Source organism: Caulobacter sp. GW821-FHT10A10, assembly GCF_059415745.1.
In genome coordinates this window covers 596371-651595 of sequence record NZ_JBWKNV010000001.1, presented here as the reverse complement: position 1 = coordinate 651595, position 55225 = coordinate 596371, and the positions used below count along the sequence as shown (strand labels likewise).

Below are 55225 nucleotides of genomic sequence, written 5' to 3'. Positions count from 1 at the left end.
CAGAGCCAGGCTGCGGTCCTCGGGGCGGCCGTCGACCTCGGCGTAGAAGAAGGTGGCCGTGAAGGCGCCGTTCTCCATGTAGCTTTCCAGCTTGGTCATGTTGACGCCGTTGGTGGCGAAGCCGCCCAGGGCCTTGAACAGGGCCGCCGGCAGGTTGCGCACCCGGAAGACGAAGCTGGTCACGCAGCGGTGGGTGAACGACGGGGCCGGCGGGGCCGGGTCGGCGGTCATCACCAGGAAGCGGGTGGTGTTGTGGCGCTCGTCCTCGATGTCGCGGGCCAGGATGTCGAGGTCGTAGATCTCGGCGGCCAGGGCGGGGGCGACGGCGGCGCGGGTCGGGTCGGGCTTGGCGGCCAGGGCCTTGGCCGCGCCGGCGGTGTCGCCCGCGCCTTCCTTGGCCAGGCCCAGGCGCTTGAGGCTGTGGCGGCACTGGGAAAGCGCGATCGGCATCGAGACGGCGGTGGTCACGGTCTCCAGCGTCACGCCCTTGTTGGCCATCAGCTGGAAGCGGATCGGCTTGAAGCGCTCGCCGATGATCTTCAGGCCCGAGGCGGGCAGCAGGTGGTGGACGTCGGCCACTCGGCCGGCGATCGAGTTCTCGATCGGGATCATGCCCAGCTCTGCGGCGCCGGTCTTGATGGCCTCGAACGCCTCCTCGAAGGTGGCGCAGGGCAGCACTTCGTAGTCGGGGAAGTAGGTGCGGCACGCCTCGTGGCTGTTGGCGCCGGGTTCGCCCTGGAAGGCGATCTTCTTGAGGGTGCTCATCTAGCTTTCAGTCTTTTCGGCGTGGTCGCGCGCGGCCTGCAGGTCGGAAGGATTGTCGACGGAGATCGGGGCCTCGCCCGCCACCGCCGCGCGGATCGTCAGGCCCAGCTCCATGGCCCGCAGCTGCTCCAGCTTCTCGCGCTTTTCCAGCGGCGAGGGCGCGGCGGCGTTGAAGGCCTCCAGCGCGGCGCGGCGATAGCCGTAGATGCCGATGTGGCGCCAGACGGGCGCGTCGCCATAGAGCGTCGAGCGGGTGAAATAGAGGGCGCGGCCGCTTTGGCCTTCGGGATCCATGGCCAGCACGGCCTTGACCACGTCGGGGTTGGAGCGGTCGTCGGCCGAGGCTTCCGGCGCCACCACCGTGGCGATGTCGGCGTCGGCGTGGGCGGCCAGCTGGCCGGCGCAGGCGCTCAGCACGGCCGGGTCGACGAAGGGCATGTCGCCCTGCAGATTGATGATCACGTCGTGGACGCCGTCCGGGTCCAGCACGGCCAGGGCCGCCAGGATGCGGTCCGAGCCCGAGGGCAGGGCCGGATCGGTCAGCACGGCGGCGCCGCCGGCGGCCTCCACCGCCGCCACGATCTCCGGATCGCCGGCCGCCACGGCGACGGGGCCGATGCCGGCGACCTGCGCCTGGCGCAGCACGCGCACGATCATCGGCAGCCCGCCGATGTCGGCCAGCGGCTTGTTGGGGAGGCGGGTCGCCGCCATGCGGGCGGGGATGAGGACGATCGGGTTCATGGCGTACCGGAGTTGGGCGAAACGCGGTTCGCCCGGGTTGCGCATGGGGCGGTAGCGTGTCAGAGACCGGAGCGCAACATCGCGCGTGGGACGACCATGGGGGGACCCGCGCTCATAAATCGGCCCGTCCACGTAAGGCGGAGCCAATAAAGAGGCTGGCAAGGCTGAGATGAGCGATCTTACGTTCAACAAGATTTTCGGCGGCGTGCTGCTGACCGGCCTGGTGATCTTTGGCCTGCGCGAAGCGTCCGACATCGTCTTCAAGAAGCACGAGGTCGAGAAGGCCGGCTACGAGATCGCCGTCCAGGAAGACACCGGCGGCGAGGGCGCCGCGGCCGCCGAGGTTCCGCCGGACTGGGGTTCGGTGATCCTGCTGCCCGCCAACATCGAGGCCGGCAAGGCTGTCGCGGCCAAGTGCGCCTCGTGCCACAACTTCGATTCGGGCGGCCCGAACGGCACCGGTCCCAACCTCTTCGGCACCCTGGGCAAGCATCCGGGCACGCACCCGGGCTTCGCCTATTCGTCGGCCATGACCGACTTCGGCTCGAAGAACCCGCAGTGGGATTACGACCACGTCGACCAGTTCCTGAAGGGGCCGCAGAAGTACATCTCGGGCACCAAGATGACCTTCGCGGGCCTGAAGAAGCAGGAAGACCGCATCGCCATCATCGCCTACCTGCACAGCCTGGGCTCGACCCTGCCCGTGCCGGCGCCCAAGCCCGCCGCCGCCGCTGCTCCGGCTGCCGCTCCGGCCGCTGAAGGCGCTGCGGCGCCCGCCGCCGGCGCCCCGGCCTCGGCCGCCGCGACCGCTCCGACCCCGGCGACCGCCGACAAGCCGACCGCGGCCCCGGCCAAGCCGTAGGGTCTGGGACAAAGCGAACGAAAGAGCCCCGCCGGTGATCCGGCGGGGCTTTTTCTTTACGAACCTCCCCCTGTGGGGGAGGCGATCGCGCAGCGATCGGTGGGGGGAGCTATTGCGAACTCGGCCTGCGCAACGGAAGCTGAAAACGGCCCCCCACCGGCCTTCGGCCGCCTCCCCCAGAGGGGGAGGTTCCTATGCCCCCGTCGTCTCCACCGACAGCGCCCACAGCCGCTCGGCCGACTCGGGGTCCAGCGCGTGCGGCAGCACACCGGTCCAGGGCTTGTCCTTGTTCCAGGCCACGGCCTGCTTGCAGTCTTCCAGATAGAGCCCGCCGACGCCGTCGAGCTCGGAACCGACCGCCGCCCAGACGCTGGTGGCCGCGCCCTGCTCTGGGGTCTTGAAGCCGTCGCGCGGCTTGCCGTCCTCGCCGATCCAGCCCAGGGCGACCTGCTCCTCGATCGGCAGGTGGCGCTGCAGCGGGGTCATGATGCCGCCGGGCATGACGGCGTTGGCCCGCACGCCCCGGTCCTTGAACCGGGCGTCGAAACCGACCGCGAACAGGCTGTTGGCGGTCTTGGCCTGGCCGTAGGCTTCCCACTTGTCGTAGGGCCGATGGCGGAAGTGCGGGTCCTCGAAGTTCACGCCCGAACGCCGGTGGCCGATCGACGACAGCGACACCAGGCGCGAGGGAACGCCCGATCCTTGCGCACCCTCGACCAGGTTGTCCGCCAGCAGCGTCGACAGCAGGAAGTGGCCGAAGTGGTTGGTGCCGATCTGCATCTCCAGCCCGTCTTCGGTGTAGGCGAGCGGGCAGGCCATGACGCCAGCGTTGTTGATCAGCAGGTGCAGCGGCGCTGCGCCCCAGGCGTCGGCGAAGGCGCGCACCGAGGCCAGGCTGGAGAGGTCGAGCATGGCGAAGCGGACCTTGCCGGGGCCGGCCGTGCGCTCGATCTCGGCGACGGCTTCCGCGCCCAGGTCGGGCTTGCGGGCGGCGATCACCACCTCCGCGCCGGCTTCGGCCAGCGCGCGGGCGGTCTCGACGCCGATGCCCGTGGCCGCGCCGGTGACGATGGCGGTGCGGCCCGTGAGGTCATGGCCGGCGACCACCTCGCCGGCGGTGCTGCGGGCCCCGAAGGGCGAGACGATGCGGTCGGCCATGGCGAGGATCCTTGTCGGTCATGAGGAACCTCCCCCTGTGGGGGAGGCGATCGCGAAGCGATCGGTGGGGGGAGTATTCGCGAAGCCAGCCAGATCAGCGGAAGCTGAAAACGGCCCCCCTCCGTCGCCTTTGGCGACACCTCCCCCAGAGGGGGAGGATCTTTCTACCCTACCCCACCTTGCTGAAGTCCGGAGCCCGGCGCTCGGCGAAGGCCATGAAGGCTTCGCGGGCTTCGGCGGTCTGCAGGCGCTCGGCGAACAGGGCGCCTTCCTTGTCCATCAGGCTGGCGATGGCCTCGGCGTCGCGCATCAGGCGCTTGGTGACGGTCAGGGCGCCCAGGGGACGCTTGGCCAACTGGTCGGCGGCGGCGCGGGCCTTGGCGCGCAGCTCTTCGGCCGGGACCACGGCGTTGGCCAGGCCCCAGGCCGCGGCGGTCGTCCCGTCCACGGCCTCGCCCAGGGCGAACATGGCGTAGGCGCGGGCGTGGCCGATGCGGGCCGGCAGCAGCCAGCTCGACGCGGCCTCCGGGGCCAGGGCCAGGTTGACGAACGGCACGGTCAGGCGGGCGTCGGGCGCCACGAACACCAGGTCGCAGTGCAGCAGCATGGTGGTTCCCACGCCGACAGCCTGGCCGTGGACGGCGGCGACCAGCGGCCGGGTGGCGTTGGCCAGGGCTTTCAGGAACCGCCACACGTGGCGCTCCTCGGTGAAGGCGCCGGTGGCCTGGGCCACGAAGTCGCCCAGGTCGTTGCCGGCGCTGAAGCTGTCGCCGTCGCCTTGGAACACCACGACCCGGATCTCCGGATCGTTCTCGGCGCCTTCCAGGGCGTCGGCCAGGGCGCCGTACATGGCGTTGCTGAGGGCGTTCTTCTTGTCCGGGCGGGCCAGGGTGATGGTCAGAACGCCGGCCTCACGGTCGATCTTGACCTGCTCAGTCTTGAGGGGGTCGGTCATGGGGCGGGGTCTCCTTTGGGGAACTTGGTCTGCAGGCTCGCGAGCCAGCGGGCGACCACGGCGATCTCGTCGTCCGTGAAGCCTTCGGTGAGGTGGGCGTTGAGGTGGGCGAGGCCGGCTTTCGCCTCCTCGCGGGCGGCGCGGCCGTGGTCGGTCAGGTGCAGGCGCAGGGCGCGGCCGTCCTTGGGGTCGGGCCGGCGCTCGACTAGGCCCGCGCGGGTCATGCGGTCGACGAGGCCGGTCATGGCCGAGGGGGCGAGATCCAGGGCTTCCGCCGCCTCGCCGATCAGCGCCCCGTCGGCGCCGCCCAGATAGAACAGCACCCCCGACTGGGCCGAGGTCAGGCCGTGCCGATCGGCCGCCAGCTTGGCCTCGATCCAGCGCTGCACCCGCCGATGGCCGGAAGCCAGCAGGAAAACGAGGCGCTTGTCGGGGGCAGGGGCGGGGGGCGTCGACATGCGCCGACTATATGCTTCGTGTGCGAAATATCAAACGGGTGTTTTCCCGTTTGTCCCTCTCTCTTTGAGAGAGGGAGGGGCCCACGCCGAAGGCGTGGGAGGGTGAGAGGTAACAAACTCACCTGATGAAGCGCGGAGTTGCGACTTCGGCGTCGGGTAGGTGGCTGTGGGTTCGGATTTGCCTGCTGGCGGTGAAACCTCTCACCCTCCCACCGCTTCGCGGCGGGCCCCTCCCTCTCTCAAAGAGAGAGGGAAATATCAAACCGCCCGATACCACCCCACCCCCGCCTCATCCGTCTCGCGCAGCGCTAACCCGCGGCCGATCAGGCAGTTGAGGTGGGCCATGGCCTCGCCGGTGGCCATGCCCAGCAGGTCCGGGCCGATCGGCCGGGCGAAGAGGGCGCCGAAGGTGTCGACGGCGCGCCTGGGCTCTTCCAGCTTACTGGCCAAGCGCGAGAGGCCGCGCTCGTGGCCGTTGATCAACTGGTCGATGCGGGCGTGCAGGCCGCGGAACGGGGCGTTGTGGGCCGGCAGCACCAGCACCTCGTCGGGGACGATCGCCTTGACCTTGGCCAGCGAGGTCAGCCAGTCGGTCAGCGGGTCGGCGTCGGGCTCGGTGGGGAACACCGAGACGTTGGACGAGATCTTCGGCAGCACCTGGTCGCCCGAGATCAGCAGGCCCAGCGCTGGGCTCCACAGGCAGGCGTGGTCGGGCGAATGGCCCTGGCCGGTCACCACCGTCCAGTCGTGCTCGCCGATGCGGAAGGTCTCGCCGTCCTCCATGCGCCGATAGCTGTCGGGCAGGGCGTGGATCGCCCGGCCGAAGCCGCCGAAGCGGGTCTTGTAGTTGTCGACGGCGTCGTCGTCCCAGCCGGCGGCGCGGAAGAACCGCACCCCGTCCTCGGGCACCTCGCGACCGGTGTCGGCCACCAGCATCCGGCACTGGAAGTATTCCAGCCGGGTCATCCACAGGCGGCAGTCGAAGCGGCGGGTCAGCCAGCCGGCCAGGCCCACATGGTCGGGATGCAGGTGGGTGACGATCACCCGGGTCACCGGCCGGCCCTCCAGCGCCCCGGCGAAGGCGGCCTTCCAGGCGCCGCTGGTCTCCCTGGTGGCCATGCCGGTGTCGACGATGGTCCAGCCCTCGCCGTCGGCCAGCGCCCAGACATTGATGAAGCCCAGCGAGCCGCCCAGGGGCTGTCGCAGCCACAGAACCCCCGGCGCGACCTCGACCGCCTGGCCCGAACCGGGCTCCGGCTCGACCTCGAACGGATAGGCCAGGCGGGGGCGGCGTGGCGATTCCGCGTCGCTCGCGGCCTCCTCGAAACCGTCGCTCATCGCCTTCTCCTTCCCCAAACCACCCATTTTTTATGGCCAAGCCGCGCCATGATTGCGCCCCTGTCGGACGACATCTTGACCCTAGATGCAAGCGGGCGCTTAAGTCCGCCGCGAGGAATTCACCCCCAGGAGACTACAGACATGAGGCCATTCGCGATCGGCCTGACGGCCGCCCTCGCGGTCGCCGTGCTCGTTCCGGCCGCCGCCTTCGCGGCGCCGAAGGATGCCAAGCCCGCCGCCGCCGCCGTCGACGCCAAGTCGCGTGAAACCGGCATGAAGGAAGCGCCGCCGCTGATGGCGCAGACGACCATCGCCTGCCAAGTGTCCGACGCCCGACTGATCGGCGCCGACAAGAAGACCAGCACCTCCTACTACGAAGTCGCCTGCCAGGAAGGCATGGGCTACGCCATCGTGGCCAAGAAGGACGCCGCTCCGCAGGCGTTCAACTGCCTCGAGACCGGCCAGGTCGGCGCCGACGGCAAGGAATCGGGCCTCAAGTGCCTGCTGCCGGCCAACGTCGATCCCAAGCAAGGCCTGAAGCCCTATCTCGCCAAGGCCAACGCCTCGTGCGACCTGCAGAACGCCCGCGCCATCGGCACCGGCAACAATAACTCGTTCTTCGAAGTCGCCTGTAAGGGCGGCGCCGGCTACATCGTCCAGGTTCCGGTTCCGATGAAGCTCGAAGGCACGGTGGCCAACAGCTGCCTGCTGTACGACGAGACCGGCAACATCTCGTGCAAGCTGACCGACCGCGCCACCCAGCTGCAGGTCGTCGACACCCTGGCCGCCGCCGCCAACAACGGCTGCGCGGTGAAGGACAAGCGCTACATCCTGACCACCAAGAGCGACAACTACTTCGAAGTCTCGTGCCAGGACGGCAAGGGCTACGTGCTGCAGCAGACCCTGGCCAGCGGCGCTCTCGCCCGCGCCATCGACTGCGCCAACGCCCCGGGCGGCGCCGAGTGCACCCTGACCGACAGCCGCGCGGCCAAGACCGAGCAGGCCGGCCTCTACACCAGCCTGGCCAAGAAGGCCGGCTTCGACTGCAAGGTCGAATCCTACGGCCTGTTCCCGTCGAACGACCCCAAGAAGGAAGTGGTCGAGCTGAAGTGCTCGAACCGTCCGGACGGCGGCATCGGCATGTTCTCGCCCACCGAGAACCGCGTCTATGACTGCCTGTTCTCGGAGCTGAACGGCTTCCGCTGCAGCTACACCAAGCCGAACGCGGTGTTCCCGCGCCTGTGGTCCGACCTGAAGGCCTACGGCAAGGGCAGCTGCGAGGTCTCCGACGCCCGGGTCATCGGCCGCACCGAGACCGACGGCTTCATCGAAGTCGCCTGCGCCGACGGCCTGCCGGGCTGGGTGATGTCCTACCCGCTGAACGCGCCCGCGCCCAAGCCGAAGGAACTGCTGTCCTGCCTGCAGGCCAAGGGCGTCGGCGGCGGCTGCAAGCTGCCGACCAACATCAAGAAGTAAGGGCTTTTCGGAGCTCTGACGAAGAACCCCGCCGGTGCGAACCGGCGGGGTTTTTTATTCCTCCCCCTGAAGGGGGAGGAGCGAGGCGAGCGAACCTCCCCCTGTGGGGGAGGCGGCCGAAGGCCGGTGGGGGGACGTTTTCAGCTGCCGCGGACGTCGGCCGATTTCGCAGTAACGCCCCCCACCGATCGCTTCGCGATCACCTCCCCCACAGGGGGAGGTTCCTCACGCTAAAGCGCCGCCTCGATCAGCCTTGGCCCCTTGCCCGCCATCGCCTGTTCGAACGCCGCGTCGAAGGCCTCGGCCGTCTCCACCCGCTGCGCGGGCACGCCCAGGCCTTGCGAGACCGCCACCCAGTCGATGCGCGGCTCGCCAAGGTCCAGCAGCTTGCTGGCCGCCGGGCCCGCCGGACCGGCGCCGGTGCGCGACAGTTCGATGCCGAGGATGCGGTAGACGTGGTTGGCGAAGACCACGACCACCACGTCCAGCTGCTCGCGGGCGATCGTCCACAGGCCCTGCACCGTGTACATGCCCGCCCCGTCGCCGGTGAGGGCCAGGACCTTGGCGTCCGGCCGGGCCACGGCCGCGCCGATGGCCAGCGGGATGCCCTGGCCGATCGCCCCGCCGGTCAGCGACAGCCAGTCGTGGGCGCGGGCGGCGCGGGTCTGGGTGAAGATCGGCAGGCCGGCGGTCACCGCGTCGTCCGAGATCACCGTATCGGCCGGCATGTGACGGGCGAGGCTGGCCCCGATGGCCCAGGCGTCCAGCTTGCCGGCCGGGGCGGGCGGCGGGGCGTAGGGCTCGGCCGGACCGGCGGCGGGGGCCTCCAGGGCGTCGGCCAGGGCGTGCAGGGCGGCGGCGGCGTCGTCGCCACGCCCGCACAGGGTCTCCAACCCGCAGTGCTCGGGAACCAGCACGCTGGGCCGGTCGGGATAGGCGAAGAAGGCCACCGGCCGCTCGGTGGCGACCAGCACCATCAGGTCGGCGCCGTCGAGCTCCTTGAGGGCCTGCTCGCCGAAATAGGGCAGCTTGTCGGGGCGGAAGCGGCCCTCGCCGCGCGCCTGGCGGGCGGTGAAGGTGTCGGTCAGCACCCGGATCCCCAGCGCCGCCAGACGTCCGGCGGCGGCGATCCCGTCGGCGCGACAGGCGCCTGAGCCCAGCAGCAGCACCGGCGCCCTGGCCGCCTTCACCGCGTGGGCGATGGCGGCGATGGCCTCGTCGCTCGGCGCGCCGGGGGCGGGGATCTCGGCCACCCCGCCGTGCACCTTGGCCTCGTTCCAGGCCGCGTCGGCGGGCAGGATCAGGCAGGCGTTCCCGGCCGGCGTCCCGTAGCTGGCGGTGATCGCCTCGGCCGCGAGGGGACCGACGCTGTCGGCGCTCTCGGCCGACTTCACCCACAGCGAATTGGGCGCGGCCAGGGCGGCGATGTCGCTGTTGAGCGGGGCGTCGAAGCCGCGGTGATAGGTGGCGTGGTCGCCGACGACGTTGACGATCGGGGTGAAGGCCCGGCGGGCGTTGTGCAGGTTGGCCGCGCCGTTGGCGTAGCCCGGCCCCAGGTGCAGCAGGGTGCAGGCCGGCTTGCCCGCGATCCGCCCGTAGCCGTCGGCCGCCCCGGTCGCCACCCCCTCGAACAGGCACAGGATCGAGCGCATGCGCGGCTCGCGGTCCAGGGCCGAGACGAACTGCATCTCGCTGGTGCCCGGGTTGGCGAAGCAGGCGGTGACGCCGTTGTCGGCCAGGGTGGTGATCAGGGCGTCGGCGCCGTTCATGTGCTTTTCCTTGCCTAACAACAACGCGCGTCATCCCGGCCGTAGCGAAGCGGAGAGCCGGGACCCAGGGGCAAGCGGCAGTGCGGTGGCCCCTGGGTCCCGGATCGGCTACGCCGTCCGGGATGACGATCTTTCTAGCTCAACCAAACACCATCACGTCGCCATCGGGCGCGGCCGCGAACAGCCGCTCGATCTCCGCCGGTCGCCGTTCGCGGGCCAGGGCCTGGTTGATGTAGCCCTTGTCGGTCAGCTCGCCGCTGGCCGCGTCGGGGGCGCCGGGCAGGATCAGGGCGCGGGCCACGCGGCCGCCGCCCCTGGCCCCGGCGTTGAAGCGCTCCAGCCCGGCCCGCACCGCCGCCCGCACGGCGGCCGCGTCGCCGATGCGCTCGCAGGTCCTGGGCTCCAGGAACAGCATCAGCCCGACCCCCTCGCGGCCCTCGCCGCAGACCACGGCGTCGCTCGCCGCCCCGCCGATGGCCGAGATCGCCGCCACCCGCAGCGCCCCGGCGGCCACGAAGGTCCCGCTGGCCAGCTTGAAGTTCTCAACGAGGCGCCCGTCGAAGACCAGGCCGCCCGAAGGATCATCGGGATCGGCCAGGCGCGCGGCATCGCCCAGGCGGTAGAAGCCGTCTTCGTCGAAGGCCTCCCGCGTCGCCTCGGGCTGGTCGAGATAGCCGGGCGAGACCTGCGGACCCTTGACTCGGATCTCCAGCTTCTCGCCGGCCGGAACCAGCTTCACCGACGTGCCCGGCGTGGGCAGGCCGACCATGCCGGAGCGCGCGTTCAGCCAGTGGATGTTGCAGGCGGTCGGCCCGGTCTCGGTGGCGCCGTAGCCGGCCGCGAAGGTGATGCGCTGGCCGGTCGTCTCCAGGGCCACGGCCTGCACCCGGTCGAGGATCGACTGGGCCATGGCCGCGCCGCCGTACTGCAGAACCCGCACCTTGCGGAAGAAGGTCGCCGCCAGCACCGGGTCGCGCTCCAGCTCGCCGACCAGCAGGCCCCAGCCGGCCGGCACCATGTTGTGATAGGTCGGCGAGATCTCGCGCAGGTTCCGAAGGGTTTCGCCAAAGCGCCCCGGCACGGGCTGGCCGGTGTCGATGTAGAGCGTGCCGCCGCGATGCAGCACCATGTGCAGTATGGCGTTGGCCCCCAGGCTGTGGCTCCAGGGCGCGGAATTGACCAGCACCGGCGGGTCGGGGTCGGCGTAGCAGGCCTCGATCTGGGCGGCGTTGAGCGCGATGTTGGCGTGGGTGCAGATCACCGCCTTGGGGCGGCCGGTCGAGCCCGAGGTCAGCAGCAGCTTGGCGACGTCGCCGGCCTGCGCGACATCGGCCGCCGGCGGGCTGGCCAGCAGGGCGTCGAACGGCTGGTCGCCGGGGCGCGGGTTGCGGCTGGCGACGACCGGCAGGCTGTCGATGCTGGGATGGTCCAGGGCCTGGGCGAAGGCGGCCGCGTCGTCGACATAGACCGCCGCCGGCCTGATCCGCTCGACCGCCTGGGCCAGGCGCGAGAGGTCGGCGCCGGCCAGGCCGTATTGCGGCGACACCGGCGCGGCGGGCGCCCCAAGGCTCATGGCCGCATAGGCGACCAGGGCGTGGTCGACGCCGTTGCGGGCCAGGATCAGCAGCGGCGCGCCGCGCGACAGGCCAAGGGTCGAGAGGCCGCCGGCAAGGGCCGCGATACGAGGCGCGGCCTCGCCGTAGGTGATCGTCCGCCAGCCGTCCTGGCCCTCCACCCGCTCGGCCAGCCAGACCCGGTCGGGCGCCTCCGCGGCCCAGCGGGCCAGCGGGGCGGTGGTGGTCCGCACCGCGTCGGAATAGGGCATGGGGTTGCGCAGGATCAGCGCCTCGCCGTGCTTTTCGACCTCCAGCGCGCGCTGCGCATAGCGGGCGTCACGGAACGGAGCGCTGACGAGGGTGTCCATGCCTCAGTTATGGAGCGCGTCGAACGGCCGTTCAACCTCGTCGAGCGGTGTTCGGTGGGAACCTCCCCCTATGGGGGAGGCGATCGCGCAGCGATTGGTGGGGGGAGAGCGGCCAGCGTCGCGGAAGCTGAAACCGTCCCCCCTCCGGCCCTCCGGGCCACCTCCCCCAGAGGGGGGAGGATCTTTGAAGCGCGGCGTTCGCCAAGATGCTCCCCCTCTGGGGGAGCTGTCGCGGAGCGACTGAGGGGGCCTTACTTCGCCAGCGTCTCCAGGAACCGCACCGGCTCGCCCTTGCCCTCGGCGATGATCTCGTCGTCGCGCATGACCACGACGCCGCGGACGATGGTGGCCACCGGCCAGGCCTTGGCCTCGAAGCCGTCGAACGGGGTCCAGCCGGCGCGGTTGGCCATCTGCTCGTGGGTGATGGTCTTGCGGGCCTTCATGTCGACGATGGTGAAGTCGGCGTCGAAGCCTTCGGCGAGGCGCCCCTTGTCGGCCAGGCCGAACACGCGGTTCACGCCATGGCTGGTCAAATCAACGAAGCGTTCGAGGCTGAGCTTGCCGTCCACCACGTGGGTCAGCATCACCGGCACCAGGGTCTGCACGCCCGGCATGCCCGACGGCGAGGCCGGATAGGGGCGGGCCTTCTCCTCGCGGGTGTGGGGGGCGTGGTCGCTGCCCAGCACGTCGGCGATGCCGGCCTCGATGCCGCGCCAGACGCCGGCCACGTGATAGGCGTCGCGGATCGGCGGGTTCATCTGGGCGAAACCCTTCAGCCGCTCATAGGCTTCCGGCGCGACCAGGGTCAGGTGCTGGGGCGTGACCTCGACGGAGGCGACGTCCTTGTTCTGAGCCAGGAAGTCGATCTCTTCCTTGGTGGTGACGTGCAGCACGTGGATGCGCTTGCCCAGGTTCTTGGCGATGCGCACCAGGCGGTGGGTCGATTGCAGGGCGGCCTGGGCGTCGCGCACCTCGGGGTGGCTGGTCCAGTCGCCGGGACGGGCCAGGCTGCGGCGGTCGGCCAGGCGGTATTCGTCCTCCGAGTGGAAGGCCGCGCGGCGGTTCACATGCCGCAGCACGTTCTCGACGCCCTCGTCGTCCTGCACGAGCAGCGAGCCCGTCGAGGCGCCCATGAACACCTTGATGCCGCAGCAGCCGGGCAGGCGCTCGAGTTCGCCCAGGAAGTTGGCGTTCTCGTGGGTGCCGCCGACATAGAAGGCGTGGTCGGTGTGCATCCGGTTCTTGGCGCGGGCCAGCTTGTCGGCCAGGGCGTCCGGATCGGTGGTGGTCGGCTCGGTGTTGGGCATCTCGAACACGGCCACGACGCCGCCGAGGGCCGCGCCGCGCGAACCGCTTTCCAGGTCTTCCTTCCACTCCAGGCCCGGCTCGCGGAAGTGCACCTGGCTGTCGATCACGCCCGGCAGCACCGTCAGGCCCGTGGCGTCGAACACTTCGCCCGCCGAGGCCTGGGATAGGTCGCCGATGGCGACGATCTTGCCGTTTCGCACGCCGACGTCGGTGATCCCGCGCCCCGCATGGTTCACCACCTCGCCCCCACGGACGATCAGGTCGAAGGTCTGGGACATGGGGCGCTCCTGCGGTGGGTTTGGGGCGGTCTAGGTCTGCTGCGAGCGGGTGGCAACACCAAACTAAATCCCTCTCTCTGAGAGAGAGGGAGGGGCCCGCCGCCGAAGGCGGTGGGAGGGTGAGAGGTTTCACCGTGGGCAGGCATATCCCGACGCGCCTCACGGCTACGGAGATCAACGTCGTTCTCGAACTGCGGGATCAAAAGCCAAGCCCGACGACCGCGCCTCTTTCGGTGAGTTTGTTACCTCTCACCCTCCCATGGCTTCGCCATGGGCCCCTCCCTCTCTCAAAGAGAGAGGGGAATTCTAGGCAGGCGGGCTGGCTTCGCCGCTGGTGCGTTTGCGGCGGCGGGGGGAGACCTTGAGCTTGGGTTCTTCGGCCGGCGGGGCGTCGGCCTCTGCGGCGGGCGTTTCGGGGGCGGCTTCCAGCGGAAGCTCGGGAGCGGCTTCGGGCGCTGCGGTCTCGAACGCGGCCGTTTCGGCCACCGGCGGTTCGACGGGCGTCTCGGGCTCGACTGGCTCCGCAACCGCCCCCGCCCGGGCCTCCTCCAGCAGCTCGATCGCCGCACGCACCACCTTGGCCACCGGCAGGTCGCTCATGTGGCGGATGGCTTGCGAGAGGTCGGGATCGACGGCCTTGAACTGTTCGAAGTCGCGCGGGCCGCGCACGGCGCGGGTCAGCGGGCCCCAGGGGCCGTAGCGGCGCTCGTCCGACGGGCCGAACAGGCCGACGGTGGGCGTGCCGGCGGCGGCGGCGATGTGCATCAAGCCGCTGTCGTTGCCGATGAAGAGGTCGGCGCGCTTGAGGCAGGCATAGGCGGTCAGCAGATCGACCTTGCCGGTCAGGTCGATGCATCTGCCTCTGGCGGAAGCCATGCGCAGCTCCTCGACCATGCGGCCGTCTTCCGGACCGCCGAGGATCAGGAGGCGACCGCCCTCCAGCCTGCCGCCGGGACCCAGCAGCTGGGCGGCCGTCTGGGTGAAGCGCTCGATCGGCCAGACCTTGCCGATCCAGTTGGCGGCCGGGCCCATGGCCAGGATCGGACCGGCCGGCTCGTTGCCGCGCGGGGCCAGCATCTGGTCGGCCAGGGCCTGGACTTCCGGCGTGATGTAGAGGTGCGGGGCCGGCGGGGCGTCCTCGATCTTCAGCACGCGGGCGGTCTCGACCACCTTGTGGGCGATCTCGCCGGGGGTCTTCTTCCAGATCGCCCGCTTCTCGCGGCGCAGGAACAGGGCGGTGGCGCTGCCGCGCAGATCGACCACCAGGCCCCACTTCTTGTGGCGCACCTGGTTCCACAGCTTGAACCAGTGACCCTTGCCCTTGCCCTTCTCCATGACGATCACCCGGTCGAGGCCGGGGACGTGGGCGAACAGGGGGGCGGCCAGCGGGCCGGCGACGATGGTGAAGCGGGCGTTGGGGATCTCGTCGGCCAGCATTCTGATCAGGCCGGACGACAGCACGGCGTCGCCGATACGCGTGGCGGTGATGAAGAGAATCGGGAAGGCCCGCTGTGTCATCGGTCCATCTATAGGGTGAACCGCCTGTCAACGCATCCCGTTATCCCGCTTAAGCTTTCTTCGCATGAAAGACTGGCGGATGCGTCGCCCTGGCGCCACATGTTCGGCCATGACCAGCCCGCGCACCGCCCACCTTTCCTCCCGCGCCGTCATCGCCGTCGCCGGCCCCGATTGGCGCAGCTTCCTGCAGGGGCTGCTGACCCAGGACGTCGAGACCCTGGCGCCCGGCGAGCTGCGCTTTTCGGGCCTCCTGACCCCGCAGGGCCGGCTGCTCTACGACCTGTTCGTGGCCGGCCTACCGGATGGGGCGCTGCTCGACGTGGCCGCCGAACACCGCGACGCCATCGTCACGCGGCTGTCGATGTACCGCCTGCGGGCCAAGGTCGAGATCGGGGCTTCGGACCTGACGGTCGGCGCGGTGTTCTCGCCGGACGGCGCGCCGGTTGCTGGTGAAGGCTTTTACGCCGACCCGCGCCTGCCGGCCCTGGGCGCACGGGTCTACGGTTCGACCGTCGAGCCCGACGCGACCGAGGCCGACTATGATGCCCATCGCCTTGCCCTGGGCGTGCCCGGCCCGGCCGACTGGCTCAGCGACAAGGCCTATCCGATCGAGGCCGATTTCGACCTGCTTTCGGGCATCGACTTCAAGAAGGGCTGCTTCGTCGGCCAGGAGACCACCAGCCGCATGAAGCGGCGCGGCACGATCAAGAACCGCATGCTGCCGATCGCCTTCGACGGTCCCGCTCCCGCCTTCGGCGCCGAGGTGCTGGCCGGCGAGCTTCGGGCCGGCGAGGTGCTGAGCGGCGGCGACGGCCGGGCCATGGCCCTGCTGCGCCTCGACCGCATCGAGGGCGCGGCGCTGACGGTCGACGGCCGCCCGGTGCGGGTCGAGCGCCCCGACTGGGTCCCGCCGACGCCTGTGGCCGCGCCGACGGTCTAGTCGGCCCGACTTCAAGACCTTCGGCCATCTTTCACCGAGCCTCCCCGCGAAGGCGGGGATCCAAGCCGAGTCCGCGGCTAGCCCACGGCGGCGCCATATCCCGAAAGCCAGCTTGGGTCCCCGCCTTCGCGGGGAAGGACGGAGGTGGGGGAGGCAGGCGGATGATCCGCCCTAGCCGGCCCCTTCCAGCCAGGACACGCGCGGCAGGCGGGTCTCGCCATCCAGCTGGCAGACCGAGCGCGGCGAGGCCGGCCCCACCTCGGCGAGGATGCGGTCGATCGCCTTGCGATAGCCTCGCCTTGCGGCGCCGTTGAAGCCGTTGCTGGCGGGCAGGGCCGCGAGCGGCTGCGCCAGGTCGCGCCGGCCCATCCGCAGCAGCGCCAGCACGGAAGCCTCGATCACGTCGGCGCGGGCGTCAGCGCGTGGGACGGCCGCGACCCGGTCGGCGACGCCGGCCGCCGCCTGTCCCGCCCGGCAGAGGCCCAGCAGGGCGTCGGTGCGGCTCGGCACGGCGCGAACGGCCTCGGCCCTTTTCGCCAGCGGCAGGGCGGCCGGCGCGCCCAGGTCGCCCAGGCGGACGGCCAGCCCCTCCAGGGCCTCGTCCTCGCCGACCAGCGGCGCCAGGCTTGGACCTATCCGGGCGAAGGCCTCGGCCGGCAGGGCGGCGGCGACGCCGGCGAAGGTCTGCTGGGCGCTGGAGCGGGAGCGATCGCCATAGGCCCGCCGGATCGCCGCCAGCAGGGCCTCGGGGTCCACCTGGTCGGCGTTGCTGACCACGATCCAGCGGTCGAAGTCCTCGTCCTGGGCCAGGTCCTCGCCGGCCATCAGGCGCGAGAAGCGGGCCAGGTTCTTGTCCACGGCCTGGCGTCCGAAGGCGCGGGCCTGGGCCACGGCCGGCTCCGAACCGGCCGACAGGGCGCGGGTCTGGGCCTCGTCGAGCGACAGGATCAGCTTGCCGCCGGTCCTCGTCGTGTGGATCGGCCGTTCCGCCAGGCCAAGGACCCCGGCGACCATGCCCGCGAAGCCCTCCGCCCCGCCGCCGACCCCCGGCTTCAGCCGGTAGAGCGTGTGGGTGCAGTCGTGGCGGGTCCAGGTGAGGCAGCTGACCAGCGGGAAGGGGATCGGCGAGGGGACGGCGGCGATCCCGTAGGCCAGGGCGACGGCGCGGCCGTCCGGCGCCGTCAGGGTCAGGCGGCGCAGACCCGGTTCCAGATCTCCGGGTCCTTCGCCGGTCTCCACCCGCACCACCGGCCCCCGCGGCTCGCCGGGCAGGATCAGCACGCAGGCGTTGGACACCAGGGCGCGGCCGACCATCATCCGTTGCGCCGTCATCCGCAGGTCGGGGGACTTGGGTATGGTCTCGCAGGTCGCGCGCGGCAGCACCCGCAGCGCGGCCGGCTGGCCGCTGCGGTAGACGTCGGGATAGCGGTAGACGACCGGCAGGGCGTAGCCCTCGACCAGGCTCTGGGCCAGTTGACCGGGGGCCAGGATCGACGCCTGGGCCGGATCGAAGGGCAGGTGAGCGGCGGCGTTCTCGCGCCGCAGCCGCTCGTCCAGGGCGCGATAGTCCAGGTATCCCATGGCGCTCCAGACCAGGTTGCCGCCATAGACCAGTACCGGGATGGCCAGCATCCAGCGGGGCGCGGCCCGGCGCCAGGCGTCGATCGCCATCGTCACCAGGGCGGCGTTGAACAGCAGGCCGATCCACAGCGGCGACAGGGCGAAGAACAGGATCAGGTTCAGCAGCGGGATCTGCTGCAGCAGATAGGCGGGGATCATCGCCAGCAGGAACAGCGGCCAGGCGGGCCACCGCCGGCGCTTGGCCGGCCCGTCGGGGCGCGGAGCGGGTTTTCGCCGTCCGAACGTCTCGCTCATGCGGGCCGTCTCCGTCGCCAAGCGCGCGGGCTCTACTCGCTCATAAATTGATTACTGATTATTCATCGCGTGACCGATTGCGGCGGCGAGGATCTGGGCTCAAGTCTTCGGGTGAACAGCGCCGTCTGGGGGAAAGCCGATGAACCGCCGTGAACTCCTGGGCGCGGGCGCCCTGCTGGCCGCGACGGTGGTCGCCGGTCCCGTCCTCGCCGCCGGCGACATCGACCGCTTTTCCGTGGTCGTGCGGGGCAAGGGGCCGGACGTGATCCTGATCCCGGGCCTGGCCTCGTCGCGAGCGGTCTGGGAGCCGACGGCCAAGGCGCTGGAAGATCGCTACCGCGTCCACCTGGTGCAGGTGGCGGGCTTCGCCGGCGATCCGGCCGGGGCCAACGCCGAGGGCCAGGTCGTCGCCGGCGTCGCCGAGGGGCTGGCCGCCTACATACAGGCCAAGGGGCTGAAGGCGCCGGCCGTCATCGGCCATTCGCTGGGCGGCACGATCGGCCTGATGTTGGCGGCCCGGCATCCGGACCTTGTCGGCCGGCTGATGGTGGTCGACATGTTCCCCAACCTGGCCATGGCCTATTTCGGTCCCGGCGCCTCGCGCGAGGCCGTGGCCAAGGGCGCGGCCGACTTCCGCCAGCGGATCGAGACCGCCCCGCAGGACCAGTACCTGGCCCGCCAGAACCAGACCGCCGCGACCATGGTGCTGACGCAGAGCGCCCGCCAGGCGGTGGTCGAGGCCTCCCTGGCCAGCGACCGCAAGGTGGTGGGCCGGGCGATGGAGGAGCTGCTGACCACCGATCTCGCGCCCGAACTGCCTCGGATCACCGCGCCGACCACCGTGGTCTGGGCCTGGAACAAGGCCAGCTTCGCGCCGGCCGAGGCCTTCGCCGGCTGGTACGGCGCGGCCTATGCGCCGCTGAAGGGGGCGAAGCTCGTCCGCATCGACGACTCCGCCCACTTCGTGATGATCGACCAGCCGGCCCGTTTTCAAGCCGAGGTCGAGGGGTTCCTCAAAGGTTAGGCGGGTCTAGCGGCAGCGGCCGTAGCGGTCGGGCGAGGCGCCGGGGCCGCCGCGCCATCCGGGCGGGTTCTCCCAGTTGGTGCCGGGACCGCCGCGCGGACCCGGCGGGTTGTCGTCGCGGTCGAGCCAGCAGCGGCGGCTCTGGTTCCACCAGCCGTAGTTGGGGTGCCAGTAGCCGAAGCGCGGGTTGTAGTAGTAGCCGCGCCGATAGTCGAAGCGCAGCTTCTTGCCCTGCCAGCGGTAGTAGCGGCGGTCGGGCGAGGCGCCCGGGCCGCCGCGCCATCCGGGCGGGTTCTCCCAGTTGGTGCCGGGGCCGCCGCGCGGTCCGGGCGGGTTGTCGTCGCGGTCGTGGCGCTGGGCCAGCGCCGGGGCGGCGGTCATGGTCGCGGTGGCCAGGGCCAGCATGACCAGGGTTTGGAAGCGGCGCATGGGCGGCTTCTCCTTGTTGGCGTCCCTCTGCGGGGGATCAACGCGCGAGACGGCCATTTTCGCCCCGGCGGCGCGCGTGTTCTGCAAAAGTTCTGGTTTTCGGGTGCCGTTCTGCTAGCGTCGCCGCATGACAGAGATCCATCGCTGCACCTGGCGGGGCATGAACGGCGACCCGCTGTACGAGGCCTACCACGACACCGAGTGGGGCGTGCCCGAGTACGACAGCCGCGCCCTGTGGGAGAAGCTGGTGCTCGACGGCTTCCAGGCCGGGCTGTCGTGGATCACCATCCTCAAGAAGCGCGACGCCTTCCGGGCCGCCTTCGCCGATTTCGATCCCGAGATCGTCGCCCGCTTCGGGGCCGAGGACCGCGCCCGGCTGATGGCCGACGCCGGCATCATCCGCTCCAACGCCAAGATCGACGCGGCCATCAACGGCGCGCGGATCTATCTCGACATGCGCGACCGGGGCGAGGACTTCTCCGAGTTTCTTTGGGGCATCGTCGGCGGCGCGCCGATCCAGAACAGCTTCACCGGCATGGGCGACGTCCCGGCCCAGACGCCCCTGGCCGTCGAGATGGCCAAGGCCTTGAAAGCCAAGGGCTTCAAGTTCTGCGGCCCGGTGATCGTCTACGCTTTCATGCAGGCCGTCGGCATGGTCAACGACCACTTCGTGACGTGCTTCCGGCATGAGGAGTGCGGGGCGTTGGGCCACCGTCACGGGGCTAATGTTTAGCTAGGGAAAATGAGGGGGCTACTGAGCGGCCACCGTCGGACGCAGGCCCTGATGGCCAATGGCTGGTCTAAGATCTCTAGCGGCTTCTCAGTTTCTTGCTCGCCGTAGCGCAAACTGGGGCCTGGACAATGGCGGCAGGGTCTAAGTGTCCTCGAAGGCTATGATATTCAACACACCAATAGGTCGGCCAACAGATCATGGCAGCAGCTAAGGGAAAGCGCACCCCAGACCTTGCGCAAGATCGTCCGATCGATAGGGAGATCGATGATCGTCTTGACCGCATTCCGTTCGTTGAGAATCTGATCCTGGCGCTAATCCGTGACGAGAAGGATGTCAGTGGTCGCCTCATGGCGCGGCGTTCAACAGGGGTCGTTGTCGGTCTCACCGGCAAATGGGGGGCGGGCAAGAGTAGCATCCTCAACCTGGTCGCTGAACGTCTTGAGAAGACGGATCATGTTGCCGTAGCGACCTTGAACCCATGGTTGTTCAAGGGGCGAGACGAACTCCTCGCGGCGTTCTTTGGCGAGCTTCGAGATGCGCTTGGCCGGAGTCCTAGGGAGCACGCTGGCGGGCTTGTGGCTGCGATGGATACCTACCGGGAGGCAATTACCGTAGCTGGCCACTTTGCAGCCCTTGCAGCCGATGCGGCGGGAGCAGGAGGCTTAGCAACTGCGGGACGCGCCGCGCTCAAGCAGGCCTTGAAGCTTATTCGTAAGCCGAAGAAACTTTCGCCTCAAGAAGAGCGGCGAAATCTCGAAGAGAAGCTCGCGGATGCCAAGATCGCGGTGGTCGTGTTGATCGACGAGCTGGACCGCGTCGAGGATGACGAAGTTCGCGCCGTCGCACAGCTAGTCAAGGCGATAGGCGACATCAAGGGCATTTCCTACTTGGTCGCATACGACCCTGAGCGTGTCGCTGACGCTCTCGGTCGAGGCTCTGGCGACGACCGACGTCGCAGTGGCGAAGCCTATCTGGAAAAGATTATCCAGCACCCAATCCCGCTTCGCCCGCTCTTCACCCATGATGTACAGGCGCTGCTTGATGCACTGCTCTATCAGCATGACCTTCCCCTTCCGGCGGACCTGTCGCAGGAGGAAGAGAAGGTAGTCGAACAAATCCGCCAATCGGCCGTGACGCCGCGGGAATTGAAGAGGCTTGTCGGCTCCTATGCCGTGCTCGATCGAATGCTGCGCAAGGAAATCAGCCCCGCCGACCTACTGGCCTATTGCTGGTTAATCACAAAGGCCCCGACTCTGCGCGAGGTCATTGCCGAGAACATCGACGCGCTGGTCGATGACCCGAATGCCAACGAAATGTCGCATCGAGTCATTCGGCAGATGAACGAGAAAGGAAAGATCGAACCCGTCGAATTTTTAGGCCCAGCTGTGGCCGGACAGGAAAAGTTGCTCGGCCTTATCTTTCCAAAATTCGGATCGGACCGCTCCGATGAGTCTGGTGGGCGTATTAGCCGACGGCGAAATCTCGTTCGCGCACTCTATCTGGGTGATCCGCCAGGCATCGCCAGCGCCGATGACGTCAGGAAGCTGTGGGATGAGCCCGACGAAGCCATCTTATGCGCGAAAATGAGGCGGCTGTTGAAAGCTGGCGAGCTGAGACCGATCATTGACCGTCTCGATGATCTATTACCGAAGCTCGCCGAAGAAGGGGATGTGAAGTTTTGGCGAGCCCTCGCCAAGGCGCTAATTCGCGAACACGACTGGCTGCTCGCTCCCGAGGACAACCGTGCCATTGCGGATGATGCGACGACATACCTGTTGCGCCTAGGCCTGCGCGATAGGACGAAGATTGAACGCGTCAAGCGCGTCATTGAAGCACTCCTAGCGGCGAACGACCTTATCTTTCTGCCGGATGTGCTGCGGAAATACATATTCAGATGGGGACTTACCGCCCACCGTCCCTCGGGAGAGGGAGGGGATTACATCTTCACGAAGAAGGAAACAGAAGACCTTTTCGCAAGGTCGATCCCGATCTTTCGGGATGCATTGTTGGATGGGACGGCTCCTACGCCGCATCCCAAACTGCGAAGCTATTTTCGCTCTCAGCAACACGAATAACTGGAACGAGGATCTCCGGAAATCGCTTACTGCACAGTTGGAAAGCCATGATGGGCGCGCCTCTATTGCGGCTCTGGTCGTCCCGCCAGGCTATAGTGCTGATCGTGCTTCATTCGATGAGCTGTTTGATGCTGACGCTGTCCTCACGCGGATGAGAGTGGAGAAGGAAGGCAAAAAAAGGGGTACTTGGAGCGAACAATGCCTCTGGCGGTTGCGGGTGATCTTGGCCGGTAGGCATCCCTCGTTCGCGGACGATGACGTCGACGAGGCGTCTGAAGCTGGGGCATAGGGGAACTACCGTCCCGCCAGCCTTGCCACCGTAACCCGCGTCACCTGCGCGTTCTCGTTGTTGGCTGCGCAGCGTCGGCGCGGCAGGGCTCGATCTCCCGACTGAGGCGCTTCTCGCGTGGGGCGCAGCCCCCTACGGCACCACCTTGCCCACTCCGCGGGCCCGCGGATCGGCGGCGGGAACTGGGGCGCCGTCGGTGATCTGGATGGCCTCGATGTCGCCGACGAAGCCGGTTTCGATCCTGTAGCCCTTCTCTTCGAGGGCCTTGGTCAGCGCGGCCGGGAAGGGCTCGTACGGCTCGGAGAAGATCACGTTCTCGGGCAGCAGCTGGTGGTGGAAGCGCCGCTGCTTCTGCGCCTCGCTCAGCGGCAGCCCGTAGTCGTAGACATTGGCCAGCACCTGGAACACCGAGGTGAAGATCCGCGAGCCGCCCGGCGTGCCGATCACCATGGCCACCTTGCCGTCGCGGGTCAGTATGGTCGGGGTCATCGACGACAGGGGCCGCTTGCCGGGCGCGATGGCGTTGGCGTCGCCGCCCACCACCCCGAACATGTTGGGCGCGCCCGGCTTGGCCGAGAAGTCGTCCATCTCGTCGTTGAGCAGGAATCCCGCCCCCTCGACCACCACGCCCGAGCCGAACCAGCCGTTCAGCGTATAGGTGTTGGAGACGGCGTTGCCCCAGCGGTCCACGATCGAGAAGTGGGTGGTCTGCGGCTTTTCCAGCCCCGGCTTCACCGAGGGCGTGGGCGAGGGCTTGGCCGGATCGATCTCGGCGGCGCGGCGAGCCACATAGGCCGGATCGATCAGGTTCGAGACCGGAACCTTCCAGAAATCCGGATCGCCCAGATATTCGGCCCGATCGGCGAACACCCGCTTTTCCATCTCGGCGACCAGGTGGACGTATTGCGGGCTGTTCAGCGCCACGCCCGCAAACAGCGGGGCGGCGTCCTGCTTCATCATCAGCAGTTGCAGCAGGGCGATCCCGCCGGAACTGGGCGGCGGAGCGGTGATCACGCGAAAGCCGCGCCAGTCGGCCTGGATCGGCTCACGCCAGACGGCCTTGTAGGCGGCGAGGTCCGCCCTGGTGATCAGGCCCTTCTCCGGCCCGCGCGCCATCTGGGCCACGAGAAGATCGGCGGTCTTGCCGGTGTAGAACTCCGCGTCGCCGTCCTTGGCGATGCGCTCCAGCGTGGCGGCCAGCTCCGGCTGGCGGAAGGTCTCGCCGGCCTTCAGCCCGCCGAACCGGGCGTGGAAATTTGTGACGCCGACAAACGATCCTTCAGCGTCCTCGAGGTTGCCGATCAGCTGCGGCGTGACCAGGAAGCCTTCCCGCGCGTAGCGGATCGCCGGGGCCAGCACCTGCGCCCATGACAGCTTGCCGAACCGCTTGTGGGCCATGGCCATGCCGCGCACCGTGCCGGGCACGCCGACCGCCAGGTTTCCAAACTGGCTGCGGGCGGCTACCGCCTCGCCCTTGGCGTCCAGGTACATGCCGGCGCTGGCCGCGGCCGGTGCGGTCTCGCGGTAGTCGAGGAAGTAGGGCTTGCCGTCGACATACAGGGTCATGAACCCGCCGCCGCCCAGATTGCCGGCCTCCGGATAGGTCACGGCCAGGGCGAAGGCCGTGGCCACGGCCGCGTCCACGGCGTTGCCGCCCTTGCGCAGGATTTCCTCGGCGGCCTCCGCGCCATAGCTGTCGGGCGAGGCGACGGCGCCGGCGGTCAGGGTCTGAGCCGCGACGGCTCTGGGCTTGGCGGCGGCGAGGCGCGGCGGCGCGGCGAGGGCGAGGACGCTCGCCAGGACGAGGCCGATCCGGGTGAACAGATGCACGCTGAGCTTCCCCTATGATGCCGACGGGAAGGCTAGAGCATTCGCCGGTCTTGTCACCCTACCGCCCCGCCAATCCCCCCACCGGAACCCGCGTCACCTGCACGTCCTCCTTGTTGGCGGCGTAGCCGACATAGAGCCAGCCGTTCCAGACCACGCTCTTGGGATAGTGATAGCCCGGCCGCTTGTACTTCCCTTCGAACCGCAGCGGCTGCAGGTCGGCCTGGCCGCGCAGGCGCCAGCTGCGGGTAAAGAGGCGGCCGTCGGGGCTGAGCGTCACCGCCAGGGGCTGGCGCGGGCGATCGGTGTTGGGGGCGTTGACGAGATAGGCGCTTCCGTCCGGCAGGTTGCCGGCGCTCTGTTTGGCGCGAGCGTCGGGCATGGCGGTCAGGGCCGGCGTGGTCCAGGTCTGGCCCCGGTCGCAGCTTTGCGCGGCCAGCTGACGGAAGCTGAGGTCCTCGTCGCGGAAGACCATCACCGCGCAGCCGTCGGCGCGGCGGTAAAGGCTGGGCTCGATCTCGCGGCTGAGGCGCTTCTCGTGCGGGGCGGCGGCGCCTGACGTGTCGCGCGGCAGGCTCTCCATCTTCCCCTGCCGCCAGCCCGAGACGCCCAGCGGATCGTCGGTGAAGAACGGCTTGGCGATCATGCCCGGCCGCAGGTGGAAGGCGGTCATCACCCGGCCGTCGATCAGGTGCGGGTCCTGCTCGATCACGCCTTCCACGGGGCGGCCATCGGCGCCCATCACCCGGCGCGGCTTGCTCCAGGTCCGGCCGTCGCGGCTGGTGCGGTATTCGGCGTAGCCGCCCGCTCCGGACTGGAAGCCTTCGGGCCAGACATTGGCGTAGGCGACCAGCGTCTCCCCATCCGTCCACCAGCCGCCGCTGGAGCGCATCAGCCCGCCGGTCCCGGCCGGGGCCAGCACGGCGGGCGCGCTCCACCGCTCGCCGTCGTCGCTGACGCTGTAGGCCACCCAGGTGTCGGCGCTGTCTTCGTCGCGCGCCGAGCTCTGCCACTGGGCGTAGAGGCGGCCCTTGAAGCCGATCAGCGCCACGCCGTTGCTGAACTTGTCGGTCGCTTCGGTCGGGGCGAAGACGGTGAAGGTCTCGGCCCCCGGCGCGGGCGTCAGGCCGAGGTCGGGCCGGCCCTGAGCGAAGAGGCCCGGCGCGACGGCGTAAGGCGGCGCGGGCGGCGCGGCGGCGGCCGTCAGCAGCAGGACGGCGGCAAGGCTGGCGATCGATGACAGTCTCACGCGCGCGCCGCGCCGGCGGCGTGATCGACCCGCCACACCACCTGGTTTCCCCAATAGGTGATCGTCGTCGGCTCCGGCGCCAGGACGAGTTCGAACCAGAACTGGTCGCCCCAGGCGGCGTCCGTCCCGATGGTCATGCCGCCGAGGCTGCGGCCGCCTTCCGGGTGAAGCCCGCTTGTCACCACATGCCAGGTCATGGCGACGCCGCCGATGACGGTGTCGATCACGCCGTCCCAGTCGTCGGTGGGACGAAAGGCCAGGTCGTAGGCGCCGTCCGGGCCGGTCATCCGGACGGTGAAGGGGGCGGGCGTCGTGGTTCTCATGCGTCCAGCCTAACGGTGCCGGACGCCTCTCCGCTACCGCCTGCGCGCGATCAGCGCCCAGATCGTCGCCGCCGCCGAGACGCCCAGGGCCGCGGCCCCGATCCAGTCCCAGACGCCGTCGCCCAGCAGGGCGACGACCAGGCCAAGCAGGCTGAGCGCCGCGATGGCCAGCGGGACGCGGAACACCTGCCAGAGCGAGAGATGGCCCCGGCTCATTTCAGCGTCCCCCGCTTGACCAGCCACAGATAGAGGCCCGAGCCGAGGATCACGATGGTCGCCAGGTCGAGCAGCGCCCAGAGGATCTTCAGCGGCAGGCCGCCGTAGTCGCCGAAGTGCAGCGGCTGCGACAGCGACAGGGCCGCCACGTACCAGGGCGTCGGGGCCACGGCGGCGAGTTGGCCGGTGCGGGCGTCGATCAGGGCCGGGGTGGTCAGGTGGGCGGTCAGCGGCGTGTCGCCGTGGAAGAACACCGCGTAGTGGTGCTGGGTCGAATAGGTCGAGCCGGGGAAGGCCACGAACTGCAGCTGCTTGCCGGGCAGGGCCAGCTTGGCCCGTTCCACCGCCGCGTTCAGCGAGCTGCGCGCCGTGATCGGCGCGGGCTGGTCGTAGGCGGTGGTCAGCTCCTTCAGCGCCGTGTCCTTCCAGTAGGCGATGATCGGCGTGGCCAGGGTGTTGACGACGCCCGTGACGCCCACGACCAGCACCCAGGCCAGGGTCACCGCGCCCAGCAGGTTGTGATAGTCGAGCCAGCGGGTGCGCGCGGCCTTGTGGGCCCGCACCGTGCCGAACGGCAGCCGGCGCATGAACGGCGCGTACAGCACCACGCCCGACACCAGCGCGACCACCAGCAGCAGCCCCATCGCCCCCAGGAACAGCATGCCCGGCAGGCCCAGGAACATGTCGGTGTGCAGCTGGAGCAGGAACTCCATCACCGGATGGCCGGCCACCGACGGGGCCGGATCGCCGCTGGTCTGGTCGATCGGCTGGAAGCTGTAGCCCGACTTGCCCGGGACCACGCTGGTGACGTTCACCACCGGCCGGTCCTCGTCGAAGCTCATGAAGGCGGCAACCTCGCCCGGCTTGCGGGCCATGGCGGCGGCCAGCACCTGATCGAGGTCGAGCTTGGGGCCATTGGGCCGGGCCGGCGTCCAGGCCTGGTGCATGGCCACCTCCTCGATCTCGTGGGTGAACACGAGCGGCAGGCCGGTGACGCACAGCATCAGCAGGAACAGGGTCGAGACCAGGCTCGACCACTTGTGCGCCCACGACCAGGCCCGCAGCGTCGAGGCCTTCATCGGGCGAGCGCCAAGCGGTCGGCGAAGGTGGGCACGGCGGGGCTCCAGCGAATGAGAATGGGTCGCGATAGAGAAAAAGCCGAGGCCTGACAATCGGTCCGTGGCGGAGGAGAGACGTCCGGAGCGGCGGTGAGGCTGGCGGTTCAACCTTTCCGTGCTAGAGCGTCCAGGCTGGGCGCTGCGTCGCCGCCGTCATGTGGGGGCATGGACGATGATCCGCAGAACGTTGCTGACGAGCCTTCTGGCCCTGCTGGGCTGCGGGCGCCGTTCCGAGGCCGCGACCTCGATCCTGGACCAGATGGAAGCCCAGGCCCTGCCTTGCGTGATCCTGCAGTCCGGCCAGGGCGCGCCGGTGGGCAGGCTGGGCGGCCGGCCCGATCTCGACGCCCGCCACGACTGGCCGATGTGGAAGGACGCGCCGCAGGCGTTCCTGCTGCAGCTCGACCTGGCGGCCCTGCGCCGGAGCGGCGGACCCGACTGGCTGCCCGAGCACGGCGCCCTGTTCTTCTTCTACGACGCGGAGCAATCGACCTGGGGCTTCGATCCGGCCGATCGGGGCAGCTGGCGGGTGATCCACGACCCGCGGGGTTTCGCCGCCCGCCCGCGCACCCCGCCGCCCGGCCTGCCCGACGACGCCGTCTATCGAAAGCGCGCCCTGGGCGGGCGTCCCGACCGCTCACGGCCGGACGCGGAGCTGATGGGCCTCCCCTGGCCGGATGTCGATACGCCGGAATACGGCGCCTACGAGGCCCGGCTGAACGCCAACGCGCCCAGGAACGCCCCCTGGCACCAGGTCGGCGGCCATCCCGCCGCGATCCAGGACAGCGGCATGGCGCTGGAGTGCCAGCTGGCCTCCAACGGGGTCTATGTCGGCGGACCGGAAGGCTACGCCTCGCCCAGACGCAAGCAGCTGGAGCCCGGCGCCAAGGACTGGCGGCTGCTGCTGCAGGTCGACTCCGACGACGACGCCGGCATGATGTGGGGCGACGTCGGGCGGCTCTATTTCTGGATCCGCGAGGACGAGGCCCGCCGGGGCGACTTCGCGGGAACCTGGATGGTGCTGCAGTGCTCCTGACGGCGTCGTCGCCTTAGCCCCGTTCCCTTCGCCCCGTTCCCTTTGACCGCGAACGCGCCTAAACACCCGCCCATGCCGAGCGGTCCCGACATGATGCTGGAAGCCGCCTGCGGGCCGGGACCGGTCTGCGGGGTGGACGAGGCCGGCCGCGGGCCGTGGGCCGGTCCGGTCAGCGCCGCCGCCGTGATCCTCGATCCGGCCCGGGTGCCTGCGGGTCTCAACGACTCCAAGAAGCTGTCGGCCAAGGCCCGCATGGCCCTGGAGGTCGAGATCAAGGCGATGGCGATCGCCTGGTGCGTGGGCATGGCCAGCGTCGAGGAGATCGCGGAGCTCAACATCCTGCACGCGGCGGGCCTGGCCATGAGGCGCGCCGTCGAGGGGCTTGGGGTCAAGCCGGCCTTCGCCCTCGTGGACGGCAACTACCGCTTCGTCCTGCCGTGCGAGGTCAAGACCGTGGTCAAGGGCGACAGCCTGTCGTGCTCGATCGCGGCGGCCTCGATCCTGGCCAAGGAGGCCCGCGACCGCATCATGGTCGAGGCCGACGGCCTCTATCCCGGCTACGGCTTCGCCGGCCACAAGGGCTACCACGCCCCCATCCACCTCGAAGGCCTCCGCAAGCTCGGCCCTTCGCCGATCCACCGCCTGGGCTGGGCCCCGGTGAAGCTGGCGCTGGCGGGCGGGCTGGGGCTGGACGACGAGGCCTGAAGGGCCGCGCTCAGGCGACGGCGAAGCCGCAGAGCTCCAGGCGCAGCTTCAGGTTCTCGTCGGCGTCGACCACGCGGACGTCCGGCCGCCCGTCCTTGGCCTCCCGGGTCCACAGGAAGGGATAGAAGGCATAGGTCGCGTCGAAGGCGGGGCGCGGCCTGGCCTCGTAAGCGTCGAGATCCGCCAGAGGCCCGTAGAGCGACGTCAGGTCGCCCGTCAGGCACCAGGCGACGAAGTCCGCATAGCCGACCCCGAGCGGCGCCCAGGCGGTGTCGTCGGCGGCGAGATGGAAGACCTCTCCCTGTCCCTCCGGCCCGAACCGGCCGCCGTTGAGGGCGAAGAGGCCGCCCAGGATGTCGTCGCCCACGACGATCACATCCGGATAGGTCCCGTCGAGGGGGCGGCCGGCCAGTTCGGCGGCGCGGATAAGCGAGCGCCCCTCGCCCGAACCGAACAGGCGCAGCAGGCCGTCGGCCGCCGACACTCCGCCCGTCTCGTAGGCCAGGGCACCCAGGAGCGAGCGTGTCGTGACCTGCAGGGCCAGCAGCGTCTCGGCCCGCAACGCCTGCGAGGGCGGGATCAGGACGGCGCCGTTTCCGGAGGGATCGGCGATCCAGTCCAGCAGGATCGGGAGCGCGGGATCCTGTCGATCCAGCAGTTCTGTGATGGTGCGCATCAGGCCGCCCGCCTTGCCGAGGTTTTCTGGATCATCACGCCATCCTCCCGATACCCCGTCCTGGCTAGCAGCGCCCGATGTGGTCCACAATTGTGAGGGGAGCGATGTGTCGCTTACGGCTTATGGCTGCCGTGGCAACGTCCTGGTGACGCTTTCGACCTAACCGTTCGCCGTGGGCGGACCTGTCAGGAGAGCTCGTGCCATTTCCATTGCTGATGCTGCGCCTGCCGATCTTCGCCCGCACCCAGATCGACGTCTTCGAATGGCGTCAGGCGGATGTGCGCATGGCCAGACTGCCTGACAATCCGCAATGGAAGACCTACGCCACGCCGCGAGGGCGCCTGGGCTTCAGCGCCTTGAGGTTGGCCCATGCGGTGGCCAAGGCGGATTTCCTGGTCCAGCGGAACCTGCTGCTACCGTCCCTCGGCTTCGTCTTGCAGATGGACCAGATCGTCCATTTCAGCCGCAGCGGCCTCGAACTGGCTCCGGGCGCCGCCGCCAGCCTCAGCGACGTGACCCAGACCAGCCTTTCGGGCCGGTTCGGTCAGGGGGTGGCGATCCTGTTCGCCGAAAGCCTTGGCTATAGGTTCGCCGGTCACCTGGCGTCCGATCCGAGCGTGATCGCCTACAAGGCCGCCAAGCCCAAGGTCCCCAAGTCTGGGAAGATTTCCAAAGCGGCCAGCGGGGATCGGGTCGCCGATTTCCTTTTCGAGAACGAGACCAAGGGCCGGATGATCCTGGAGTCCAAGGCGTCTTTCACGCTGCCGGAATGATCCCAGCACGGTGAAGCGCATTCTGAAGAACGCCCTGGCGCACCAGGTCGACCCTTGGATGACCATGCTCTCGCCGGCCCCCAGCAAGGGCTATGCGGTCTATTCCCTGCTTCGGGAGGGCGGTGGTCCGACGCCTTCTGCGCTCGTCTTCGTCGATCCGCCCGAACAGGATCCGCAGACGCCGCTGGAGCTTTCGCCCGCCTGGGTACGGCGGCGCAACTACGGCGGCTGGCTACGATTCATGGGTTTGCCGCAGATCGCCGCGAGGCTGCTGACGGGCGATCGGTTCGCGCCGGAGCCGACCCGTCTTCTCGTCGGAAAAATCGGCGATCGTGAGGTCGCTTTTCCCCACTATCATCGGGTCCAGATGGACCCGATGCGCTTGGGCCGGTCGGGCGTTGACGTGGCGGCGGGCATGGACGTGAAGGTTTTGCGCGCCATCGGCTTGGCCATCCAGGGTGATGATGCGGCGTTGCTGCAATACGACGGACTTGCCTCCGTCGAAGTGGCCGTCCGTCCTCCCGCTGAAGCTCGATTTTTGCCGAGGCTATCCGCCGGGGATCTGTTCGAGCTCGGCGGAAGCTTCCTCGGCGACGGAACCTATCTTGGAGCCCAGCCGCATCAACTCGGTGTACTGGAGTTCGCCCTCTAACCCCGCCGCCACCCCGTCGGCAGGCCCAACCCCAGCGCCTCGATGCGCGCCACGGCCTGCGCCAGGGGCTCCACGGCGACGGCCATGTAGTGGGCGTTGGCGTGGACGATGGTGTCGGGGTCGAGGAGGATGGCCACGTGGCCTTTCCAGAACACCAGGTCGCCGCGCCGGCGTTCGGCTTCGTCGATCGGCTGGAAGAAGGAAAACTGCATGTCGGTGTCGCGTGGGACGGCCTTGCCTGAAGCGGCCAGGGCCTGCTGCACCAGGCCCGAGCAATCCAGGCCCAGGCTTTCCCGCCCGCCCCACTGGTAGGGCGCGCCCAGGAACGACAGGGCCGTGGCGGCCGGGTCGGGGGCGGTCGCCACGCCGATGGGGGCCAGGTGCGCTTCGATGAACCAGCCGGTCCCCACGCCCTTGGCGAAGCGGCCCTCGCGGGCCTCGACCGTGACGAGGGCGTTCAGGGAATAGAGCCCGGCGGGGCGCGACTTGATGTCCGGCTCGCTGAAGGCATAGGTGCGCAAGACCGCCACCTGATGGGTCGCCGGCTCGCCCAGCGGGCCGAGGTCGGTCTCCGCCACCCAGCCCACATAGCCGTCGCGCGCCGCCTGGCCCCAGGCGAAACCGTCCTTGACGTCGAGCACGGAGAAGCGCTCGCCGAACAGCAGCTGGCTCTCCTGCTCGGCGTCGGGCGCGGGGGCCCTGCGCAGGGACGCGGTCGGGGCCGTGACCTGGCGGGCCTTGGGAGCGTCGTAGCGCTCGGCGGCGACGATACCCTCCAGCGCCAGATCGGCGAGGTCGGGGCGGGCCAGGGTGAGGCGGCGATCCAGCGTCATCAGGCGAACCTGCTCTTCAGCATGGCGTAGAGGCCGCGGATAGCCTGGGCCTCGCCGCCGCTGGGCCGGCCGGCGGCGCCCTTGGGGTTCCAGGCGTAGATGTCGAGGTGCACCCACGACCCCGTCGTCGGGGCGAAGCGTTGCAGGAACAGGGCCGCGGTCACCGAGCCGGCCTGGGCCCAGGCGTCGGGGTCGTTCTTCAGGTCGGCGATGTCGCTTTCCAGCGCCTCGCGATAGCCGTCCCACAGCGGCATGCGCCACACCGGGTCCGAAGCGGCGCGGGCGCCGGCCTCGATCTGGCCGGCCAGGGCGTCGTCGGGGGTGTAGAACGGGATCACCTGCGGACCCAGGGCCACGCGGGCGGCGCCGGTGAGGGTGGCCAGATCGATGGTCAGGGCCGGCGACAGCTCGGCGGCGCGGGTCAGGGCGTCGGCCAGGATGAGGCGGCCCTCGGCGTCGGTGTTGCCGACCTCGATGGTTAGCCCTGCGCGGCTGTCGAGCACGTCGCCCGGTCGCATGGCGTCGCCGGCGATGGCGTTCTCGACCACCGGGACCAGCACCACCAGCCGCACCGGCAGCTTGGCGGCCATCACCATGCGCGCAAGGGCCAGGGCGTGGGCGGCGCCGCCCATGTCCTTCTTCATCAGCCGCATGCCGGCCGAGGGCTTGATGTCGAGACCGCCGGTGTCGAACACCACGCCCTTGCCGACCAGAGCCAGCACGGGGTGCTTCTCGTCGCCCCACTGCAGCTCGAGCATGCGCGGGGCGCGTTCGGGCACGGCGGCGCGGCCCACGGCGTGGACGGCCGGATAGCCTTCGGTCAGCAGATCGTCGCCGACGATGGCGGAGAAGCTGGCGCCGAACTGCTCGGCGATCTCGCGGGCGATGGTCTCGATCTGACGCGGGCCCATGGCGTTGGCCGGGCTGTTGACCATGTCGCGGGCCAGGGCGCAGGCGTGGGCGATGGCCTGGATCTCGGAAAGATCGACGCCCTCGGCCGCGACAAGGCGTCGCGCGCCGTCGGCGCCCCGGGCCTTGAAGCGGTCGAAGCGATAGGTCCCCAGGGCGAAGGCGAGAGCGATCTGGCCGGCGTCCAGTCCCTCCGGCGCGGCGTGCAGGCGATAGTCGCCGGCCGGCAGCTTGGCCGGCAGGGCGCGGAAGGCCATGGCGTCGGCCCGTCCACCCTTGGAAACCCGTTGTCCCAGGCCGAACAGCACGCGGTCGAGAGCGCCTTCCGGGGTGGGGGCGACCACCACCTGGCCGGCCTTGCCGCTGAAGTCCGACAGCTTGGCGAAGCCGCGCACGAAGCTGGGCCGCGCCTCCAGGAACGCCGCGACCTCGTCTTCGTAGAGGGCGTGCACCGGGATCACGGGGCCGTCGGCGGCGCCGCGCGAGGAGGCGGCGATCAGGGGTTCGGTCATGGGCCGGGGCTTTCGCGGATTTATGCTTAACGATTCCTTGAGGGGGCCGGGCGATGCTCGACCCGACCTCTCCGGAGACTGCCCTTTCATGTGTCGCAAGCCCGCCCTGCTCGCAACCGTTCTCACGAGCGTTTTGGCGCCCGTTCTGCTGCTGGCCGCCGTCCCGGCCTTCGCCGCCGGCAAGGACAAGACGCCGGTCGCTAGCGATACGTCCGCCGCCCAGGCCCCCGCGCGCCGCAAGGCCAGCCCCGCCGAGCGCGCCGAGGTCCGCCGGATGGAGCCCCTGGCCCGCGCCGCCTTCTGGAGCGCCGAGGTCGAGGCCGATCCGCGCGACGCCGAGGCGGGCGTGGGTCTCTCCCAGGCCCTGCGCACCCTGGGCCGCTACGACGAAGCCGCCGACGCGATCGGCCGCGTGCTGGTCGCCGCGCCCAACGACCAGGAAGCCCTGCTGGAATCCGCCCGCGTGCAGGTGGCCCGCGGCGAAGGCTTCTTCGCCATCGAGCCGGCCAAGGCCGCCGCCGCCGCCGCCCCGCGCGACTGGCGTCCGCTGACCCTGCTGGGCGTCGCCTACGAACAGTCCAAGCGTGACGACGAGGCCCTGGCCGCCCACCGCCAGGCCGTGGCCGTGGCTCCGAACGAGGCCGCCCCGGCGGCGAACCTGGCCATGTATCTGGCCGGCCACGGCGACCTGCCCGGCGCTGAGGCCCTGCTGCGCAAGGCCGCGACCTTCCCGTCCTCGACCATCCAGATCCGCCAGAACCTGGCCCTCGTCGTCGGCCTGCAAGGCCGCGTCGACGAAGCCGAGAAACTGGCCCGCCAGGACCTCCCGCCCCAGGTTGTCGACAACAACCTCGCCTGGCTCCGCGCCGCGCTGGGGCAGGGGAGCGGCACCCGGACCTGGGAAGCGGTGAAGGCGGGGAGCTGAGGGGCGGCCCAGGCTTCGCCAGGTTGCCAAAGTTGCCAGTTGACCAGCCTGGAGTCATACTCCGGGCATGAGCCGAGCGACCCCTCCCAAGGCCAAGTCCGAAGAGCCGGTGGTCTTCGTCGGCGAGGGCGCGACCTACATCCAGCTGGAGGGCGATGTCGAACCTTTCCAGGTGCGTGATAGGGAATTGCTAAGCGACATACCGGACGACGCCCAGATCCTGGTCGTGCCGCGTAGTGATCGCGCGCGAAGGCTCCTTGAACGGTCCAAGGCCTTTAAGGAGATGGCGCAGCATTCCGAGTACATGCAGAATCTGCTGAAAAGAGTCTCCCGTTCGAAGAGAGTCTTCCGTCTATCTCGCGACGTTGTGCCACCTGTATCCGTCCTCGTTGACGCCGAAGCCTTCGAGCCCAGCCCTCGCGCCCGCGCCATCCTCCGTGGCGTCCAGCATGCGGAAAGCGACCTGACCGACGCTGGCGGCGCCTTCGATGTCGAGGCGGTGCGTGCGTTGCTGCGCGGCATCAGCCGTCAGGCCGTAGACAAGCGGGTCAATGACGGCAGCTTGCTGGCCGTGCCCGGGCCGAGCGGCCGGCGGCGGTTTCCGGCCATCCAGTTCAACGACGACGGCAGCGTCGTCCCCGGCCTGAAGGCTGTCCGGGCCGCCCTTGGCTACAGCAGCCCCTGGTCGGTGCTGAATTTCCTCGTCAACGCCCACGACACGCTCGATGGCGAGCGGCCGATCGATCTTCTGCGAGGGGGACAGGTGGCGAAGGTCGAGCAGGCGGCCATGCTGTCGGGCGTCCACGCGGAGTGAGTCTGCTGCCGCCGGCCGACCTGAACACGCGGGCACCTCTGCTGATGGAGGTCCCGGTCGGAACGGCGCTCCATCGCTTTCATGCCGCCCGGCGTGATCCGATCTTCTTCGACCGATCTCTGAGCGGACGCCTGAACGCGCCGAATGGAAGCTACGGCGTGCTCTACACTTCCAAGGGCGCGCGCGGAGCTTTCGCCGAGGCCTTCCTGCGCACGCCCGGCCGGCGGACGCTTGATCCGGCGCTGCAGGCCGCCAAGGCTTATGCGATCCTGGAGCCGACCCGGGCGCTGATGTTGATCGACTTCGACGGGCCAGGCTTGGCGCGGCTCGGCGCCACCGCCGAGGTCGTGCATGGCGGGCTGCCCTACCAAGTTCCGCAGGCCTGGTCGCGCGCCCTGCATGATCATCCGATCGAGGCCGACGGCGTCGCCTACACCGCGCGCCATGATCCGCACGAGCTTTGCTACGCGATCTTCGAACGCGCCCAAGGCGCGATCATCGAGCAGAGCCGACGGTCGGATCTGGACGGCGACTGGTTCTGGGAGCTCGCCGACGTCTATGACGTGGGCAAGGCTCCTTGAGCCCTGGTCGGTTCAGGCCTGGAGCCGTGTCGCGGCCTCCGCTTGAATCCCCACCGGCGCCTCGACCACGAACCGGCTGCCGAGGCCCGGGGTGCTTTGCAGGGTGATCTCGCCGCCCATGGTCTCGACGATCTGGCGGGTGATGCTGAGGCCAAGGCCGGTGCCGCCGACGTGGCGGGCGGGGTCGCCGACCTGTTCGAAGGGGCGGAAGACGGCGTCCAGCTGGTCGGGGGCGACGCCGACGCCGGTGTCCTCGACGGTGAAGCGCAGGCGGGCCTCGCCGCCGGCTTGGGGCTCGAGGCTTTCGACGGTGAGCGACACCCGGCCCTGGTCGGTGAACTTCACCGCATTGCCCAGCAGGTTGATCAGCACTTGGCGCAGGCGCTTGGGGTCGGCGACGATCGTGCGCGGGGCGTCGGCGGCGAGGTCGACGGCGAAGGCCAGGCCCTTCTCCTCGGCCCGCAGGCGGAACATCTGGTCGATCTCGTCCAGGCAGGCGCGCAGGTCGAAGGCGGCAGGCTGCAGGTCCAGCCGTCCGGCCTCGATCTTGGCGATGTCGAGGATGTCGCTGATCATCGCCAGCAGGTGCTCGCCGCTGGAGCGGATGGCGTCGACGGCCGTGCGCTGCTTGTCGTCCAGCGCGCCGCGGCTGAGCCAGTAGCTGTAGCCGATCACCGCGTTCAGCGGGGTGCGCAGTTCATGACTCATGTGGCCCAGGAACTGCGACTTGGCGGCGTTGGCGGCCTCGGCGGCGGCGCGGGCCTCGCCCATGACCTGGGCCTCTTCGGCCTGGCGGCGCTGGCGGGTCTCGAACTCGCGTCGCATGCCCAGCAGCCGCCCGACCAGAAAGCCGCCGGTCACCACCAGCCAGACGCCCAGGATGATCAGGTACCACTGGCCGTCCGACAGCGAGACGCCCTCGAAGTCGATCTCGTCGAGCGACACGGCCAGCGGGCCGGGCGCGGCGTCGTCGGTGGTGATGGCGATCGCCCGCACGTCGGCCAGGTTCGGGGCGGCGTCACGGGGCGATACGCCGTGGCTGCTGACCCACCAGCTCTCTGCGGCCAGGCGGTCGAGGGGCAGGCGGATCTCGTTGGCGCCCGGGTCGACCGGGAATTCCAGGACCAGCGGAACGTCCTGCTCGCCGACCTTGGCGCCCAGCCTCGTGCGCAGGGCCGCCGACGGCGCGGTCTTGACCTGAAGCTTCAGCCGTTCGCCGCCGCCCTTGTAGGTCAGCCGCAGGGTGATGCTCTGGTAGCGGGTGAAGTCGAGCCCCTTGCTCGCGCCGCCGGTGGTCAGCTGCAGGCCGTAGCCGCAATAGGGATAGGAGACGCCCGCCCGGATGTCGCAGCGCCAGGCCATCGGCCGGTGGGGATCGGGGGTGACGCTGGAGCGGCCGCCGCTTTCGGCGTCGGAAAAGGCGTAGGCGATCACTTGGTCCGACTGCGGCGTCAGGGCCAGGCTCTGGCGGGTGAGGGCGCCCTTGCCCAGCACCGCGGCGAAGGTCACCGCGATCAGCAGGAACAGCGCCGCCTCGACCTTCAGATGCCGATAGCGCCGCCAGCCGCCGCCGTTCTCGTTGGACGCCGGCGGCGACACCGGTGTCCGTGAGGTGGAACGAGGATCCGGACGCTGGGGCACGAGGCGCTCCTGGAGGGCCTGTGCGGGCCGCGAAGGAAAGAAGCGCGACCCTAGCGCGGGCATGTTTGACCGCCGTTTAACGCGGCGCCGGAAATCGTCAGTTCAGCGCCGCGACCTTTTGTCGGCCGCTCGGTGTGAATGACCTTTGCGAGCGCCGTGCGCCATGGTTCAACCCGAAGTGGTCATCACAGCTCCAGGGAAACGCCATGTCCGTTCGCCGCCGGATCGCCGCCGCCGTCGCGCTCGCCGCGCTCGTCTCCGCAAGCGCGGTTCCGCCCGCCTGGGCCCAGATTCCCAGCGACCTGCGCGACCTGATCGGGGCTCGGGCGGCGGGCGGGGAAAGCGAACTACAGCGGCGCGGCTATGAGTTCGACCACGTGGACGAGGGCTCATCGGCCAAGTTCGGCTATTGGCGGCGCGGCGATGACTGCGTCCAGGTCACCACTCGCGACGGCCGCTACCTGACCATCGTCGAGGCCCGCAACCTGTGCCGCAAGAAGGGCTCGGACTCCAAGGCCGCCGCCGTCGTGGCGGGCGTGGCCATCGTCGGCCTGGCGGCCGCCCTGGCGGCTCACAAGCAGAAGCATGGCGACGCCGATCGCGACCACGACGCCGAATACGAGCGCGGTTACCAGGCGGCCCTCTATGGCTCCGACTACGACGACCGGCACGAGACCGAGGGCTATCACGAGGGCTTCCTGGCCGGGCAGTCCGAGCGCGACAACCGCCGCTACGCCAACACCCGCTACGTCCGCCAGGCGCCGCGCGCGGCTCAGGACGGCTGCTCGCGCCGCGCCGACGACTTCCAGAACCGACCCTATGGCAGCAGCGTGCCGATCAGCGTCCGCGACCTGGGGCGCGGCGATTGGGAACTGACCATGGCCACCGGCCCCTACCGCTCGCGCTGTTTCGCCTCGTCGGACGGCAGGGTCCGCTCGATCGAGCCGTACTGACCCTTAGGGCGGATCGACACTCGGCTGTTTGCGACCTTCAAATCCGTCTCTCCCCGCGAAGGCGGGGATCCAAGCTGGATTTCAGGATGAGGCGCGACCGCAAATCGATTTCAACCTCGGCTTGGGTCCCCGCCTTCGCGGGGATGCTCGGTGAAAAATGAGCTCAGGCCGGTGAATGTCGATCCACCCCAGAGGCTGACGCCTTCAGGTCAGCGCCAGCGGGATCAGGATCAGCAGCATGTAGAAGAGGGCGCGCGCCAGGGCCGCCACGGCGGTCACGGCCGCGCGGGCCGGCGGGATCGACAGGTGTCGCGACAGCCAGCGGGTCTGGGCCACGATCAGCCAGACAGTCGAGGCCAGGATCACCGCCGCGCCGGCCCCGACCAGGGCCGGGGTCCCGCGCTGCACGGCCATCAGCCCCAGCGACACGCAAAGCGCCACCGGCGAGGCGAGGTAGCATTGGGCGTAGAACGGTCGTCGCAAGGTTCGGCGCGAGACCGTGACGCCCTGCTTGCGTAGCAGGGTCAGGGTCACGACCAGCGGCGTGAGCCCGAACAGCAGGCAGCGGAACATCAGCAGGTTCTGCTGGGAGTCGTAGAGCGCCTTGGCCAGGGGCGGGGTGTTGGCCGGCTGTGGAACGTGAACCGCCCAGCCGACGGCGTTGGCGATGACCAGGGTGATGATCAGCAGCACCGGCGGGCTCAGGGCGTCGTCGTAGCGCAGGTCCTCGGGCTGGCCTTCCTCGCGGTCGGAATAGGCCATGGCCGTCATCGGCCGGGCGACGATCCGCAGCATCGTGCGCGGATAGAAGTAGAGCCAGGTCATGGCTTCGAAGAGCAGCTCCTCGAAGCTTCTCAGGATCTTCAGCAGGTCCACGAACCAGGCTCCCTTTGCGCCGACCGGTCGGTGATAGCAGCAGCGGGCCGCGATTTCTGCCCGTCCATCGGAAGGCGAGGGGCGAGCGCTGTACAGCCCTGGCGAAGCGCCGCCATAGTCGCCTGCACAGTGGAGCTTCGATCATGGCAGGGCCGGCCCCGCGAGACTTTCCCTATATCCGCGCCGAGCCCGAAGGCCTGTCGACCGGGTGGTGGGCGATGGTGCTGGGAAGCTGCGTCGCCGGTTTCGCGGCGCTGATGCTGCTGGCGCGGGCGCCAGGCAGCCCGATGGCGCTGCTCGGGCCGGTGCTGTTCGCCGCCATGCCGCTGCTGGCGCTGAGGGCGGCCGCTGGACGCGGCTGGACGGCGCTGTTCCCGCGCCTCACCTTGACCGACGTGTTGGCCGGCCTGCTGACCGTTCCCATCGCCCTGCTGCTGTCGAGCGCGGTCGCCCTGGTCTTCACCAAGGCCGGGATCGCCGCCGTCAATCCGGTCGCGGGCCTGCTGGCGCGGCTGGACGGCTGGGAGCGCGTCGTCTTCATCGCCGGCACCGCGCCGCAGCTGCTGGGCGAGGAGCTGATCACCATCCTGCCATTCCTGGCGCTTCTGGCCCTGTTCCATCGCCGGTTCGGCCTGGCCCTGCGTTCTTCGGTGCTGGCCGCCTGTATCCTGTCGGCCGCGATCTTCGGCCTGCTGCACCTGTCGACCTACGGCTGGAACCTGGCCCAGGTGCTGCTGGTCATCGGCGTCTCGCGGCTGGCGCTGACGATTCCCTACCTGTTGACCCGCAGCCTCTGGTCCTCGCTGATCGCCCACATTACCCTGGACTGGTCGATCTTCGGGCTCGTGCTGCTGGGCGCGGCCAGAGGGTAGGGCGAGAGGGTAGGGGCCAACCCCTTGCCCTGACTCAGCTTCCGGCGCTTTGCGCGGTTGACATCCCTGGCCGCCTCGCTTATCCACCGCCCTTCACTCGCGGCGACCGCAAGGTTGTCCGCGTCAACGCTATTGTAATTCGGAGCCACGTCGTGAAGCGGACATTCCAGCCGTCGAAGCTCGTGCGAGCCCGCCGTCACGGCTACCGCACGCGTATGGCCACCAAGAACGGCCAAAAGATCGTCGCGCGTCGTCGCGCCAAGGGCCGCAAGCGCCTGACGGCCTAAGAGCGGGTCTCCCGCTCTTCTTTCCTGCTCCGGCAGGATCGTACGACATGACAAAAGCCGCCCCTTCCCAGAACCAGGCCTCCAGCCTGCGCCGGAAAGGGCGGCTTTTTTCATGACCGATTTCCAGGTTCAGGCCGCCGCGCCCCAAAGTGCGTCCAAGAGTCAGGCGAAAGGCCCGAAGATCGAGCGCATCAAGGTGCGAGCCGACTTCCTGAAGGCCGCCAAGGCCCCCTCGCTGTCGCGCGGCGCCGTCTTCATGCAGCTGCGCCCGCGGGGCGACGACGACGCCCTGATCCGCGTCGGCTTCACCGCCTCCAAGAAGGTCGGCGGCTCGGTGGAGCGCAATCGCGCGAAAAGACGCCTGCGCGAGGCCGCAAGACTCCTTCTGCCCCTTCATGGACGGCCCGGTTGCGACTATGTGTTCATCGCCCGCGGCGGTACGCGCTCGCGGCCCTGGGGGCGTTTGCTTGACGATGTAAAAGCCGCGCTGATAAGCCTCGCGGCCGAAATAGATCGCGGGGGGAAGCGACCCCCCACCGCGCCCGCCTCACCCCCTTCGCACGCGCCAGCGTCCGAACCCTCCGATCCCGGTTAAGTCATCCATGCAGAACGACAACAAGAACACGCTGGTCTTCATCGTCAGCGCGTTCGCGATCCTTCTCGGCTACCAATTCTTCGTGCTGGGTCCGAACCAGAAGAAGATGGAAGAAGCCGCCCGCGCCAAGAAGGCCGCCGAGGCCCAGGCCGCCGCCGTCGCGCCTCCCGGCATGACCGTCGGTCCGGACGGTTCGCCCCAGCCGATCAAGCTGTCGCGCGACGTCGCCAAGGCCGCCAGCCCGCGGATCGCCGTCGACACCCCGGCCCTGGCCGGCTCGATCGCCCTGAAGGGCGCGCGGATCGACGACCTGTGGCTCAAGCGCTACGGCCAGACCACCAAGAAGAACGCCCCGCCCGTCGAGCTGCTGCGCCCGACCGGCGCCGAGAACGCCTTCTTCGCCGAATTCGGCTGGGCCGGCGCCAACCCGGCTGGCCTGCCGGACGCCAACACCGTCTGGATCGCCCCGGCCGGCGCTGTCCTGCGCCCCGGCTCGCCGGTCGTGCTGACGCATGACAACGGCCAGGGCCTGGTCTTCACCCGCACGATCTCGATCGACGCCGACGCCATGTTCACCATCGCCGACGCGGTGAAGAACCAGGGCGGCCAGACCCTGACCCTGGCGCCCTACGCCTCGGTCCAGCGCTGGGGCATCCCCACGGATCTGGGCAAGAACCACATCGTCCACGAGGGCGGCATCGGCATCCTGGGCCAGGACGGCTACGAGCTGAAGCAGGCCAAGTACCAGGACTGGAAAAAGAAGAAGCCGCAGCAGGAGTTCTCCTCCAAGGGCGGCTGGACCGGCATCACCGACAAGTACTGGCTGGCGGCCCTGATCCCGAGCCAGGACGAGGCCATCACGGCCCGCTACAAGGTCACGCCCGTCTCCGGCGTCGACGTCTACGAGGCCAACTACACCGCCGCGGCGCGCGCCCTGGCCCCGGGCCAGACCCTGACCGAGACCACCCGCCTGTTCGCCGGCGCCAAGACCGTGCCGCTGCTGCGCCAGTACGAGTACGCCGGCAACGCCCCCAGCGGCTGGGCCTTCTGGGACAAGCGCAAGGCCGACATCCCGCGCTTCGACGACGCCGTGGACTGGGGCATGTTCGCCCTGATCACCCGTCCGATCTTCAACGTGCTGGAGATCTTCTACAAGCTGGTCGGCAACTTCGGCATCGCCATCATGCTGCTGACCGTGACCCTGAAGCTCCTGCTCTATCCGCTGGCGGACAAGAGCTACGAGTCCATGGCCAAGATGAAGAAGATCGCACCCGAGGTCGAAAAGCTGAAGGCCAAGAACAAGGAAGACCCGGCCAAGCTGCAGCAGGAAACCATGGCGCTGTACGCCAAGGAGAAGATCAACCCGTTCATGGGCTGCGTGCCCATGCTGATCCAGATCCCGGTGTTCTACTCGCTGTACAAGGTGCTGACGGTCACGATCGAAATGCGCCACGCGCCGTTCTTCGGCTGGATCCAGGACCTGTCCGCGCGTGACCCGACGACGTTCATGAACCTGTTCGGCCTGATCCCGTGGGATCCGGCGACGGCCCCGCTGATCGGCAACTTCCTGGGCGGCCCCCTGCACATCGGCGTCTGGCCGCTGCTGTACGGCTTCACCATGTGGCTGACCACGGCGATGAACCCGCCGGCCGGCGACCCGATGCAGCAGAAGATCTTCCAGTTCTTCCCGCTGATCTTCATGTTCACCCTGTCGCAGTTCGCGGTGGGCCTGGTGATCTACTGGTGCTGGTCGAACGTTCTGACCATCGTCCAGCAGTACATCATCATGCGCCGCTACAAGGTCGACAACCCGATCGACCAGATCGTGGCTCGCCTGACCGGCAAGCAGACCGCGACGGCCACCTGATGACCGATCCGATCGATCCCATCTTCAGCGAGGAAGAGATCGAGGCGGCCCGGGTTCTCTTCGCCCAGCCGGTCTCGTTCATGATGGGGGCCGTCCGCATGGACGGCCTGCCGCCCGCCGACCTGCCGGAAGTGGCCTTCGCCGGCCGCTCCAACGTCGGCAAGTCGAGCCTGATCAACGGTCTCGTCGGCCAGAAGTACCTGGCCCGCGCCTCCAACGAGCCGGGCCGTACGCGGGAGCTGAACTTCTTCCTGCTGGCCGAGAAGCTGCGTCTGGTCGACCTTCCCGGCTACGGCTTCGCGCGCGTCTCGCGCTCGACGGCCAGCAAGTTCCAGGACCTGGGCCGCCAGTTCCTGCGCGGCCGGCCCAACCTCAAGCGGGTCTACCTGCTGATCGACGCCCGCCACGGCCTCAAGAAGGTCGACGCCGAGGCGCTCGACGCCCTCGACATCTCGGCGGTCTCCTACCAGATCGTCCTGACCAAGGCCGACAAGATCAAGCCGGCGGAAGTCGAGAAGGTCGTCGAGGAAACCACCAAGGCCGTCGCCAAGCGCCCGGCCGCCTTCCCGCGGGTGCTGGCCACCTCGTCGGAGAAGGGCCTGGGGCTGCCGGAACTGCGGGCCGAGATCTCGCGGACCTGCCTCGGCTAACCCTTCTCCCCTTGCGGGAGAAGGTGTCGGCGCCAGCCGACGGATGAGGGGTCTCTCAGAAATGAAACGCCGCGACCGCTGAACAGCTGTCGCGGCGTTTTGCGTTGGTGCGACCCCTCACCCGACCCCGCTGCGCGGTGCCACCCTCTCCCGCAAGGGGAGAGGGATTTGATCATCAGGGCACGGATCATCCGCGCCGCTACATAAATCCGCAATAAAACTGTCGCCGAAACTTCTCTGGTCCCCAGGTTGTGGCGAAACTATGCCCTGCCCCGACAAAAACACGCGCGTCACCCGGTGTCATGCCCGGCCGCGAAGTGGGGGATGTTCCGATGAAGAAGACCGCTCTGTTGGCGCTGTGCGCCCTCGCGCCTCTGGCCATGGCCGCCCAGGCCGCCGCCGCTGATCTCGCCGACGCCCCGATCGCCACCGCCGAAGAGCCGGTCACGGCCTCGGAAGTCGTCGTCCAGGCCCAGATCGCCTACCGCAACCGCAGCGAGGAGACCGCCCCGGTCCTCGAATACGGCCTCGACTACTTCCAGCGCTTCGAGCCCCTGACCGCCGGCGACGCCCTCAAGCGCGTGCCGTCGGTGTCGTTCCTGTCGGACGTGCTGGAATCGGACGGCGTGCGCCTGCGCGGTCTCGATCCGGCCTACACCCAGATCCTGATCAACGGTGAGAAGGTGCCGGGCGCCGGCTCGGGCTCGGGCGCGTTCGGCGCCGGCGCCGACGGCTCGTTCTTCGTCGACCGCATCCCGGCCGAGCTGATCGAGCGCATCGAGATCGTCCGCAGCGCCAGCGCCAACCGCAGCGGCGACGCCGTGGCCGGCGCCATCAACATCGTCCTGCGCGATGCCTACGCCCTCGACGGCGGTTTCATCCGCGCCGGCGCCCTGCGCTTCGACGACAGCAAGGTGCGCGGCACCCTGGGCGGCGTCTGGGGCGGCCAGGTCGGCCCCGGCCGCCTGCTGGTCGGCGCCAACGTGCAGGGCCGCCGCAACCCCAAGCAGAAGCTGTCGCTGCGCTATGACGAGCCGGGCGGCGACCTCGACAACAGCGAAGTCCAGACCGACACCCGCAACGGCACCGACTATTCGCTCAACGCCAGCTATCAGGTCCCGGTGGCCGGCGGCGATCTCGACCTGTCGGGCTTCTTCGTCCGCACCGACCGCTTCCAGGACGAGGACTCGATCGAGTACCGCGAAGACATCCGCAACGACGCCAACCTGCAGACGATCAACGACAACGACGTCAAGATCGACCAGGACAGCTGGGCGGTGAACGCCAAGTACAAGCACGACATGTGGGGCGGCCGCACCACGGTGAAGCTGGGCTACGCCGGCTTCAAAGGCAAGGAAGCCGAGTTCGAGGACGAAACCGAGTACCTGCGCGACTCGACCCCCTATCCGGACGGTGACCGCATCACCCGCGACAAGTCGCGCTCGAAGATCGACGACACCGAGGTCTCGGCCAAGCTGGCGCACGAGCGCGACCTGGGCGCGGCCAAGCTGGAATTCGGTGTCCAGTACGAGAAGAAGGAGCGTGACGCGCTGCTGACCGAGGTCGACCGCAACCGCTACAACCTGCCCAACACCAGCCCGCCCGCCTTCAGCGCCTACAAGGTGATCGACGGAGGCAACACCGGCTTCGAGCAGACCCGCGTCGACCCCTACGTCATGCTCTCGGGCAAGTCGGGCGCCCTGAAGTGGGAAGCCGGCCTGCGCTACGAGACCACGGACGTCACGATCGAGGCCCGCAAGGAAGGCGAGACCTACGACAACGACTACCAGATCCTGCTGCCGTCGGCCTCGCTGCGCTATAACCTGACCGAAAGCGACCAGATCTACGCCGCGACCGCGCGCACCATCCGCCGCCCGAGCTTCGAATACCTGTCCCCGGCCAAGCTGGACGCCGAGCTGGGCGACAACGACTTCGTCGGCGTGCCGACCCTGAAGCCAGAAACGGCCTGGGGCCTGGACGTCGGCTACGAGCGCCGCCTGGGCCGCGCCGGCGTCGTCGGCGTCAACGCCTTCTACCGCAAGGTCACCGACCTACTGGAACTGACCAACACCGGCGAGGAAGGCAGCGAAGGCGACGGGACCTACGTCTACTCGGTGCGCAACACCGGCGACGGCAAGGTCTGGGGGATCGAGTTCGACCTCTCGACCCCGCTGACGGTCGTCGGTCTCGAGAACACCGGCGTGTTCCTGAACTACTCGTGGCTCGACAGCGACGTCACCGACGAGTTCGGCTCGCGCAAGTTCAACAGCCAGTCGGACTACGTGCTGAACGTCGGCTTCATCCAGGACCTGCCGACCTGGGGCGCCTCGTTCGGCGTCACCTACCGCAAGCAGGGCGAGGCCTACAGCCGCGTGGTCGGCGAGGAGGTCACCACCACCTACGGCGGCGACCTGGAAGCCTTCGTCGAAAAGCGCGTCGGCAAGAACCTGACCATCCGACTGACCGGCTCGAACCTGCTCGACGGCGCCAAGAAGGAAGCCTTCAACAAGTTCACCACCATCGAGGACCAGGTCGATCGCAACTTCGACGAATACGAACTCGAGCGCGAGCAGGCCGGCCCGGTGTTCCAGCTGATCGCCCGCATGGCGTTCTGATCCGGATCCCGAGCCTTCTCCCCTTGCGGAAGAAGGTGTCGGCGAAAGCCGACGGATGAGGGGTCTCTCAAACGCAAGACGCCGCGAAAGCCGACCAGCTTTCGCGGCGTTTTCCGTTTCTGGATCCTCCCCCGTGAAACGGGGGAGGGGGACCGCGAAGCGGTGGAGGGGGCGAGACTGGGCGCCGTGCCCGCCGTCGCCCCCTCCGTCACGGCGCTGATAGCGCCGCGCCACCTCCCCCGTTGCACGGGGGAGGAGAGGCTCGTCGATGCGCCTGACTTTCCTCTACCAAAAGGCGTGCTAGCCTGGCCTCATGTCGCAGGTCCTTCGCCGCCGCCTCGCCTTCGCCGCCCTGATCCTGGGCGTGCTCGTCAGCATCGCGCTGCTGAACAGGGGGCTGCAGGGGAACGTCCCCCTGGGCCAGCTGGCGGTGGTGCTGTTCCTGGCCTGCGTGGCCGGTTTCGCGCTGGTTGCGCGCCGGCGGACCTGAAGCGGCCTCAGGCCGCCCGGCCGTTGCCTTCGTCGGTCATGAAGCCCATCAGGGCGTCGATGCGCCTGACCAGTTCGGCGCGGCCGCCGCCGACCGAGAAGTCGGCCGTGGTGCAGCCGGCCAGGGCCGCGGCGGCCTCGACCAGGCGCGGATCCTTCACCGCTACGCCGACGGCGTTCAGCTCGGCCGCCTGGGCGGCGAGAGCCCGGCGGGCCTGGGCCGGATCGCTGTCCAGCGACTGGGCGGCGGATTTGACGATGCGCAGGGCCTGCGACAGGCGCGCGGCGGGCGTGCCGGCGGCGTCGGCCTTGCGCTTGCGCGGTCCCTTGTATTCGGCCGAGTTGAAACGGCGGCGGTCGGGACCGACGTACTGCACGGCCTCCACCCAGTCGCGCGGCTTCAGGGTCACGGCCTCGAGGCGGCGTTCCAGATCCTTGATCGTGAACGGCTTGCGCATGAACTCGTGGATGCCGGCGTCGCGGGCCCCGAAGATGGCTTCGGCGGTGGCTTCGGCCGTGCACATGATGATCGGGTTCTGGCGGCAGGCCAGGTCGCTGCGGCGGATCTTGCGGGCCAGGGCCAGGCCGTCGAGGCCGGCGCTGGCGTGCTCGACGAAGATCATCTGCGGATCGACGGTGCGCACCATCCCCCAGCCCTGCTCGATGGTCGGGGCGGCGAAGACCTGCACATTGCCCACATGGCGCAGCTGGTCGCCCAGCAGGCGGACGGCCGCATTGCTCGGATCGACGACCAGCACGCGCTGCATCTTGGCGGCGATGCGCTGCAGAGTGCGGGGGTTGTCGTCGAACACGGGGCGGGGCCTCCTCGCTGGTCGGGAAGATCGGACCCCGACTCTTAAGGCGCGAGGGTAAAAATCCGCTTGATGACCAGGCGGCTCCCCTGCGTCAGATCGCCTACCTCAGGTGGACGAACTCAGATCGACAGCGAGGCCGACAACCCGGAGTCGAAGTCCTGCAGGATGTCGACGGCCTCCTCCACGTCGACGATGGCCGGCTGGCCCTCGGGGAAGCGGTACCGCCAGAAGCTGGCGATGTGCGAGATCACGCCCACCTTCTCGCCCAGGGACAGGAACATCTCGGGCGCGCGCAGCAGGAACTCGCGGAAGGCCTGGGGCTTGCCGTTGTCGATCAGGTCCTCGAAGGCGTCGTCATAGACCTTCAGCGTGCGCAGGATCGAGGCGCGCTCGACCACCACCCCGTGCTGCAGCCGCTTGCGGGCGTCGTCGACATAGCGGGCCGTCTCGGCCTCGCGAGCGCCGGTGATGATCATCTGGCCGATTTCGCCGGCCGTGGCGGTCAGCTGCGGCCACAGGCGCGTCAGCATCCACTTGTAATAGAGGAAGCCCTTCCAGCTGAAGACGCCCTCGCGGAAGCTCTCGCCCTCCAGGACCAGGGTCTCGCGCAGGGGCTCCAGCCGCTCGTCGACGTCGGTCGACAGCAGGGCCTCGACCAGGCGGGCGGCGGCCGCGCCGTTGACCCGGCCGCTGTCGCGGTAGGCCAGGTCGATCAGCCGCGAGATCTCGACGGTGACGAAGCCCTGCATCTGCTCCAGGTCGCCGGGCGACAGGGCGAAGTAGCAGGGGGCCACGATCATGCCGTGGCGGCGCAGGTGCTCGCGCAGCAGGAACGGGTCCAGCGAGGGCAGCATGTCGATCATGCGCAGCGTGGCCAGGTCCCGGGTCATGTCGGTGGGATCGTTGCAGGCCTCGCGCAGCAGGTCGATCCAGCCGCGCTGGCCCACGAAGAACGACTGGCCGCCCAGCGACAGGTCGCTGCGTTCGAACGGGATGATGATCTTGGTCGCCGTGGGGCGGGCTTCGTCGAACAGGAACAGGTCGTCGGCCCGCAGGCGGTGCTTGACGATCAGGCTGTTGTTGAGGATCCGGTTGCGAAACAGCGGATGCTGCGAATATTCCGGCCGCTTGTGGCTGTCGGCGGCGATGGCCAGCAGGTTCAGCACCCGGCTGGTCGAGGCCGTGCGCTCCAGCGCGCGCAGGCTGCGCGTCAGGCGGTCCGGCTTGCGGACCGGAGAGAGCTTTCGACGCGCGGACAAGATCAGGCGACCCCCTTGGTGACACGAGGGTTGTAGCGTTCCCGACCTAAGCAATCGCTAACCGCGACCGTAGGTAGTCCTCATTATGGGGATTGTCGGCTCCCGTGAGTTCCTTCTCCCGCCTCGGTTCACCTCTCCCATAGGGAGAGGGAGGGGCCCATGCGCAGCATGGGAGGGTGAGGGGTTACAGACTTTCCGGACAGGGCAGGGGGGCGAGGGGGATGGGACGGCCGACGTCCTACCCCCTCACCCTCCCACGCCTGACGGCGCGGGCCCCTCCCTCTCCCCATGGGAGAGGTTTCAAAAGGCTACCCCGCGAACGGGTCGCGCATCAGGATGGTGTCGTCGCGCTCGGGGCTGGTGGAGAGCAGGGCCACCGGGGCGCCGATCAGTTCCTCGACGCGGCGCACGTACTTGATGGCGTTGGCGTTGAGGTCCTTGAACGAGCGGGCGCCGGCGGTGCTTTCGCTCCAGCCTTCGATCTCTTCGTACACGGGCTCGGCGGCGGCCTGATCGCGCATGCCGGCGGGCAGGTAGTCGAGGATCTTGTCGCCGATCTTGTAGCCGACGCAGATCTTCAGGGTCTTCAGGCCGTCCAGCACGTCCAGTTTGGTCAGGGCGATGCCGTCGATGCCGTTGATGGCCACCGACTGGCGCACCAGCACCGCGTCGAACCAGCCGCAGCGGCGCGGACGGCCGGTGTTGACGCCGACCTCGCGGCCGACCGTGGCCAGGTGCTTGCCGACCTCGTCCTGCAGTTCGCAGGCGAACGGGCCTTCGCCGACGCGGGTGGTGTAGGCCTTCACGATGCCCAGCACGTAGCCCGGGCCCTTGGGGCCCATGCCCGAACCGGCCGCGGCCTGGCCGGCGACGGTGTTGGACGAGGTGACGAACGGATAGGTGCCGTGGTCGACGTCCAGCAGGGCGCCCTGGGCGCCTTCGAACAGGATGCGCTTGCCGGCCTTGTGGGCCTGGTCGAGCACGCGCCAGGCGGGCTGGGCGTAGGCCAGGATCTGCGGCGCGATCTCCATCAGCTGGTCGAACAGCGCGCCGGCGTCGGCGTCCGGCAGGCCAAGGCCGCGACGCAGGGCGCCGTGGTGGCTGAGCAGGCGCTCGATCTTCGGCTTCAGGGCTTCCGGATCGGCCAGGTCGGCGACGCGGATGGCGCGACGGCCCACCTTGTCCTCGTAGGCCGGGCCGATGCCGCGGCCGGTGGTGCCGATCTTCTGGCTGGAGGCGGCTTCACGCGCCTGGTCCAGGTCGCGGTGCAGCGGCAGGATCAGGGCGGCGTTGTCGGCCAGGATCAGCACGTCGGGCGTGATGGCCACGCCCTGGTCGGCGATCTTGGCGATCTCGCCCAGCAGGTGCCAGGGGTCGACCACGACGCCGTTGCCGATGACCGAGGTCTTGCCCTGCACCACGCCCGAGGGCAGCAGGGCCAGCTTGTAGACCTTGCCGTCCACCACCAGCGTATGGCCGGCGTTGTGGCCGCCCTGGAAGCGCACGACGACGTCGGCCCGGTTGGAGAGCCAGTCGACGATCTTGCCCTTGCCCTCGTCGCCCCACTGGGCGCCCACGACGGTCACGTTGGCCATGATAGAGATATGCCTTGTCACCTGCCCGGTAGCGCCCGCGGCCCTTCGACAGGACTCGGCGGCGGACGTTCATCAGATTGTGCGGCGACAGGAGGGGGCCGTCAGCCGGCCCCCGCGAAGTCAGAAGGCGTAAAGCAGTCGCACGCCCAGATCGTCAAGCCCCTGGTTCTTGCCCTGGTGGAAGATCTGGCCGTTCGACAGGTGCACGTAGGACAGTTCGGTCGCCCAACGGTCGTTGAAGCGGTAGCCCAGGTTCAGCTCCGGCTGGAACAGCACCTTCGAGCCGAAATCGATGCGGGTGTAGTAGAGCTTGAGGCGGCGATCGATCTCGGCCTGGCTGATGCCCGGCTGGTTCACGGGCGGCAGGTTGGTCTCGCCGTCGGTATAGGCCAGGCCCATGCCCGGGCGGAAATAGAAGCCGCCCTTGTCGCCGAAGTCGATCGGCCAGCTGAAGCCGGCGGCCACGAAGTTCGAGGTGTTTTCGCTGTTCAGGGACAGGAAAGCGTGGACCTGCGGCTTGCCCAGCCAGCGCAGGTTCTCCAGGCGATCGGTGCGGTAGCCGACGTGCAGGTCGACGCCGTCCTCGCGGCCGGCGGCGCCCAGGCCCACGGCCTCGCCGATGAAGGTGACGTCGTGCTTGTAGGCGCCGACGATCAGTTCGCCGGCGCTGGCGGCCGTGCCGGCGGCGAGCGACAGGACGGCGCAGGCCGCGGCGGCCAGCAGTGCGGTCTTCATGGTGTGAGAGCCCCTCAGCAGTCTTCCCGCGCTCTTATGGCGCGAACTTCCGGCGCGAGCTAGTAGCGGTGCGGTCGATTGTCGCGGCCCGCCAGGCCGCAGCTTCAACGGACCTTCTCATGACCGTCTCGCTCGCCGACATCCAGGCCGCCGCCGCCCGCCTCCAGGGCCAGGCCGTCGTCACGCCCCTGCTCGAAAGCGCCGCCCTGTCCGAGCGCCTGTCGGGGCGGATCTTCGTCAAGCCCGAGACCCTGCAGCTGGCCGGGGCCTTCAAGTTCCGCGGCGCCTACAACCGTCTCTCGCAGCTGACGGCCGAAGAGAAGGAGAGAGGCGTCGTCGCCTTCTCGTCGGGAAACCACGCCCAGGGCGTGGCCCTGGCGGCCCGCAAACTCGGCATGCCGGCCCTGATCGTCATGCCGCTGGATGCGCCCAGCGTGAAGGTCGACGCGACGCGGGGCTTCGGGGCCGAGATCCGCTTCTTCGACCGCTTCAAGGAAGACCGCGAGGCGATTGCCGCCGAGATCGCGGCCGAGCGCGGCATGATCGTGGTGCCGTCCTATGACGATCCGCACATCATCGCCGGCCAGGGTACGGTGGGGCTGGAGATCATCGGCCAGGCCGAGGCGGCCGGCGCGACCCTCGACAAGGTGCTCTGCCCCGTCGGCGGCGGCGGGCTGATCGCCGGAACCTCGACGGCGGTGAAGGCCTTGTCGCCCGCCACCCAGGTCTGGGGCGCCGAGCCCGCCGGCTTCGACGAGACCCGCCGCTCGCTGGGCAGCGGCCATCGCGAGGTGATCGACCCCGACGCCCGCTCGTTCTGCGACGCCCTGCTGACCCCGATCCCCGGCGCCCTGACCTGGCCGATCAACAGCCGCACCCTCACCGGCATCGCCGCCGTCACCGACGAGGAAGTGGCGGCCGCCATGCGCTGGGCGTTTGCGAACCTCAAGCTCGTCGTCGAACCCGGCGGCTGCGTGGCGCTGGCGGCGGCGCTGTCGGGCAAGATCGACCTGTCCGGCCAGACGGCGGCCATCGTGCTGTCGGGCGGGAATGTGGACCCGGCGGTGTTCGCGGGGGTGTTGGGGGGCTAATCGCGATCCTTCTCCCCTTGCGGGAGAAGGTGGCGGCCGAAGGCCGTCGGATGAGGAACCTCCCCCTGTGGGGGAGGCGGCCGCAGGCCGGTGGGGGGAAGTTTTCAGCTTCCGTCGCCTTGGCTTGTTTCGCAGTCACACCCCCACCGATCGCTTCGCGATCACCTCCCCCACAGGGGGAGGTTCCCTGGGGACCGGGAAGCAAGCCCACTTTCTTCCCACCCCCTAGCGGCGGTCAAAACCACCCGCTAGGGTCCGCGCCTTCGAATGAACCGCTCGAAAAGAACAGCGACGATGAAACGCCTTCTCCTCGCCACGGCCCTGATCGCCGCGCCCATGCTCTCGCACGCCGCCGACACGCCCAAGATCGATCCCGCCAAGCTGTCGCAGCACATCAAGGTGCTGTCCTCGGACGAATTCGAGGGCCGGGGTCCCGCCACCGAGGGCGAGAAGAAGACCGTCGCCTACATCACCCAGCAGATGCAGGCGATCGGCCTTGAGCCGGCCGGCGACCTGCAAAAGGACGGCAAGCGCGCCTGGACCCAGGACGTGCCGCTGGGCAAGTTCGAGATCAAGGGCCCGGTCGCCGCCCACATCATGACGGCGTCCAACCACATCACCCTGGCCCAGGGCGAGCAGATCGCCATCCGCGCGGCCATGACCAATGTCGATAAGGTGTCGATCAAGGACGCGCCGCTGGTCTTCGCCGGCTACGGCGTCACCGCGCCCGAGCGCAACTGGGACGATTTCAAGGGCCTGGACGTCAAGGGCAAGATCGTCGTCGTGCTGATCAACGACCCGGACTTCGAGACCGGGAAGGGCGACTTCGGCGGCAAGGCCATGACCTATTACGGCCGCTGGACCTACAAGTACGAAGAGGCCGCCCGCCGCGGCGCCGCCGGCCTGCTGATCGTCCACGAGACCGCCCCGGCCTCCTACGGCTGGAACACGGTCAAGAACTCCAACACCAACACGATGTTCGACATCGTCCGCAAGGATCCCTCCAAGAGCCACCCGGCCCTGGAAGGCTGGATCCAGCGCGATCTGGCCGTCGAACTCTTCAAGCAGGCCGGTCTCGACTTCGAGGCCCTGAAGCAGCAGGCCCAGACCCGCGACTTCAAGCCGGTGGACCTGAAGGCGACCTTCTCGGCGTCTTACGCCGTCGATCACCAGGTGATCGTCTCCAAGAACATCGCCGGCCGGGTGAAGGGCACGAAGTTCCCGGACGAGAGCATCATCTACAGCGGCCACTGGGACCACCTGGGCGTCGGCCTGCCGGACGCCAAGGGCGACAAGATCTACAACGGCGCGGTCGACAACGCCGATGGCATCGCGGCTTTGCTGGAACTGGCCCGCGCGTTCAAGAGCCAGCCCGCGCCCCAGCGCTCGGTGCTGTTCCTGGCCGTGACGGCTGAGGAAAAGGGCCTGCTGGGCTCGGAATACTACGCCGCCAACCCGCTGTTCCCGCTGGCCAAGACGGTCGCCGACCTCAACATCGACGCCCTGTCGGCCGCCGGTCCCGCCAAGGACGTCACCACCTCGGGCGACGGCAAGGTCGACCTTCAGGACATGCTGGTGGCCAAGGCCAAGGAAGAGGGCCGCTACTTCACGCCCGATCCGACGCCGCAGGCCGGCCACTTCTACCGCTCGGACCACTTCCCCTTCGCCAAGCGCGGCGTGCCGGCCATCTCGGTCGGCTCGGGCAATGATCTCGTGAAGGGCGGCAAGGAAGCCGGCGAAAAGGCCGAGGAAGACTACACCACCAACCGCTACCACCAGCCGGCCGACGAGTGGTCGGCGGACTGGGACCTGTCGGGCCAGGCCATGGACATCGGCCTGTTCTACAAGGTCGGCGCGGATCTCGCGAACTCCCGCACCTGGCCTGAGTGGCAGGCGGGTTCGGAATTCAAGGACCTGCGCGACAAGACTAAGGCCGAACGGAAGTAGTCATCCGACACCGCGCTCCCCCTAGCCGTCATCCCGGCCGGAGCGCAGCGTAGAGCCGGGACCCAGGGGCCGCGCGCACCGCCCCTGGGTCCCGGATAGCGCCTGCGGCGCTTCCGGGATGACGACCCCTTTTCATGAATACCCCCGCAACATGACCGCCTCCGTCTTCGATCTCTTCAAGCTGGGCGTCGGCCCTTCCAGCAGCCACACCATGGGGCCGATGACGGCGGGGGTGATGTTCGTCGAGCGCCTGCGCGCCGCCGGCAAGCTGCCCCTCACGGCCAGGGTCGAGACCCGGCTCTACGCCTCGCTGGCCCTGACCGGCAAAGGCCACGCCACCGACCGCGCCGTGATCCTGGGCCTGATGGGGTTCGCTCCCGCCAACCTCGATCCGGACGCCGGCGAAGCGGCCCTCGCCGAGACCAAGGCGACGCAGTGGATGCTGCTCGGCGGCGAGGTCGGGATCGGCTTCGACGAGGCCCGCGACATCGTCTTCGCCGGCCACGAGCGCCTGCCCCAGCATCCGAATGCGCTGACCTTCACCGCCTTCGACGCCGAAGGCGGCGTGCTGGCCGAGCGCACCTATTTCTCGATCGGCGGCGGCTTCGTGCGCGACGAGAGCGAGATGGGTCGCAACGCGCCGCCCGAGGAAGGCCCGGCCATTCCGTTCCCGTTCGAAAGCTCGGCCGACCTGCTGGAGCGCGCCGACCAGGCCGGCCTGACCATCGCCCAGGTGATGGCCGCCAACGAGCTGGCCCGGATGAGCGAGGGCGAGATGAACGCCGGCCTCGACCGCATCTTCGGGGCCATGGAGGCCTGCATCGACCGCGGCATGCGCGAGGACGGGATCCTGCCCGGCGGCCTGTCGGTCAAGCGCCGCGCCCGCCAGATCCACCAGACCATCCTTGGCCGGATGGAGCGCCAGATGAGCGATCCGCTGGCGGCCATGGACTTCGTCAACCTGTGGGCCATGGCGGTCAACGAAGAGAACGCCGCCGGCGGCCGCGTCGTCACCGCCCCGACCAACGGCGCGGCGGGCCTGGTGCCGGCCGTGCTGCGGTTCTTCATGCGCTTCCACAAGGGCACGCCGGAGCAGGCGCGGGTGTTCCTGCTGACGGCCGCGGCGATCGGCGCGCTCTACAAGCGCAACGCCTCGATCAGCGGCGCCGAGGTCGGCTGCCAGGGCGAGGTGGGCGTGGCCTGCTCGATGGCCGCCGGCGGCCTCTGCGCCGCCCTGGGCGGCACCAACGCCCAGATCGAGAACGCCGCCGAGATCGGCATGGAGCACAATCTGGGCCTCACCTGCGACCCGATCGGCGGCCTCGTCCAGATCCCCTGCATCGAGCGCAACGCCATGGGCGCCATCAAGGCCATCGACGCCGCGCGTCTCGCCTTGCTCGGCGACGGCCAGCACTCGGTGTCGCTCGACAAGGTCATCGCCACGATGAAGCGCACCGGCGAGGACATGAACGAGATCTACAAGGAGACGTCCTTGGGCGGGTTGGCTGTGGGACTGTCGGTGAACCGGGTGGAGTGTTGAGCCCTCCGGGAGGAACCCCTCAGTCGCTCCGCGACAGCTCCCCCAGAGGGGGAGCATCTTGGCGCAGAAGATCCTCCCCCTCTGGGGGAGGTGGCCCAGAGGGCCGGAGGGGGGGCGTTTTCGGCTGCCGCAGTTACGGCCGGCTTCGCATCACTCCCCCCACCGATCGCTTCGCGATCGCCTCCCCCAGAGGGGGAGGTTCCTTTCTCCCCTTCCCACCTGATCACCGTTCTCTAAAATGAGCGTTTGAACGAGGCCCGCCCCCACACCAGGTTAGAGCGGCCCGGCAGGAGGAACCCATGCGCGACTACCTGAAGTTCTACATCGACGGCCA

The 55225-nt window shown here is 69.2% G+C and carries 50 protein-coding genes and 2 pseudogenes (2 of these 52 running past the window's edge); 26 read left to right on the top strand and 26 right to left on the bottom strand.

Going from position 1 to position 55225, the window contains the following annotated elements; translation table 11 throughout:
* Positions 1–765: the 5' portion of a prephenate dehydratase gene (locus AC07NS_RS03125; protein ID WP_494601373.1), read on the bottom strand. 84 nt of this gene lie to the left of the window's left edge; 765 of the gene's 849 nt are visible here — the first part of the coding sequence; the start codon lies at positions 763–765; its stop codon lies off the left edge, out of view.
* On the bottom strand, positions 766–1506 hold the full coding sequence (locus tag AC07NS_RS03120) for a 3-deoxy-manno-octulosonate cytidylyltransferase (RefSeq protein ID WP_494601371.1): 741 nt from the start codon (positions 1504–1506) through the stop codon (positions 766–768).
* Between the two features lie 169 nt (positions 1507–1675).
* Between AC07NS_RS03120 and AC07NS_RS03115 the strand changes: the two genes are divergently transcribed.
* Positions 1676–2368, top strand: a complete 693-nt coding sequence (locus tag AC07NS_RS03115) for a c-type cytochrome (RefSeq protein WP_494601369.1) — start codon at positions 1676–1678, stop codon at positions 2366–2368.
* A gap of 192 nt (positions 2369–2560) precedes the next feature.
* On the opposite strand, the gene AC07NS_RS03110 is transcribed toward AC07NS_RS03115, so the two are convergent.
* From AC07NS_RS03110 to AC07NS_RS03095, 4 genes are all read right to left on the bottom strand, one after another.
* Positions 2561–3526: an SDR family NAD(P)-dependent oxidoreductase gene (locus tag AC07NS_RS03110; RefSeq protein WP_494601367.1), complete on the bottom strand. Its 966-nt coding sequence runs from the start codon at positions 3524–3526 to the stop codon at positions 2561–2563.
* 169 nt (positions 3527–3695) lie between these two features.
* Complete coding sequence (locus tag AC07NS_RS03105) at positions 3696–4481, bottom strand: enoyl-CoA hydratase (RefSeq protein ID WP_494601365.1); 786 nt, start codon at positions 4479–4481, stop codon at positions 3696–3698.
* Complete coding sequence (locus tag AC07NS_RS03100; RefSeq protein ID WP_494601363.1) at positions 4478–4939, bottom strand: MarR family winged helix-turn-helix transcriptional regulator; 462 nt, start codon at positions 4937–4939, stop codon at positions 4478–4480. The genes AC07NS_RS03105 and AC07NS_RS03100 overlap by 4 nt, the downstream gene beginning before the upstream one ends.
* 258 nt (positions 4940–5197) lie before the next feature.
* Entirely contained in the window at positions 5198–6277 is a 1080-nt protein-coding gene (locus AC07NS_RS03095; RefSeq protein ID WP_494601361.1) for an MBL fold metallo-hydrolase, read from the bottom strand.
* A gap of 141 nt (positions 6278–6418) precedes the next feature.
* Between AC07NS_RS03095 and AC07NS_RS03090 the strand changes: the two genes are divergently transcribed.
* Positions 6419–7753 (top strand): hypothetical protein, encoded by a 1335-nt coding sequence (locus AC07NS_RS03090; protein ID WP_494601359.1) that lies wholly within the window; start codon positions 6419–6421, stop codon positions 7751–7753.
* Between the two features lie 230 nt (positions 7754–7983).
* On the opposite strand, the gene AC07NS_RS03085 is transcribed toward AC07NS_RS03090, so the two are convergent.
* Entirely contained in the window at positions 7984–9522 is a 1539-nt protein-coding gene (locus AC07NS_RS03085) for an acetolactate synthase large subunit (protein ID WP_494601357.1), read from the bottom strand.
* Here AC07NS_RS03085 and AC07NS_RS03080 point away from each other — a divergent pair.
* Positions 9521–9632 (top strand): annotated as a pseudogene (locus tag AC07NS_RS03080) (hypothetical protein); the annotation flags it as partial. The gene AC07NS_RS03085 and the pseudogene AC07NS_RS03080 sit on opposite strands and share 2 nt — an antisense overlap.
* Before the next feature lie 29 nt (positions 9633–9661).
* On the opposite strand, the gene AC07NS_RS03075 reads toward AC07NS_RS03080, so the two are convergent.
* The 3 genes from AC07NS_RS03075 to AC07NS_RS03065 form a co-directional block, all read right to left on the bottom strand.
* Positions 9662–11446 (bottom strand): feruloyl-CoA synthase, encoded by a 1785-nt coding sequence (locus AC07NS_RS03075; protein ID WP_494601355.1) that lies wholly within the window; start codon positions 11444–11446, stop codon positions 9662–9664.
* 251 nt (positions 11447–11697) lie between these two features.
* Positions 11698–13032, bottom strand: a complete 1335-nt coding sequence (locus AC07NS_RS03070) for a dihydroorotase (RefSeq protein ID WP_494601353.1) — start codon at positions 13030–13032, stop codon at positions 11698–11700.
* 306 nt (positions 13033–13338) lie between these two features.
* The gene (locus tag AC07NS_RS03065) at positions 13339–14550 is read right to left on the bottom strand and encodes a glycosyltransferase family 9 protein (protein ID WP_494601351.1); all 1212 of its coding nucleotides are present in this window, start codon (positions 14548–14550) and stop codon (positions 13339–13341) included.
* Between the two features lie 109 nt (positions 14551–14659).
* Here AC07NS_RS03065 and ygfZ point away from each other — a divergent pair, with 109 nt between their 5' ends.
* Entirely contained in the window at positions 14660–15490 is an 831-nt protein-coding gene (ygfZ, locus tag AC07NS_RS03060) for a CAF17-like 4Fe-4S cluster assembly/insertion protein YgfZ (protein WP_494601856.1), read from the top strand.
* Positions 15491–15661: 171 nt separating this feature from the next.
* Here the strand turns inward: ygfZ and AC07NS_RS03055 are convergent, their stop codons facing one another.
* A complete protein-coding gene (locus tag AC07NS_RS03055; RefSeq protein ID WP_494601349.1) occupies positions 15662–17365 on the bottom strand; it encodes a hypothetical protein in 1704 nt (567 codons plus the stop codon).
* Between the two features lie 139 nt (positions 17366–17504).
* Between AC07NS_RS03055 and AC07NS_RS03050 the strand changes: the two genes are divergently transcribed.
* Positions 17505–18389, top strand: coding sequence for an alpha/beta fold hydrolase (locus AC07NS_RS03050; protein ID WP_494601347.1), 885 nt, complete (start codon positions 17505–17507; stop codon positions 18387–18389).
* Positions 18390–18395: 6 nt separating this feature from the next.
* On the opposite strand, the gene AC07NS_RS03045 is transcribed toward AC07NS_RS03050, so the two are convergent.
* Positions 18396–18818 (bottom strand): hypothetical protein, encoded by a 423-nt coding sequence (locus tag AC07NS_RS03045; protein ID WP_110118325.1) that lies wholly within the window; start codon positions 18816–18818, stop codon positions 18396–18398.
* Positions 18819–18945: 127 nt separating this feature from the next.
* Here AC07NS_RS03045 and AC07NS_RS03040 point away from each other — a divergent pair, with 127 nt between their 5' ends.
* A complete protein-coding gene (locus AC07NS_RS03040) occupies positions 18946–19551 on the top strand; it encodes a DNA-3-methyladenine glycosylase I (RefSeq protein ID WP_494601345.1) in 606 nt (201 codons plus the stop codon).
* Between the two features lie 197 nt (positions 19552–19748).
* Complete coding sequence (locus AC07NS_RS03035) at positions 19749–21626, top strand: KAP family NTPase (protein ID WP_494601343.1); 1878 nt, start codon at positions 19749–19751, stop codon at positions 21624–21626.
* A gap of 421 nt (positions 21627–22047) precedes the next feature.
* On the opposite strand, the gene ggt is transcribed toward AC07NS_RS03035, so the two are convergent.
* The 5 genes and pseudogenes from ggt to AC07NS_RS03010 form a co-directional block, all read right to left on the bottom strand.
* Positions 22048–23745 carry a gamma-glutamyltransferase gene (ggt, locus tag AC07NS_RS03030; RefSeq protein ID WP_494601341.1) on the bottom strand — a complete coding sequence of 566 codons (1698 nt, stop codon included), beginning with the start codon at positions 23743–23745 and terminating at the stop codon, positions 22048–22050.
* A gap of 58 nt (positions 23746–23803) precedes the next feature.
* On the bottom strand, positions 23804–24991 hold the full coding sequence (locus tag AC07NS_RS03025; protein ID WP_494601339.1) for a sialidase family protein: 1188 nt from the start codon (positions 24989–24991) through the stop codon (positions 23804–23806).
* Positions 24988–25314 carry a hypothetical protein gene (locus tag AC07NS_RS03020; RefSeq protein WP_494601337.1) on the bottom strand — a complete coding sequence of 109 codons (327 nt, stop codon included), beginning with the start codon at positions 25312–25314 and terminating at the stop codon, positions 24988–24990. Before AC07NS_RS03020 ends, AC07NS_RS03025 begins: the two co-directional genes overlap by 4 nt.
* A gap of 33 nt (positions 25315–25347) precedes the next feature.
* A complete protein-coding gene (locus tag AC07NS_RS03015) occupies positions 25348–25530 on the bottom strand; it encodes a hypothetical protein (protein WP_494601335.1) in 183 nt (60 codons plus the stop codon).
* Positions 25527–26612 (bottom strand): annotated as a pseudogene (locus AC07NS_RS03010) (PepSY-associated TM helix domain-containing protein); the annotation flags it as partial. The pseudogene AC07NS_RS03010 and the gene AC07NS_RS03015, both read right to left, overlap by 4 nt.
* A 208-nt stretch (positions 26613–26820) precedes the next feature.
* Between AC07NS_RS03010 and AC07NS_RS03005 the strand changes: the two are divergent.
* Both AC07NS_RS03005 and rnhB read left to right on the top strand, forming a co-directional pair.
* Positions 26821–27684, top strand: coding sequence for a YwqG family protein (locus AC07NS_RS03005; protein ID WP_494601333.1), 864 nt, complete (start codon positions 26821–26823; stop codon positions 27682–27684).
* Between the two features lie 72 nt (positions 27685–27756).
* A complete protein-coding gene (rnhB, locus tag AC07NS_RS03000) occupies positions 27757–28389 on the top strand; it encodes a ribonuclease HII (RefSeq protein WP_494601331.1) in 633 nt (210 codons plus the stop codon).
* 10 nt (positions 28390–28399) lie between these two features.
* On the opposite strand, the gene AC07NS_RS02995 is transcribed toward rnhB, so the two are convergent.
* Complete coding sequence (locus AC07NS_RS02995) at positions 28400–29065, bottom strand: DUF2625 family protein (protein WP_494601329.1); 666 nt, start codon at positions 29063–29065, stop codon at positions 28400–28402.
* Between the two features lie 197 nt (positions 29066–29262).
* On the opposite strand from AC07NS_RS02995, the gene AC07NS_RS02990 reads away from it, so the two are divergent.
* Together AC07NS_RS02990 and AC07NS_RS02985 are read left to right on the top strand one after the other, a co-directional pair.
* Positions 29263–29838: a hypothetical protein gene (locus tag AC07NS_RS02990; protein WP_494601327.1), complete on the top strand. Its 576-nt coding sequence runs from the start codon at positions 29263–29265 to the stop codon at positions 29836–29838.
* A 10-nt stretch (positions 29839–29848) separates the two neighbouring features.
* Entirely contained in the window at positions 29849–30490 is a 642-nt protein-coding gene (locus AC07NS_RS02985; RefSeq protein ID WP_494601325.1) for a hypothetical protein, read from the top strand.
* Here AC07NS_RS02985 and AC07NS_RS02980 read toward each other — a convergent pair.
* Both AC07NS_RS02980 and AC07NS_RS02975 read right to left on the bottom strand, forming a co-directional pair.
* On the bottom strand, positions 30487–31323 hold the full coding sequence (locus AC07NS_RS02980; protein ID WP_494601323.1) for a C40 family peptidase: 837 nt from the start codon (positions 31321–31323) through the stop codon (positions 30487–30489). The genes AC07NS_RS02985 and AC07NS_RS02980 overlap by 4 nt on opposite strands.
* Positions 31323–32744 (bottom strand): leucyl aminopeptidase family protein, encoded by a 1422-nt coding sequence (locus AC07NS_RS02975; RefSeq protein ID WP_494601321.1) that lies wholly within the window; start codon positions 32742–32744, stop codon positions 31323–31325. Before AC07NS_RS02975 ends, AC07NS_RS02980 begins: the two co-directional genes overlap by 1 nt.
* Before the next feature lie 88 nt (positions 32745–32832).
* On the opposite strand from AC07NS_RS02975, the gene AC07NS_RS02970 reads away from it, so the two are divergent.
* The 3 genes from AC07NS_RS02970 to AC07NS_RS02960 all read left to right on the top strand — a co-directional run bounded on the left by AC07NS_RS02970 (position 32833) and on the right by AC07NS_RS02960 (position 35064).
* Positions 32833–33669, top strand: a complete 837-nt coding sequence (locus AC07NS_RS02970) for a tetratricopeptide repeat protein (protein WP_494601319.1) — start codon at positions 32833–32835, stop codon at positions 33667–33669.
* 67 nt (positions 33670–33736) lie between these two features.
* Complete coding sequence (locus AC07NS_RS02965; protein WP_494601317.1) at positions 33737–34483, top strand: hypothetical protein; 747 nt, start codon at positions 33737–33739, stop codon at positions 34481–34483.
* Between the two features lie 44 nt (positions 34484–34527).
* On the top strand, positions 34528–35064 hold the full coding sequence (locus tag AC07NS_RS02960) for an RES family NAD+ phosphorylase (RefSeq protein WP_494601854.1): 537 nt from the start codon (positions 34528–34530) through the stop codon (positions 35062–35064).
* A 12-nt stretch (positions 35065–35076) separates the two neighbouring features.
* Here the strand turns inward: AC07NS_RS02960 and AC07NS_RS02955 are convergent, their stop codons facing one another.
* Complete coding sequence (locus AC07NS_RS02955; protein ID WP_494601315.1) at positions 35077–36705, bottom strand: sensor histidine kinase; 1629 nt, start codon at positions 36703–36705, stop codon at positions 35077–35079.
* 206 nt (positions 36706–36911) lie between these two features.
* Between AC07NS_RS02955 and AC07NS_RS02950 the strand changes: the two genes are divergently transcribed.
* Entirely contained in the window at positions 36912–37658 is a 747-nt protein-coding gene (locus AC07NS_RS02950; RefSeq protein WP_494601313.1) for a hypothetical protein, read from the top strand.
* A gap of 204 nt (positions 37659–37862) precedes the next feature.
* Here the strand turns inward: AC07NS_RS02950 and AC07NS_RS02945 are convergent, their stop codons facing one another.
* Positions 37863–38534, bottom strand: a complete 672-nt coding sequence (locus tag AC07NS_RS02945) for a hypothetical protein (RefSeq protein WP_494601311.1) — start codon at positions 38532–38534, stop codon at positions 37863–37865.
* Between the two features lie 143 nt (positions 38535–38677).
* Here AC07NS_RS02945 and AC07NS_RS02940 point away from each other — a divergent pair, with 143 nt between their 5' ends.
* The 7 genes from AC07NS_RS02940 to AC07NS_RS02910 all read left to right on the top strand — a co-directional run bounded on the left by AC07NS_RS02940 (position 38678) and on the right by AC07NS_RS02910 (position 45910).
* Entirely contained in the window at positions 38678–39406 is a 729-nt protein-coding gene (locus tag AC07NS_RS02940) for a CPBP family intramembrane glutamic endopeptidase (RefSeq protein WP_494601310.1), read from the top strand.
* 152 nt (positions 39407–39558) lie between these two features.
* Positions 39559–39693, top strand: coding sequence for a 50S ribosomal protein L34 (gene rpmH / locus AC07NS_RS02935; RefSeq protein WP_110118343.1), 135 nt, complete (start codon positions 39559–39561; stop codon positions 39691–39693).
* A 112-nt stretch (positions 39694–39805) separates the two neighbouring features.
* Positions 39806–40288 (top strand): ribonuclease P protein component, encoded by a 483-nt coding sequence (rnpA, locus tag AC07NS_RS02930; protein ID WP_494601309.1) that lies wholly within the window; start codon positions 39806–39808, stop codon positions 40286–40288.
* Positions 40289–40295: 7 nt separating this feature from the next.
* Entirely contained in the window at positions 40296–42155 is a 1860-nt protein-coding gene (gene yidC, locus AC07NS_RS02925; RefSeq protein WP_494601308.1) for a membrane protein insertase YidC, read from the top strand.
* Positions 42155–42805, top strand: a complete 651-nt coding sequence (gene yihA, locus AC07NS_RS02920) for a ribosome biogenesis GTP-binding protein YihA/YsxC (RefSeq protein WP_494601307.1) — start codon at positions 42155–42157, stop codon at positions 42803–42805. Before yidC ends, yihA begins: the two co-directional genes overlap by 1 nt.
* 332 nt (positions 42806–43137) lie before the next feature.
* On the top strand, positions 43138–45420 hold the full coding sequence (locus AC07NS_RS02915; protein WP_494601305.1) for a TonB-dependent receptor plug domain-containing protein: 2283 nt from the start codon (positions 43138–43140) through the stop codon (positions 45418–45420).
* Between the two features lie 313 nt (positions 45421–45733).
* A complete protein-coding gene (locus AC07NS_RS02910; protein ID WP_494601303.1) occupies positions 45734–45910 on the top strand; it encodes a hypothetical protein in 177 nt (58 codons plus the stop codon).
* Positions 45911–45917: 7 nt separating this feature from the next.
* On the opposite strand, the gene AC07NS_RS02905 is transcribed toward AC07NS_RS02910, so the two are convergent.
* The 4 genes from AC07NS_RS02905 to AC07NS_RS02890 form a co-directional block, all read right to left on the bottom strand.
* Positions 45918–46721, bottom strand: a complete 804-nt coding sequence (locus AC07NS_RS02905) for a response regulator (protein WP_487290422.1) — start codon at positions 46719–46721, stop codon at positions 45918–45920.
* A gap of 122 nt (positions 46722–46843) precedes the next feature.
* Positions 46844–47989, bottom strand: coding sequence for a hypothetical protein (locus tag AC07NS_RS02900; protein WP_494601853.1), 1146 nt, complete (start codon positions 47987–47989; stop codon positions 46844–46846).
* A gap of 302 nt (positions 47990–48291) precedes the next feature.
* Positions 48292–49578 (bottom strand): adenylosuccinate synthase, encoded by a 1287-nt coding sequence (locus AC07NS_RS02895; protein ID WP_494601301.1) that lies wholly within the window; start codon positions 49576–49578, stop codon positions 48292–48294.
* A gap of 120 nt (positions 49579–49698) precedes the next feature.
* Positions 49699–50313: an acyloxyacyl hydrolase gene (locus AC07NS_RS02890; RefSeq protein ID WP_487290424.1), complete on the bottom strand. Its 615-nt coding sequence runs from the start codon at positions 50311–50313 to the stop codon at positions 49699–49701.
* A 119-nt stretch (positions 50314–50432) separates the two neighbouring features.
* On the opposite strand from AC07NS_RS02890, the gene AC07NS_RS02885 reads away from it, so the two are divergent.
* The 4 genes from AC07NS_RS02885 to AC07NS_RS02870 all read left to right on the top strand — a co-directional run.
* A complete protein-coding gene (locus AC07NS_RS02885; protein ID WP_494601299.1) occupies positions 50433–51404 on the top strand; it encodes a threonine ammonia-lyase in 972 nt (323 codons plus the stop codon).
* Between the two features lie 294 nt (positions 51405–51698).
* Positions 51699–53351, top strand: a complete 1653-nt coding sequence (locus AC07NS_RS02880; RefSeq protein ID WP_494601298.1) for a M28 family metallopeptidase — start codon at positions 51699–51701, stop codon at positions 53349–53351.
* A gap of 151 nt (positions 53352–53502) precedes the next feature.
* Complete coding sequence (locus tag AC07NS_RS02875; protein ID WP_494601296.1) at positions 53503–54891, top strand: L-serine ammonia-lyase; 1389 nt, start codon at positions 53503–53505, stop codon at positions 54889–54891.
* Between the two features lie 299 nt (positions 54892–55190).
* A protein-coding gene (locus tag AC07NS_RS02870) for an aldehyde dehydrogenase family protein (protein WP_494601294.1) crosses the window boundary here: on the top strand, positions 55191–55225 show its start. It continues 1405 nt past the right edge of the window; only the first 35 of its 1440 coding nucleotides appear in the window; the start codon lies at positions 55191–55193; the stop codon falls past the right edge of the window.

Excerpts from the sequence above, each read along its gene's own strand:
- AC07NS_RS03020 (WP_494601337.1), bottom strand. The coding sequence starts at position 25,314 with ATGAGAACCACGACGCCCGCCCCCTTCACCGTCCGGATGACCGGCCCG.
- AC07NS_RS03105 (WP_494601365.1), bottom strand. The coding sequence starts at position 4,481 with ATGACCGACCCCCTCAAGACTGAGCAGGTCAAGATCGACCGTGAGGCC.
- AC07NS_RS02895 (WP_494601301.1), bottom strand. The coding sequence starts at position 49,578 with ATGGCCAACGTGACCGTCGTGGGCGCCCAGTGGGGCGACGAGGGCAAG.
- AC07NS_RS02940 (WP_494601310.1), top strand. The coding sequence starts at position 38,678 with ATGGCAGGGCCGGCCCCGCGAGACTTTCCCTATATCCGCGCCGAGCCC.
- AC07NS_RS03040 (WP_494601345.1), top strand. The coding sequence starts at position 18,946 with ATGACAGAGATCCATCGCTGCACCTGGCGGGGCATGAACGGCGACCCG.
- AC07NS_RS02975 (WP_494601321.1), bottom strand. The coding sequence starts at position 32,744 with ATGACCGAACCCCTGATCGCCGCCTCCTCGCGCGGCGCCGCCGACGGC.
- AC07NS_RS03070 (WP_494601353.1), bottom strand. The coding sequence starts at position 13,032 with ATGTCCCAGACCTTCGACCTGATCGTCCGTGGGGGCGAGGTGGTGAAC.
- AC07NS_RS03065 (WP_494601351.1), bottom strand. The coding sequence starts at position 14,550 with ATGACACAGCGGGCCTTCCCGATTCTCTTCATCACCGCCACGCGTATC.
- AC07NS_RS03090 (WP_494601359.1), top strand. The coding sequence starts at position 6,419 with ATGAGGCCATTCGCGATCGGCCTGACGGCCGCCCTCGCGGTCGCCGTG.
- AC07NS_RS02915 (WP_494601305.1), top strand. The coding sequence starts at position 43,138 with ATGAAGAAGACCGCTCTGTTGGCGCTGTGCGCCCTCGCGCCTCTGGCC.
- yihA (WP_494601307.1), top strand. The coding sequence starts at position 42,155 with ATGACCGATCCGATCGATCCCATCTTCAGCGAGGAAGAGATCGAGGCG.
- AC07NS_RS03120 (WP_494601371.1), bottom strand. The coding sequence starts at position 1,506 with ATGAACCCGATCGTCCTCATCCCCGCCCGCATGGCGGCGACCCGCCTC.
- AC07NS_RS02880 (WP_494601298.1), top strand. The coding sequence starts at position 51,699 with ATGAAACGCCTTCTCCTCGCCACGGCCCTGATCGCCGCGCCCATGCTC.
- AC07NS_RS02875 (WP_494601296.1), top strand. The coding sequence starts at position 53,503 with ATGACCGCCTCCGTCTTCGATCTCTTCAAGCTGGGCGTCGGCCCTTCC.
- yidC (WP_494601308.1), top strand. The coding sequence starts at position 40,296 with ATGCAGAACGACAACAAGAACACGCTGGTCTTCATCGTCAGCGCGTTC.
- AC07NS_RS03075 (WP_494601355.1), bottom strand. The coding sequence starts at position 11,446 with ATGGACACCCTCGTCAGCGCTCCGTTCCGTGACGCCCGCTATGCGCAG.
- AC07NS_RS03045 (WP_110118325.1), bottom strand. The coding sequence starts at position 18,818 with ATGCGCCGCTTCCAAACCCTGGTCATGCTGGCCCTGGCCACCGCGACC.
- AC07NS_RS02970 (WP_494601319.1), top strand. The coding sequence starts at position 32,833 with ATGTGTCGCAAGCCCGCCCTGCTCGCAACCGTTCTCACGAGCGTTTTG.
- AC07NS_RS03110 (WP_494601367.1), bottom strand. The coding sequence starts at position 3,526 with ATGGCCGACCGCATCGTCTCGCCCTTCGGGGCCCGCAGCACCGCCGGC.
- rnhB (WP_494601331.1), top strand. The coding sequence starts at position 27,757 with ATGCCGAGCGGTCCCGACATGATGCTGGAAGCCGCCTGCGGGCCGGGA.
- AC07NS_RS03015 (WP_494601335.1), bottom strand. The coding sequence starts at position 25,530 with ATGAGCCGGGGCCATCTCTCGCTCTGGCAGGTGTTCCGCGTCCCGCTG.
- AC07NS_RS02980 (WP_494601323.1), bottom strand. The coding sequence starts at position 31,323 with ATGACGCTGGATCGCCGCCTCACCCTGGCCCGCCCCGACCTCGCCGAT.
- AC07NS_RS02965 (WP_494601317.1), top strand. The coding sequence starts at position 33,737 with ATGAGCCGAGCGACCCCTCCCAAGGCCAAGTCCGAAGAGCCGGTGGTC.
- AC07NS_RS02995 (WP_494601329.1), bottom strand. The coding sequence starts at position 29,065 with ATGCGCACCATCACAGAACTGCTGGATCGACAGGATCCCGCGCTCCCG.
- AC07NS_RS03095 (WP_494601361.1), bottom strand. The coding sequence starts at position 6,277 with ATGAGCGACGGTTTCGAGGAGGCCGCGAGCGACGCGGAATCGCCACGC.
- ygfZ (WP_494601856.1), top strand. The coding sequence starts at position 14,660 with ATGACCAGCCCGCGCACCGCCCACCTTTCCTCCCGCGCCGTCATCGCC.
- AC07NS_RS02950 (WP_494601313.1), top strand. The coding sequence starts at position 36,912 with ATGTCCGTTCGCCGCCGGATCGCCGCCGCCGTCGCGCTCGCCGCGCTC.
- AC07NS_RS03115 (WP_494601369.1), top strand. The coding sequence starts at position 1,676 with ATGAGCGATCTTACGTTCAACAAGATTTTCGGCGGCGTGCTGCTGACC.
- AC07NS_RS03050 (WP_494601347.1), top strand. The coding sequence starts at position 17,505 with ATGAACCGCCGTGAACTCCTGGGCGCGGGCGCCCTGCTGGCCGCGACG.
- AC07NS_RS03035 (WP_494601343.1), top strand. The coding sequence starts at position 19,749 with ATGGCAGCAGCTAAGGGAAAGCGCACCCCAGACCTTGCGCAAGATCGT.
- AC07NS_RS03100 (WP_494601363.1), bottom strand. The coding sequence starts at position 4,939 with ATGTCGACGCCCCCCGCCCCTGCCCCCGACAAGCGCCTCGTTTTCCTG.
- AC07NS_RS03055 (WP_494601349.1), bottom strand. The coding sequence starts at position 17,365 with ATGAGCGAGACGTTCGGACGGCGAAAACCCGCTCCGCGCCCCGACGGG.
- AC07NS_RS02910 (WP_494601303.1), top strand. The coding sequence starts at position 45,734 with ATGTCGCAGGTCCTTCGCCGCCGCCTCGCCTTCGCCGCCCTGATCCTG.
- rnpA (WP_494601309.1), top strand. The coding sequence starts at position 39,806 with ATGACCGATTTCCAGGTTCAGGCCGCCGCGCCCCAAAGTGCGTCCAAG.
- AC07NS_RS03005 (WP_494601333.1), top strand. The coding sequence starts at position 26,821 with ATGATCCGCAGAACGTTGCTGACGAGCCTTCTGGCCCTGCTGGGCTGC.
- AC07NS_RS03085 (WP_494601357.1), bottom strand. The coding sequence starts at position 9,522 with ATGAACGGCGCCGACGCCCTGATCACCACCCTGGCCGACAACGGCGTC.
- AC07NS_RS02960 (WP_494601854.1), top strand. The coding sequence starts at position 34,528 with ATGGAGGTCCCGGTCGGAACGGCGCTCCATCGCTTTCATGCCGCCCGG.
- AC07NS_RS02885 (WP_494601299.1), top strand. The coding sequence starts at position 50,433 with ATGACCGTCTCGCTCGCCGACATCCAGGCCGCCGCCGCCCGCCTCCAG.
- AC07NS_RS02890 (WP_487290424.1), bottom strand. The coding sequence starts at position 50,313 with ATGAAGACCGCACTGCTGGCCGCCGCGGCCTGCGCCGTCCTGTCGCTC.